The organism is Paraburkholderia sp. Ac-20342, assembly GCF_017104985.1.
Lineage (GTDB): Bacteria > Pseudomonadota > Gammaproteobacteria > Burkholderiales > Burkholderiaceae > Paraburkholderia.
Map to the genome: position 1 here is coordinate 1 of NZ_JAAGPQ010000071.1, position 43,951 is coordinate 43,951.

The window sequence follows — 43,951 nt, forward strand, 5'->3', positions numbered from 1 at the left end:
TTCCCTACACGAGGCCGTCCCGGTCTACGTGGCCTGCGCGGCGGGCCGCCGCGTCGGCAGGCGCGCTCGGCGCGCCGCGCGCGAGCGCCTTGCACAGCGCGTTGAGCCACTGCACGTAAGGCGCGTTCGGATCGCTTTGCGGCAAGCCCGAGACCGCCGCCACCGTGCCGGGCGCGCTGCCGCGCCACCAGGCCGACTGCCGGTACGGCACCAGCGAAAGCGTTTCGTTGACGATCGTAAAGCCGAGCGCCGCCTCGCTGTGCGCGGCCCGCGCGCGCGCCGCGAGTTGCCACAGCAACGCAAGCTGCTGGCCGTCGATGCGGACCTGCTGCGCCGCCTCTTCCGGCATGCCTGATTCGCTCATGGCCTCACCGCGCCGCGAAAGTGGCCCAGCCGCTCATGCCGGGCAGCAGTTCGGGCGCGCTGCCGGTCAGCGCGCCCGTCACGTCGACGGTCTGCGTGACCGGATCGACGCGCGCGCCGATGCGCGCGACCTTCGCCGGATAGCTCCTGCCGACTTCGTCGACCTGCACGTTCAGCGCATGACCGGGCTTGAGCCATAGCAGCCACTTCGACGGCACGATCATCTTCAGTTCGAGATGGCTCGTATCGACGATCGTCAGGAGCGGCTTGCCGGCTTCGGCGAACTGCTGCGGCGCGGCGCTGCGCTTCGACACGCGGCCGTCGAACGGCGCCGCGATCGTGCATTTGTGCACGGTCGCCTGCATGTACGCGACGTCGGCCGCGCTCGCCTTCTGCTTCGCCGCGGCCTGCTGCACCTCGAGTTCGCCGACCGAATGCAGCGCGACGAGCTTCTGGTTCACGCTGAGCAACTCGCGCGCGCCGTCGGCATCAGCCTGCGCCTTGCGCAATTGCGCGCTGTAGAGCGAGCAGTCGAGCGACACGAGCGTCTGCCCGGCGCGAAACGCGTCGCCGTCGCGAAACGGCAGCGAGGCGATCTTCGCCGAGATTTCGCTCGATATGTCGACCTGATCGCGTGACACGAGTTGGATGCGGATCTTGCCGTCGGGCAAATCTTGCGGCACGGGTTGGGCCGCGGCTCCTGCTGCTGCCGCTGCCATTGCTGTGGGCATCGTTGCTGCCACCGCCGGCGTCCCACCCGCCGCCGAACGCGCCGGCGCAGTCGCATTCGGAGACGCAACGACCTGCGCCGTCATCAGTAAAGCAATACCGCTGCCTGCACACACCTTCAACCACGGTTTCATTGCGGCTGTGCTCCCGCTGCGAGCGCTGCCGCCGCCGTTTTCGTCGGCCCCGGCTGCGCGGCCGCGACCGTGCTGCCCGCGTGACCGAGCGCGTCCCAGTGCTGCTGCTCCTCGCCGATCGATTGCGTCAGCGACGCGAGATCGTGACCACGCACCGCGTCCGGCACCGGATCGAGCCCCAGCGTCGCGAGCATCTGCCCATACGCGCTTTCGAGTTCGCCGTAGCTTTGATAAAGGCGCAGTTCCGACATCATCGCGCTCGTCGCCACGCGAATCTCTTCGAGCTTGCCTTGCGCGTTGGCCTGCGTCGCGTTGTGCGTGTGTTCGAGAATCTGCTGGTCGACGTCGTTCATCTGCCTGAACAGATCGAACTGGCGCTGCTTCGCCGAGAGTTCGCTGCGCGCGACGTGCACCTGCGTGAGCACCGCCATGCTGAGCGCCATGCGCTGCGTCTTCGCGACTTCGAGTTGCGCGTCGGCGGTGCCGCGAATCGTCTTGACGTTGAGCAGATTCAGCAGGTTCCAGCTGATGCTGATACCGGCCGCGCGCCATGCGTTATAGACGAGAAAGCTGTTGCTGTCGTAATGGCCGCCCAGTTCGAGTTCGATGCCCGGCAGCAGCTTCGCCATCGCCTTGTGCGTTTCGTTGACGCTGATGCGCTCGTTATAGCTCGCCTCGACCAGTTCGGGACGGCGCTGCAACGCGGTGTCTTCCATCTGCGGCATCGGCATGTCGAAGTCCGGCACCGGAAAGTCCTCGCTCGCGGCGAGCGTGTAGTCCTTGCCCGGTTCGAGGTTCATCAGCGCGGCAAGGCGCGGCTTCGCTTCCTCGAGCTGGTCGCGCACCGCTTCGAGCTGCCGCATCAGATCGAGCAGCGAGTGCTGGTAGTTGAGCGTATCGATCGGTGCGCGCAGACCCTGCTTCTGCGCCGCGCGCGAATCGTCGAGCGCGGCGCGCGCCGCATCGAGCAGCGGGCCGATGCGATCGTGCAGCCGCTGCGCGCCGAGCGCCTGCCAGTACGCCTCGCGCACCTGCTGCATCATCAGCTGCACGACCTTGCGGCGGCGCTGTTCGAGCACGAGCACGTGATCGGCCTGCTCCTTCGCCTCGTAATAGCTGACGCCGAAGTCGAGCAGGTTCCACGACAGGTTCAGGTCCGCGGTGCGCGAGTTCTGATCGGTCGAGAACGACGGAATCAGCGACTCCTCCTGCGTGTACAGACCTTCCGACGACGACGCGAGCGGATGGTTGCGGTTCGTATAGCCGGCCTGCGCGGTGAGCTTCGGCAACAGATCGAAGTTCGACAGATCGAGTTGCTTCTGCGCGAGCGCTTCTTCCATCATCTTCAGACGATGGTCGAGGTTGTAGCGGATCGCGCGCGCCATCGCCTCGTCGAGCGTGATCGGGCCGCTCACCGGCTGCTGGCTCGCGAACATCGACGTGCGATCGGCCTGGGCCGTCTGCACGCGTTCGGCGTCGGTAAACGGCACGGGTTTGACCGCGCAGCCGGACAGCCACAACACGGCGGCCGACAGCGCAATGAGCGTGGGACGCGGTGCGCGCACCGCAAGCGACAAGGATTTCACGTCGGCTGATCTCTTATGGAAAAAGTGGAAAGCGGAACAGGAATGCGAGGAAAAGAGACTCATGCGCGCGGCTCCAGCGAATGCGTCGCGCGGTTGTCGACGGCTTCGGCATGCGCGACCTTTGCGCCGGCTACGCCCGCGCGCGTGACATGCAAGGCCGCGTGCGCGCTCGCGAACTGCGCGCTCAGCGAAGGCTTCGCGGGCGGCAGCGCGGCATGCGGCGGCGCGCTTTTCACCGGCTTCGGCGCGGGCGCGTGCGGGGCCTGACGGTGCGCCGCGTCGAGCGACACGACCACTTCGCGATGCGTCACGCGGCCGAACGCGTCGCGCACGGCCAGCGTCACGCGCACTTCGTGCACGCCCGCGGGCGGCACGCCGGAGAGTTCGCCGCGTGCCGCGTCGTAGTGGAGCCACGACGGCAGCGGTTCGCCATCGGCAAGCGTGATGCTCACGTCGTTGGCGATGCTGGTTGCGCGCGTGTCCGGCGAGTTCGGCAGAAGCGCGGCCGTCAGCAGCGCGAACGAGCCGTCCGCGTGACGCTGCGGATGCACGTCGAGCGACGCCAGCACCTGCAGGCTCGCGGTTTCGTCGCCGAGGTCGGGCGGCGCGATCGAATCGAGCGGACTCACGTGCGTGTCGCCGAGCGAGCTGTTGTGCTGGTCGTCCTGCGTAAACGTGCGAGTCGGCGGCAACACTATCGTGCCGAGTTCGGCCGGCGGCTTCAGCGCTTCGAGCACGATCAGCGGATTCGACACACCGTCGCTGTAACCGGTGGTGCCGCTGACGATCAGCGGATTCGTGCGCGACGGATTGAAGACCGGCGGCGCGACGATCGTGGGCGTCGCCAGCGGCTCGTCCTTGTGCTCCGGCAGGGTCGGCGTGCCGGACGGCTGCGTCGTGGCGACGACCTGCACCGTGCGCGTCGCGGGCGCGCTCGACGCGACGCCGTCGCTGATCGCGAAGGCGATCGTGCGGCTGCTGCCGGTGCTCTCGAACCGCGTGTCGCGATACGAGACCGCGGCGAGCGCGGCCTGCCATTGCGCGAGCGTCGCCGTGCCGCTCGCCGAGGTGAGCCTGAGCACGCCGCTCGCGGCATCGTAGGCGGCGCTGATGTCGCCGGTCGCCGTGCCACCGCTCGTGAACGCGAGCACGTCGTGCTGCGGATCGAACGTACCGCTGAACGACACCGTGGCCGAGGTCAGCGGCGTCGGGTTGCGGTCGGTCAGCGTGATGCCGTCGCCGACCGCAAGCGCGTCGGCCGCGTTGCCGTTGGCGGTATAGCTCAGCGTGACGCCGCCGCCATCGACGATCAGCGTCTGATGCGTGGCCGTCACGCCGACTGCGCGCGAGAGCGCGACGCTCGCCTTGGTGCCGTCGTTGACCGTGAAGCTGATCGTGCGCGTCGCGGTGTTGGGCGTGATCGCGGTGTCGGTGTAGGTGATCGAGCGCAACGCCGTTTGCCATTGTGCGAGCGTGGCGCTCGCGCCGGTCGAGGTCAGTGTCAACACACCGGTCGCAGCGTTGTAGCTCGCGGCGATGTTGCCCATCGTCGCGCCGTCGTTCGTGAACGCCAGCACGTCTTCGCCTGCGTGGAAGCCCGTGCCGATCGTGACAGTCGCCGAGGCCAGCGTCGTGTTGTCGCGATCGCTGAGCGCGATGTTGCTGTCGATCGCGACTGGCTTCGACGCGGCGTTGTCGCCTGCCACGAACGATACGCTGCCCGTGCTGGTGGTCGAGATAAGCGGCGTCTGGTCGGTATCGGCCACCGTCACCGTGCGCGACAGCGCCGTGCTGGTTTTGATTCCGTCGTTGACCGCGAAGCTGATCGTGCGCATCGCGGTATTCGGCGTGATCGCCGTATCGGTGTAGGTGATCGAGCGCAGCGCGGCCTGCCACTGCGCGAGCGTCGCGTTCGCGCTGGACGAAGTCAACGTCAGCACACCGGTCGCGGCGTCGTAGCTCGCGGCGATGTTACCCATCGTCGCGCCATCGTTCGTGAACGACAGGACATCTTCACCAGCATGGAAACCCGAACCGATCGCGACCGTCGCCGAGGCGAGCGTCGTGTTGTCGAGATCGCTGACCGCGATGCCGCCATCCACCACGACCGGTGTCGACGCCACGTTATCGCCCGCCACGAACGCTGCACTGCCCGTGCTGCTCGTCGACAGCACCGGCGTCTGATCCGTATCGGTCACCGTCACGTCGCGCGACAGCGCGGTGCTGGTTTCGATCCCGTCGTTGACCGTGAAGCTGATCGTGCGCGTGGTGTTATTCGGCGTGATCGCCGTGTCGGTGTAGGTGACCGAGCGCAACGCGGCCTGCCATTGCGCGAGCGTTGCGCTCGCGTTGAACGAAGTCAACGTCAGCACACCGGTCGCGGCATCGTAGCTCGCGACGATGTTGCCCATCGTCACGCCGTCGTTCGTGAACGCCAGCACGTCTTCGCCGGCATGAAAGCCCGAGCCGACCTGCACCGTCGCCGAGGCGAGCGTCGTGTTGTCGAGGTCGCTGAGCACGATGCCGCCATCGACCACGACCGGTATCGACACCGTGTTATCGCCCGACACGAACGATGCGCTGCCCGTGCTGGTGGTCGCGATAAGCGGCGTCTGGTCGACGTCGGTCACTGTCACGTCGCGCGACAGCGCCACGCTGGTTTCGATCCCATCGTTGACCGTGAAGCCGATCGTGCGCGTGGTGTTGTCCGGTGTGATCGCCGTGTCGGTGTAGGTGACCGAGCGCAACGCGGCCTGCCACTGCGCGAGCGTCGCGTTCGCGCTGGCCGAGGTCAGCGTCAACACACCGGTCGCAGCGTTGTAGCTCGCGGCGATGTTGCCCATCGTCGCACCGTCGTTCGTGAACGACAGGACATCCTCGCCCGCATGAAAGCCCGAGCCGATCTGCACCGTCGCCGAGGCGAGCGTCGCATTGTCGAGATCGCTGACCACGATGCCGCTATCGATCACCACCGGCGTCGACGCGACGTTATCGCCCGCCACGAACGATGCGCTGCCCGTGCTGCTCGTCGACAGCAACGGCGTCTGATCGGTATCGGCCACTGTCACCGTGCGCGACAGCGCGGCGCTCGTCTTCGTGCCGTCGTTGACCGCAAAGCCGATCGTACGTGTGGTGGTGTCCGGCGTGATCGCCGTGTCGGTGTAGGTGACCGAGCGCAAGGCGGCTTGCCACTGCGCGAGCGTCGCGTTCGCGCTGGCCGAAGTCAGCGTCAACGTACCGTGCACGGCATCGTAGCTCGCGGTGATGTTGCCCATCGTCGTACCGTCGTTCGTGAACGACAGCACGTCTTCGCCGATGTGAAAGCCCGCACCGATCTGCACCGTCGCCGAGGCCAGCGTCGTGTTGTCGAGATCGCTGACCGCGATGCCGCCATCGACCACCACCGGCGTCGACGCGACGTTGTCGCCCGCCACGAACGATGCGCTGCCCGTGCTGCTGGTCGACAGCAACGGCGTCTGATCGGTGTCGGTCACCGTCACCGTGCGCGACAGCGCCGTGCTGAACTGCGAGCCGGCGTCGAGCACGAAGCTGATCGTGCGCATGGCGGGGTTCGGCGTGACCGCCGTATCGGTGTACGTGATCGAGCGCAGCGCGTCCTGCCATTGCTGGTTCGTCGCGCCGCTGCCCGTGAGCGTGAGCACGCCCGTCAGGGCGTTATAGTTGCCGTAGATGCCGTTCTGGCTCGTGAACAGCAGCACGTCTTCGCCCGCATGCAGGTTGCCGGTAATCTCAACCGTCGCGCTCGTAATCACGTCGCCGAGCGGATCGGCCACCACGAGGTTGCCGTCGACCGTGACCGGCGTCGATACCGTGTTGTCGCCCGCGACGAACGTGGCGCTGCCGGTGCTCGTCGTCGTCAGCGAAGGGGCGGAGCTGGTCACGTCGATCGTGTAGGCGACCGGCGCGCTCGTCTTCGTGCCGTCGTTCGCGGTGAGTTGCAGCGTGCGCGCGCCGAGCGGCGCGCTCGAAGCCGTCGAGAACTGCAAACCCTCGAGGATCGCCTGGTACTGCGCGACCGTCATACCGTTCGAGTTGAGCGTGTACGTGCCGGTCGCCGCGTTGAAGGAATCCGAGAAACCAGCCCCCATCGTTGCCGCGTTGTAGTTGAGCGTGATCGTGTCGCCGGACTGGAAACCGGACGCGATCTGCAACGTGAAAGTCATCGGCAGGGACGGCGTTACCGTACTGTCGCGATCGCTGAACGTCACGCCGCTGTCGATCGTGAGCGGCGCGCCGCCCGCCGGATACGTGACGCTGCTCGTCGAGGCGGTCACCACCGGCGTCTGATCGGTCGCGCTCACCAGGACGACTTTGATGACCGGCATGCTCGTCTTGATGCCGTCGCTAACCGTGAAACTGATCGTGCGGACAATGCCGCTCGGCACGATCGCGGTATCGGTGTAGGTAATCGAGCGCAAGGCAGCCTGCCACTGCGCGAGCGTCGCGCGGCCTGCTGAACTCAGCTCCAGTGCGCCGGCCGCGCCGGTGTACGTGGCGGTGATGTCGCCGAACGCGGCGCCGCCCGTGAACGCGAGCACGTCCTCGCCCACATAGAAGGTGCTGTTAAATATCACCTCGGCGGTGCGTATCGTCGCGCCGCCGCTATCCGACAGCGTGATGCCCGGATCGACCACGACCGGCGTCGAGGCCACGTTGTCGCCCGCGACGAAGCTCGTCGTGCCGTTGGACAAGGTCAGCACCGGCGTCTGGTCGGTCAGCGTCACGTCGACCGTGCGGGTCCACACGCTGCTGCTCTTCACGCCGTCGTTGACGACGAAGCTGATCGTGCGCGCGGCGCCGCTCGGCGCGGCCGCGGTATCGGTGAACTGCACCGAGCGCAGCGCCGCCTGCCACTGCGCGAGCGTCGCGATGCCGCCCGAGGACGTGAGCGTCAGCACACCGCTGGCGTACACGCCAGTGATGTTGCCCATCGTCGCGCCGTCGTTGGTGAAAAGCAGCGCGTCGCCATTGCTGTCGTAGTTGCCGATCGTTACGGAAGCCGACACGAGCGTCGTGTTGTCGCGGTCGGACACCGTAATGCCGCCATCCACCGTGACGGGCGACGCCGCCGTGTTGTCGCCTTGCACCCAGCTCGCATCGCCGGACGTGCCGGTCACGATCGGCGTCTGATCGGTATCGCTTACGTCGATCTGCGCGGTGGCCGCCGCCGACGACTTCGTGCCGTCGTTGACCGTGAAGCTGATCGTGCGGGTCGTGGTATCGGGCGTGATGGCCGTATCGGTGTACGTCACCGCGCTCAACGCGGCCTGCCATTGCGTGAGCGTCGCGCTGGCGCCCACCGAATTCAGCATCAACGTGCCGTGCACGGCATCGTAGGTCGCGGTGATGTTGCCCATCGTCGTGCCGTCGTTGACGAACGACAGGACATCCTCGCCCGCGTGAAAGCCCGTGCCGATCTGCACCGTCGCCGAAGCGAGCGTCGTGTTGTCCAGATCGCTCACGGCGATGCCGCTGTCGATCACGACCGGCGTCGAGGCCACGTTGTCGCCGGCGACGAAGTTCGCGGTCGTGCCGCTCGTCGTAATGATCGGCGTCTGGTCGGTGTCGGTCACGGTCACCGTGCGCGTCGCGACCGCGCTCATGGTCGTGCCGTCGTTGATCTGGTAGCTGATCGTGCGCATGGCGCTCGCAGGCGTCGTCAGATAGTTCGCGTACTGGACCGAACTCAGCGCCGCCTGCCATTGCGCGAGCGTCGCGCCGCCCGAGGCCGTCAGCGTGAGCGTGCCGGTGCCCGAGTTGTAGGCGCCGACGATGTCGCCCATCGTCGCCGGATTGGCAACGAACAGCAGCGAGTCCTGATCGGCCGTGAAGTTGCCGGTGATCTGCACGGTCGCGCTTTCGAGCGTCGTGCTCTGACCGTCGGCCACGCTCAGTCCCGAGTCGATCAGCACCGGCATCGAGGCCGTATTGTCGCCGGCGACGAATGCGGCCGAGCCGGGGTCGGTGGTGATCGTCGGGCCGCTCGTCACGTTTACCGTGTGCAGCGCGAGCGAGCTCGAAGCAACGCCGTCGTTGACCGAGATCGTGAAGTTGCGCGCGCCCGATACCGCCGCAGCCGACGTCGAGAACGTGACTGCATCGAGCGCGTGCTGCCATTGCACGAGCGTCGCGCTCGCGCCCACCGAAGTCAGCGTCAGCGTGCCGTTCGCGTTCGCCGTGATGCCGATGTTGCCGAACTGCGTCGAGTCGGTGTTATCGAACGAGAGCGTATCTCCGCTGTGGTAGCCGCTCGCGATCGAGATCGTCGCCGAGGCGAGCGTCGTGTTGTCCGCGTCGCTGACGGAAAAGGTGGAGATCGCCGTCGGTGTCGAGCCGGCCTGATAGCTCGACATGCTGCTGCCGCCGTCGACGACGATCGGCGACTGGTCGGTCGCGGTCACGTTCACGCTGCGCGAGGCGACGTTGCTCGTCGAGGTGCCGTCGTTGAACGAGAAGTCGACCGTACGCGTAACGGTGGAGGGCGTCACCAGCGTATTCGCGAACGTCACCGATTCGAGCGCCGCCTGCCATTGGGCGAGCGTCGGCGTGCCGCTGGCGGTCAGCGTCAGCGTGCCCGTGCCGCTCGAATAGCTGCCGCTGATGCCGTTGACCGACACAAAGCCGAGCACGTCGCCCGCCTGCACGTTGGCGATCGTCACGGTCGCGGACTGCGCCGTCGACGAACCGCCGTCGGAAAGCTGCAGGCCGCTGTCCACCGCGACCGGCGCGCCGCCCACGCCGTTGTTCGCCGACGCCCATGAGGCGTTGCCGCTGCTCGTCGTGACGGCGGGCCCCGTATCGGTATAGGTGACGTTGTCGATATACAGCGAGAGCGGACCGTACGGATCGTTCACGTCGATCAGCGTGACCGATCGGGTGTTCTGGAAGTCGGGGTCGTTGGCGATCAGGCTCTTGATGCTGCCGACGAAGCCGCCTGCCGCCTCGGTCGCAATCTGCACGCGCGTCGCGGCATTGCCGTTCGCCTCGATATAGAAGTTGCCGTTGACCGAGCTGATGTCGAGATCCGACAGCGTGAAGGTATGGCCGTTCGCGAGCGAGATCGTGAACTCCGTCATCGGATCGTTGTTGACGTTGACTTCGAGGAAGCCGTCGTTGGGGGCCCCGGAATTGACGTCGCTCGGACCGGTCGGCGCATTGCCGTTGTTCCACACGCCTTCCTCGACGGAGCCGTCCGTCGTGTATACGACGCCGTCGAGCGTATAGCTCGTCCGATAGCCGAGGTCCTGGCCTGTGTCGTTGTTGGCCTCGGCGGCCGTGTCGAAGGTTTCGACCGTCACGCCGAGCAGCTCGTTGAACTGCGCCTGCGCGCTCGCCGATTCGATCACGGCCGTGTGCACGTGCCCGGCCTGGTATTCGAGCGTCCAGTTGCCGCCGAGCGCGCTCGCGCCGGTGTCGTCGGTCGATGCCGCGACGTTCAGGTGCGTGAGTGCCGCGATCTGCTGCACGAGCGCCTGGCCGTCGGCTTTTTGCGCGACGTCGCAGCCGTAGATCAGGAAGTCGCCGCCCGGCTTCATCGCCGCGCCGATCTGCGCGAGCTCGGCGCTGTAGGCCGAAAAATCCGCGCCGGTGAGCCACGTCGAGCCGGCCTGGATCGCGCCGTCCGTGCCGTGCGAAATCAGATGGATCGACTCGATGCCGTGATGGGTTTGCAGGTACTGCGCGATCTGCGCGAAGCCGTCGCTGTTCGCGTCGAGCACGACGTACTGCGTGCCGGCCGGCAAACCGGCGATCAATATCTGATAGTTCTCGACGCTCGGGTCGATGAAGACGACCTGATGCGAGGCGTCCGGTGTGGTGACGCTCGTGTCCTTGAGCGCGTGCGTGGTGGTGCTGGTGTCCTTGCTGCCCGTGCTCGTGTTCGTGCCGGCGCCCTCGCCGTTCGTTCCGTTCGTTCCCGCATCGCGTTGTGCCGCATTGGACGTACCCGACGCCGACGCGGAAGACGCCGCTTGCGAAGCCCCCTGGCCCGACGAACTCGCCGCGGCCGGATCGTTATGCGTTGGCTCCGCGCGATGCGCGTGTTCGTGCGCATGCGTTTCCGCGTGCGGTTTGGCCGCGACAGCGGCAACCGACGCGTCGTACACGACGCGCGGTTCGAGCGCGAGCAACAGGGGCGAAGCCGCGACACGCGGACGCGGCATTTCGCTGTCGGTACTCAAACGCTTGAGCCACTGCCTGACGATCTTCATGACGATACTCTCCCGGCCGCCGCGCGTTCGACACGCGCGGCGCCGCAAAACGGGACTGGACGAAAACGCTTTAGCCGCGCGACGGGAAAATCCCCGTCAACGCGACGATGAAGTTGATGCCGAGATACGGATTGCGCGTGTTGAACGGCAAGCCGCTGCCCGCATTCGCGTTGACGACGTTCGGCAGGCTGGCCGGCACCGTGAGGTTGAACGGCTTGAGCGTGGTGTCGGCGTTGGCGGTGTTGTAGACCGTCGCCGGATGGCCCGACGACAACGCGCCGCCGAGCACCGTCGTCGGTCCGGGAATATTGGTCACGCTGGTCGCGGGGGGCCCCGACGTGGCCGTCGTGCCCGTTGCGGCGGGAATCGCCACAGCAACCGTGGTCGGCTGCGTCGCACCGGTAACTTGCGTCGCGTGCGTGTGAACGGGCAATTGCGCCTGCGTCAGCGTGATGTTTTCGGCTCCGGCCTGCTCGCCGGTCACCACCGGCGCGAGACCCAGCCCCATCCCCACGCCGACCGGCGAGCGGCCCTGCAGGTTCGGCAGACCGAACGTGGTTTGGCCGTTGCCGCCGTAGTACGTGCCGAGCAGCGCGAACAGCGGGCTGTTTTGCGCAATCGACATGAGCTGCCCCTGGCACAACGCCCAGCCGTTGGGTGCGAAGTCGAAGCCCACCATGCGGATTTCACCGAGGTATTGATCGGACATGCTGCCTCCAGAAGAGAGAAAACGAAAACGACGGAAGAGCCGTGCGGCTGAGCGGAACGCAGCACGCGACGGCATGCGCAACGCAATGCGAAATGCGATGGGGAAAAAGGTGCAAGGCGGAATGCGAGGCTGCGTACAAGGCGCCGCGTGCAACGGCGTGCGGCGCGCCGCACCGCATGTCGTTGCACGCGCGCCGAATGGAACGCCGCGAAGAATGGAATGCGCGACTCATCACACCGCATCCGCCGCGCAAGCCGAACGCTTGCGATGAATCACCGCGCACAGCGTCCGCGCGCCCGATTCGAGCGGTCTGCCCGGCGAGACGAACAGCAGCCATGCACGGCCGTCGGGTGCGATGAAGCGATAGGTGTCCTGAGGTAACGCAACCGCCGGCGGCAACTCGAAGCTCGCCGAATAGCACTCGTGCTCGCCATTCATGGCGAGGCCCGTCCATGCATCCAGCAAACGCGTCTGCACGAGCGGCAACGCCGCCGCGTCCGCGCTCGCGAGCGTGAAGACCTGCCCAAGCGACGCCCTCAGCGCATCGTAGGCCGGCAAATCCGAAACCGCGTTCGACACTGGTCCCCCTCGATCGCAACGCGCGCGCCGTGCTGCCGATGCAGCGCGCCGGTTGCCGTCATTCTTGTCATGCTCTCAGTTCGCGCGCATTTGCCGTGATGCATCGCCGTGGCTTACAGCCCGGTTGCGCGTCGCTTTAATACGGGTCTACGGAATGACTCTTTTTCTCTATCGTTAGGCTTACGACATATTTCTGGAAAGCTTTAATGAATTCCACGGTGGTCCAATTCGATCATGCCGCGCCCTGCTTATTACTTGCTTGTGGTTTGCTTATCGTTTGCTTATTGTTTATTTATTGCCTGTTCATTATGTGCTTAATACTCTCTCATGCGCACACTGTCCGTGCATCGTCCCGCGACGTGACGGATGAAACGGCCTGCGCATCGAGTTGTATGTCGAGCGGCGCGCATTCGCGGCGCATCAACCCGTAGACGCCGCCGTCCTGTTCGCTGCTCTGCTTCACGAAACCCAGACGCCAGTACAGCGACTGCACCGGGTTGTCGGCCTCGACGTTCAGGGTAACGGGCAAGCCTTCGCGCACCGCCCCGGCGATCAACGCGCGCAATAGCCGCGTGCCGATGCCCTTGCCACGCCATGCGGGCAGCAAGGCGATATCGATGATGCGGACTTCGTCGCCGAGTTGCGCGGGCCGCCATGCGTGATACAGACGCCCGACCGGCTCCGCGCCGGCCAACACGACGTCGAAAAAAGCGTGTGGATAGTGCTCGCGGTAATACGTGTGTTGAAGCTGCGATTGATGCCGCAGAAACGCGTCGATGCGAGACGGCTCCCAACCGGTGCGTGCGAATTCATCCCAACGCGTGCTCACGAAAACGTCACAAAGAAACGCTTCGTCGGCGACACTGGCGGTGCGCAAGCTCACGATGCCGGCATGGCTTGCCGGACTTTCTAGCGGCGCTGCGGAATGAGTGAATTCGATCTTCATGCGAAAAGCATTGGTAAGCCGCTGAGCTGACGAATACGCGATAACGCCGAATCCTAACTAATTGTTACTTGCGCAGCAATAGAAACTGTGAAGAGTCAGAGAGCCGGTAATTTCCCTGATTGCCCGCGCATTTTTACCCGCTATGGTGACGCTAAAACGACAATGAATCGAAAGCATTTCGAGTGGAATTTGTGCAATTATTTAGTAAGGCATCTAAAGCACTTCGTCAGCCATGCAAGCGGCTGCGCAAATCGCGGAGTACCCCGCCTCAACGATCCGCCGGCGTGCTGCCGAACTGCGCGAATTCCTCGCTGAGAAAATCCACGCATACCCTCACCTTCGCGGACTGCGCGAGCCGCTCCGGATACACGGCCCAAACGTTGGCGGGTTGAGTCGCCTCGGGCAACAGCTGGCGTAACTGGCCGCTGTCGATGAGTCCGCGCACGTCCCACAGCGAACGCAGCACGATGCCGCGGCCGGCCAGCGCCCATTGCACGGCGACTTCGCCATGATTGGTCGACAGCGGTCCGGTGACCTTGATCGATACCGCTTCGCCGCGCACCGTGAGCCGCCACAAGCCGAACGGATGATCGCGCTCCTTGATGGCGAGACACGCATGCGAGGACAGTTCCGCGAGTTGCCGCGGCGTGCCATGCCGCGCGAGATAATCGGGCGACGCGCACAGCACGCGATAATTCGAGGCGAGCCGCCGCGCGATCAGATGCGGCGCGATGTCGTCGCCGATGCGGATGTCGAGATCGATGCCCTCGCCTGCGACGTCGACAAGACGATCGAACAGATCGAGCCGCACGCTCAGTTGCGCATAGCGTTCCGAAAAGCGTGCGAGCGCGGGTGCGACGAAGCGCCGGCCGAAACCGAAGCTGCTCGAAATGCGCAGCTTGCCGCCCGGAATGCGGCGCGTGGTGGAGACGTCCTCGACCAGTTGATCGACGTCGTCGAGAATTTTTTCGGCCCATGCATAGACGCGCTCGCCCGCTTCGGTAATCGCGACACGACGCGTGGAGCGATGCAGAAGGCGCGTGCCGAGCGTCGCCTCGAGCACGCCGATGCGTTTGCTGACATAGGCGGCCGAGACCGATAGCGCCTCGGCCGCTGCGCTGAAACTGCACTTGCGCGCGACTTCGCAGAACACGCGCAGATCGCCAAGATCGGGAGACGGGACGCTATTCATGGCGGCGCTCTTTATACACGAATCGTGTACAGTGGTTTAACCAAAGCGCGCATTGTAGACGCAATTAGCGAGAATAGAATAAGCGCCATTGAAACGTCGATACCCGTTGGGTACTCCGCTGAATACCCCGTTGCACACCCATTACACAGAAGGAGCACAGCATGTCGAACAGATATCGGATTGCCGTCATACCGGGCGACGGCATCGGCGTCGAAGTGATGCCGGAAGCGCTGCGCGTGCTGGACGTCGCGACGAAACGCTTCGGCATCGAACTCGAGTACCGGCATATCGAGTGGGCAAGCTGCGACTACTACGCGAAGCACGGCAAGATGATGCCCGACGACTGGAAAACGCAACTGCAATCGATGGACGCGATCCTGTTCGGCGCGGTCGGCTGGCCCGACACCGTGCCCGATCACATTTCGCTGTGGGGGTCGCTGCTGAAATTCCGCCGCGAATTCGATCAATACGTGAATCTGCGCCCCGCGCGTCTTTTCGCGGGCGTGCCGTCGCCGCTCGCGGGACGCAAAGCCGGCGACATCGACTTCTGGATCGTGCGCGAGAACACCGAGGGCGAGTATTCGTCGGTGGGCGGCGTGATGTTCGAAGGCACCGAGCGCGAATTCGTGCTGCAGGAATCGGTGTTCACACGGCACGGCAGCGAGCGCGTGCTGAAGTTCGCATTCGATCTCGCGCAGCGGCGCGAACGCAAGAAGATCACGGTCGCGACGAAGAGCAACGGCATCGCGATCAGCATGCCGTGGTGGGACAAATGCGCGGCCGGCATCGCCGCGCACTATCCGGACGTCGAATGGGACAAGCAGCACATCGACATCCTTTCCGCGCGCTTCGTGCTGAACCCGGACCGCTTCGACGTGGTGGTCGCGACCAACCTGTTCGGCGACATCCTTTCCGATCTCGGCCCTGCCTGTACCGGCACGATCGGCCTCGCGCCGTCGGGCAATCTGAATCCGGACCGCACGTTCCCGTCGCTGTTCGAACCGGTGCACGGCTCGGCACCCGACATCGCCGGCAAGCACATCGCCAATCCGATCGCGATGATCTGGTCGGCCGCGATGATGCTCGACTTCCTCGGCCGCTCCACCGGCAAGGAGCGCGAAGCGCACGACGCGATCCTGCGCGCGATCGAGGCGACGCTCGCCGAAGGCCCGCATACCGGCGACCTCGGCGGCAGCGCAAGCACGAGCGAGGTCGGCGCGGCGATTGCGGCGAAGCTCGCGTGACCTGACAGAGCGTGTTGCCTGGGGTTGCCAATCGAATGCGGATTGCAGCCTCGGCATGCGGATACGCTGCCCTTCGGGCAAAGCAAATTCGACTTCGCTGAAGCGATGCGCGTGTTCCATCACATCGATCATGCCGGGCAGATTCATTTGCCATGCGCACTAATGCGCATCGTGAGATAAAAAGCACCGCCGTCGCCTTCGCGCACACTCCGTTGAACCCGTTGAACATCCGCGCCGTCGATACCTGTGAATTCGACGTCAACGCGAAATAGATCGCCGCACGCGCACGCTGAAGCCGCGCATCCGCACCTCAGGTTCGGCCCGCTCGACGACTCCGGAATCAACCCCATCGCGAAGTCCCATCGCACCTTCGCGAGGCGCGTTTCTCATCTCGGGTAATCCCCCGTTGCCCGCTGCCATCAAATTACTTACAGTGGCGCGCGTTCGCGTGAAGAATCACCGTTCTTTATGCGAACAAAACGCCGATCCCGGCGACGCTCCCGCACGCGAACCGCAGCGGGTATGATTCATTGCCTAAGCCCAGCAGTTCGCCGCAGGTGCAGGCATCGTGCGCCGCTACCCGACGGCACACGGTCTTAAGAAAAAACGCCCGTTATGTCGGGCTTTTTCGCAGTCAGGAGACCATCATGAACCGCAGCACCGCTGTGAACGTTCAAACCTTTATCAACGAGCACCCGTTTTCGCCGTTCCAGTGGCTGATCTTCTTCATGTGCTTCATCATCGTCCTGCTGGACGGTTTTGACACCGCCGCGATCGGCTTCATCGCCCCCTCGCTCATCACCGAATGGGGCATCGACAAACCCGCGCTCGCGCCCGTGCTGAGCGCGGCGCTGTTCGGCCTCGCGTGCGGCGCGCTCGGTTCCGGCCCGCTGTCCGACCGCCTCGGCCGTCGCGGCATGCTGCTCGGCTCGGTGCTGCTGTTCGGGCTCGCGTGCCTCGCGTCGGCATTCTCGACCGGCATCGAGCAACTGACCGTGCTGCGCTTCATCACCGGCGTCGGCCTCGGCGCCGCGATGCCGAACGCCGTCACGATGATGGGCGAGTACTGCCCGGACAACCGCCGCGCCACCGTCATCAACCTGATGTTCTGCGGCTTTCCGCTCGGTGCGGCATTCGGCGGCTTCCTCGCCGCATGGATGATTCCGCATTTCGGCTGGCGCAGCGTCCTGCTGCTCGGCGGCGTCACGCCGCTCCTGCTGTCGGTCCTGCTGCTCACGAAGATGCCCGAGTCGGTGCGCTACATGGTCGCGAACCAGAAGCCGGTCGAGCGGATTCGCGCGGCACTCGCGCGCATTTCCGGCGACGCCGTGCAGGCGGGCGCATTCACGATGACCGAAACCGCGCCGCAAACCGGCGGCAAGGGTCTCGGCGTCGTGCTGTCGCGCTCGTACATCGTCGGCTCGGTGATGCTGTGGCTCGCGTATTTCATGGGCCTCGTGATCTTCTACGCGTCGATCAACTGGATGCCGATCCTGCTGAAAGACGCCGGCCTCACGCCGCAACGCGCAACGCTGATCTCCGCGCTGTTCCCGCTCGGCGGCGTCGGTGCGGTGCTGGCCGGCGTGCTGATGGACCGCTTCAACGCCAATCGCGTTATCGCGGTCTGCTATGCGCTGACCGCGCTCAGCGTGTACTTCATCGGCCAGGCAGCCGGCAACGTCGGCGCGCTCGTGCTGATCGTATTCATCGCCGGCGTGCTGATGAACACCGCGCAATCGTCGATGCCGGCACTCGCCGCCGCGTTCTATCCGACCGCGGGCCGCGGCACCGGCGTCGCGTGGATGCTCGGCGTGGGCCGCTTCGGCGGCATCGCGGGCTCGTTCCTCGTGGCCGAACTGACGCGCCGCCACTTCTCGTTCAGCGGCATCTTCGCGACGATCGCGGTTGCCGGTCTGTTGTCGTGTGTCGCGCTGCTGATCAAACAGGCAGCACGTCCGCAAGTAGCGGAGGCGAATGCGTCGAAGGCGGAATCATTCGGGCATTGAGTTTTTTCGGCGATGCGGCCCGATGATGGGCCGCGAGCCTGGTGGTTTTTCGAAGCCGCTCTGCGAATTGCAGAGCGGCTTTTTCTTTGGGGGTGTCGCAAGTCGAGGTGGGGTTCGGGGCGTGGAGCAATGGATATGTGATTGAGAGTTAGGACTCGATTCGCAACGCTTTGCAACACTTTTGATTGAGCCGACTTCTCGCCATCGGCACAAGGTTTGCGCGTTCTTCCTTCGTCAGTTCCAGACACGACTGTTTGTCCCCTCTTTGAGATTACGTTAGCTTCGGAAACCCTTCCAGCTACGCAGAAACCAGCAGGATGGTCATACTACAGCTTACGCCAGGATGTAAAAATAATTGCTGTGAAGAGGATCAATAACCGTCATTCAGGACACGCGCATCCTGCTTCTATTCATCGCGTCATCCCTATGCATCGCGGCGATCTGAACTGCCCCGGGAATCGTGAAGGCTGTTTGGTTTAAGTCGATACCTGCACTACAGCGGGATTGCTGAGTTGCCGATAGTAGTTATCCTGAGTTACAGGGGCAACTCCAGTCAGTCTCAATCAATCTGTGACTATTTTTAACTCTTATCAGAAGAGAAAAACAATACGGCATAGCCTTGGACTTCAAGGACGAGTTGTCCCCATCTCCCATTATCCACACTCAAAATAGATGGTAAGCACAGGTATTTTTCGCTCAAATTCTGACATGAACGAAGTGACGAGTACCGAGATTCACGGATCGATACCCCCGTGCACTTGCCGACGGTCGCAAATATCGACAAGCTATTAGAGTCGCCGAATTGCTAGCCGTTGTGCAACGAGTGTGCATCTGTGGCCACCGTCACACACCGTGATCTGTGTTGCGTCTGCGACGTTTACTCATCCAATTTCTGTAGCCGAAGAAGAAATGTCTGTATTCTGTACCTTTGCACTCAATAACCGTGAAACTTCGAGCCTCTATTGTTTGGGACTTAGGATGATCGAAGCCTATTCGGGTCATGGTAAGGGTCGAGACAATCCCAATGCAGTTTCGATCCCCATGACTGGAGCTATTCCGCCTGGCACGTACTTTATTGTTGACCGTCAATCGGGTGGAAGATTGGGATGGTTGCACGATCTGAGTGACACATACCTTGGTAGCACCGACCGAACAAAATGGTTCATGCTATGGAACGCTCACGGCGGCGATACCACAATGATTGACGGAATACGTCGTGGTAATTTTCGCCTTCACCCTGAAGGCCCGATGCGCGAAAGTGACGGCTGCATCACTGTGAAAAACGGCAACGACTTCGAACGACTGCAGCGCTACATTCGCTCTCACAAGCCGAATATCGCCATTCCGGGTAGCGATCATCTGAAAGCATACGGCCGCCTGGAAGTCCGATGAAACGTCTCACACTTATCGGCGGGTGTCTCGCCGGACTCGCGCTGTCCTGCCTGGGCGGCATGCAGCTAACCCGGTTCCTTCTGCAACACTTCACGTTCGACATACCATCGTGGCTTTCAGCAATCGTTCGGCACGCAATACGTTTGATATATGCCGACTACCAGCCCGACGCCCTCGACATTCAGGACACATGCATCCTGCTTCTCTTCATCGCGTCATCCCTATGCATCGCGGCGATCATCGCCCTGCTCAGCTTTATCGCGCGGCGTCGATTCGTCGCACGCAATAGGCTCAATCAACCCGATTGAACGCACCCCGCCGTCCGCCTAAAAGCGCGCCGCCCCACTTCCCGATACACTACGTCTTTCTTCACCCCATACGAACGCGGCAACGGCGATCACCGTCGCCGCGCCGTCGCCCGCCTCATCTCAGGATTCCGGTAATGAAACGCGTAGTCGTATCCGCGCTTGTCGCGCTGTGTGTGGCACAGCCGGCCGCTCAGGCCGTCGCGCAGACCGTCAGCGATCAATGCTTCGCGCTCGGCGATATCGCCGGCCAGGTCGCCTCGTGGCGCGCGCACAAAAAGACCCAGGCTCAGGCGCTCAAGCAGGCCGCCTATTACTACAAAGACCCGTCCGATCGCGAGGCCGTCAACGCGATCATCGCCAAGATCTACGCCCCCGACGCGCCGCACATGACGCCCGATCAGGCGAGCATGGCGTTCACGTCGGAGTGCGCGAACCGGCACAAGGGACAGCCCTCATCCACGCAGTGATGCCCGTGTTCCCCCCGATGTGGTGCGGTGTTTCGCGAGCGGAGACGCTCATGCCCGCCTATTCGACGATGTTGAAATCGGCGAGGTACTTGCCCGCTCAGCGTGATGCCGCCGATGCGATTTCTCGCCTCGTCGAAGATTTATCCACGGCCCATGGACTACATCCTCAAAATATATAACTTCCGGAGACCCAACCATCCGGTAACACAGAAAGACATGAAGATCCGCCCATTGGCCCTGAGCCTGCTGCTCACCGCCGCGCATGCCACGGCATCGGCACGCGCGATTACCACAGCGGATGAAGCCGCGGACAAAGCCGCAAGCGTTACCCAGACCCATCACCTATCAACCCACACCACACAATGCCTGCTATTCGACGTGTCGGACAGCAAGCGCTATTTCATCGTCGGTGTTCACGAAAAACACTCGCGCGAATGTGGCGGCGATCCCGATACTGCACCTGCGCTTTTCTTCATGAAGATACGCAAGCGCGATGGCTACATCGTCACGAACCGTAGCGACGGCGAGCACTTCAAACCGCTTACGCCCAATACCCACGCGCCATAGCACCCGCCGCAACAACACCGGTTATCCTTCCCCACTGGAGACAGGAATACCGACATGAACCTCAGAGCCCTGCAATGCTTCGTGATTCTCGCTGAAGAACTCAATTTCAGCCGTGCCGCCGAGCGCCTGCATATCGCGCAACCCGCACTGAGCCAGCAGATCCGCTCGCTCGAAGAGAGGCTCGGCACGCAACTCGTCGACCGCGCGCGGCGGCCGTTGATGCTGACCGAAGCGGGACACTATCTGTGCACCGAAGCGCGCCAGCTACTCGGCTCGCTGGACCAGATGACGCTCGCCACGCAGGAAATCGGCATTGGCCGGCGCGGCTGGCTCAGCATCGGCTTCACGCGTTCGTCGATGTATAGCGTGCTGCCGCCCGCGCTGAAGCAATTCCACACGGCATATCCGCAAGTCGAACTCAAGCTCTTCGAAATGCTCACCGAGGAGCAAACCGATGCCTTGCGCGACATGCGCATTCATATCGGCATCGGCCGCCAGCCGCTGACCGTGGAAGGCTGCACGTCGTATTCGCTGCTGCGCGAGCGGGTCATGGTCGCACTCGAAGCGGGACATCCGCTCGCCGCGCGCAAAACCGTGCGGATTGCCGATCTCGCCGATACGCCATTGATTCTCTACCCCAAGCATCAGACCGCACAGTTCAAGCACTCGGTGCAATCGCTCTATCGCGATGCCGGCGTAACGCCGCTTGTCGCCCATGAGGCTTACGAAATACAAACGGCCATTGCACTCGTCGCGGCCGGCCTCGGCGTAACGTTCATCGGCGAATCGGTAGCGCGGCACGGACGCACCGACGTGATCTTCCGCCATTTGTCCGGCCCCGGCTCGGCGTACCGCTCCACGCTCGCGGCCACCTTTCGCAGCGACGACACCTCGCCGCATCTGTGCGCCTTTCTCGGCTGCTTGCCGCCACCGCTCGCCGACCCGACACTATAAGCAAAAGCCTATACAAGCATAAGCAAGCACTCTTGGACTCCTGATCGATGCGTTTCTATCATTGGCGAAAGCCATTGCTTGAACACATACGACAAACGCAACGACGGCCGCGCCCGCCGTTGCATGGCAGGAGACAGCATGACCGCATTCGACGAAACCGCAACGATGCGCAAAGTGTATGGGCGATTGATGCCCCTGCTCTTCGCGATGATGTTCGTCAACTATCTGGACCGGATCAATATCGGTTTCGCCGCGCTCGACATGAACAAGCAGCTGGGCTTCAGCCCGGCCGTGTTCGGCTTTGCGGGCAGTATTTTCTTTGTCGGCTATATGCTGCTCGAAGTGCCGAGCAACCTGCTTTTGCATCGCGTCGGCGCGCGCATCTGGATTGCGCGCATTCTGCTGACATGGGGCGCGGTGGCCGCCGCTACGGCGTTCGTATTCAACGACGTCAGCTTCTACGTGTTGCGTTTTCTGCTCGGCGTCATGGAAGCCGGCTTTCTGCCCGGCGTCGCCGTTTACCTGTCCCAATGGTTTCCGGTGCGTTATCGGGCGCGCGCGGTCGGCGGCTATATCGTCGCGGGCTCGTTTTCCGCCGTGCTGGGCGGGCCCATTTCGACCCTGCTGATGACCTACGCGAACGGTATTTGGGGTCTCGCGGGCTGGCAATGGATGTTCATTCTCGAAGGCGTGCCTGCGATGCTCCTGGGTCTCGTCACGCTGCGCATCATGACCGAGCGCCCCGCGGATGCCGACTGGCTCTCCAGCGAGGAAAAGAACTGGCTCGAATCGACGCTCGCGGCGGAACGCGCAGCGCTCGGCGGTAACCGGCATTTTCCGCTGCTGCGCGTGGCGAGCGACATCCGCGTCTGGAGTCTCGCCTGTCTGTTCGGTTGCGCCCTGGTCGGCATTTATGGGCTCTTCCTCTGGCTGCCGCAAATCGTCAAGAGCCTTGGCGATTTGAGCAATATCGAAGTCGGCTTTCTGTCGGCCGCCCCGCCGCTGCTCGGTGTATTAGGCACGCTCATCATCAGCCGCAGTTCCGATCGCACGGGCGACCGCAAGAAACATCTCGCGTTCGTGTATGGCATGAGTGCGCTCGCCATCGCCGGCAGCGCCTATGCACCGAGCCCCGCGATCGCTTATGCGCTGCTGTGCGTGACCGGCCTCTTCATCTATGCGGGCAATCCGCTGTTCTGGAGTCTCGCGTCGTCGTTCCGAACCGGCGCGGCGGGCGCGGCAACCATCGCGCTCATCAACACGATCGCGCAATTCGGCGGCCTCGTCGGACCGTGGAGCATCGGAATCGTGCGTAACGCGACCGGCAATTTCAAGCTCGCCTTGCTGACGATCGCGGCGTTTCTCGTCGTCGCGACGATCATCGCCCTCGTGATGCGCGTGACACCGGCCGACGACGAAGACGCATCGCTCGCGGCCGGCAATGCCGCGCCGTGAACCTGAATCGCCTCTGAATCGCACGCAACCGCAAAGGTACTGCCCACTATGATTATCGATTGCCACGGTCATTACACGACCTCTCCGCCGCAACACGAAGCGTGGCGCGCGCAGCAGATCGCTGCGCTCAAGGACGGCGCCGCGCCGCCGCCCCGGCCGTTTATCGGCGACGACGAGATTCGAGAAAGCATCGAAAACGGCCAATTGCGCGTGCAACGCGAACGCGGCACCGATCTAACGATTTTCTCGCCGCGCGCGGCGGGCATGGGCCATCATCTCGCCGGCGCCGAAGCGAACGCGCAGTGGTCGAGCGAATGCAACGATCTCGTGCATCGCGTCTGCGAACTGTTCCCGCGTCACTTCGTCGGCGTGTGCCAGTTGCCACAAACACCGGATGTATCGCCGCTGAACTGCGTCGGCGAATTGCGGCGCTGCGTCGAGGAACTCGGCTTTATCGGCTGCAATCTGAACCCCGATCCGTCAGGCGGACACTGGAGCGGCCTGCCACTCACGGACCGCCACTGGTATCCGCTTTACGAAGCGATGGTGGACCTCGACGTGCCGGCGATGATTCACGTATCGTCGTCATGCAATCCGAATTTCCATGCCACCGGCGCGCATTACCTCAATGGCGATACGTCGGCATTCATGCAATTGCTGCAAGGCGATCTGTTCGCGGACTTCCCCACGCTGCGCTTCGTCATTCCGCACGGCGGCGGCGCTGTGCCCTATCACTGGGGGCGTTATCGCGGACTCGCTCAGGACATGAAACGACCATTGCTCGAAGAGCATCTGCTGAAGAACGTGTTCTTCGATACCTGCGTGTACCACCAGCCCGGTGCCGAATTGCTCGCGAAGGTGATTCCGGTCGAGAACATTCTGTTTGCGTCGGAAACGATCGGCGCGGTGCAAGGCATCGATCCGCGCACGGGCCACTACTATGACGATACGCGCCGCTATATCGATGCGATCGAATGGCTCAGCGACGCCGACCGGCAACGTATTTACGAAGACAACGCGTGCAGTGTGTATGCACGGCTGTCGCGGCAACTCGATCGACAATTTCAACCATTCGCAGCACAGGGAGCAAGCGCATGAATCCAGCAGGATGGCGAGAATACGAATGCGCGCCGCAAGCGAGTCCGGCCACGCTCGCGGCTTTGCGCGAACTCGCGGTATCGCTGCTCAGCGACAACATGGCGCGCGCGAGCGGCGCGATCGGCTTGCGGCCGTTTCATCGGCCAAAGCCGCTGGCCGGCACGGCGCTCACGATCCATACCCGCCCCGGCGATAATCTCGCGATTCACCGTGCGTTCGAGTTCTGCCGGCCCGGCGACGTGCTCGTTATCGACGGCGCCGGCGATCTCACGCAGGCGCTGATGGGCGAAATCATGGCGACGTACGCGGAAAGCCTCGGCGTGCAGGGTCTCGTGATTGACGGCGCGATTCGTGACGTCGGCGCGCTGCGGCAACGCGACTTTCCGGTGTACGCGCGCGGCGTCACGCATCGCGGTCCCTACAAGAACGGCCCCGGAGAAATCAACGTGCCGGTCACGATAGGTGGCATGGTGGTGCATCCAGGCGATATCATTGTCGGTGACGAAGACGGCCTGCTTGCCATTTCGCCCGCCGACGTCGACGCCGTCATCGAAGGCGCGCGACAACAGCAGGCGAAAGAAACGGCCGCACTCGCGTCGATTGCGAACGGTACTTTCGACCGCGCATGGGTCGCCGCGCAACGGGACCGGATGATGACCGGATCATGAACCACCTGCCAATCACCACATGGTGCAACAACTGAACGCCGCCACCCTGCTCGCCCTCGCGCGCGCCGCGCAACAACAGCCGCGCGCCGGCGAGCCTTGCGAATGCACCCGTACGCCGCTCGACGGCTGGCAATCGCAGCCGCTCTCTCTCGACGAAACGCTATTCGAGGAAGTCGGCACGCTGATGCCGGAAGACGATCCCGAGCCGACCTTCAGCGAGTACCTGCCGAATAAAACCACTTACTGGTCCGCAGACGCGCCTATCGCCCCGCGCTATTTCCCGTACAACCGCTGCGGTGTGTGGCAATGCTCGTTGTGCGCGCGTCTTTATCTACGCTATGTCGAAGGCGGCGGGTACTTTGTCGACCGCAGGATTCGCGTGGTCAAGGCCGAATTAATCGAGGACGTGCCGCTTTCCGCATGACACGCTTCTCCCGCCTCCCGCCTACCGACTAGGGCGTTCTGCCCTGGCTGCTCGCCCGCGGTGAAAACCCGGGCGCGGCGTGCAGCTTCTCCCAGTTCAGCCCCATAAAACAGGGCCCTTGCGTGGTCTCGCTGAACTTCACGTCGTTGTGCTCGCCGTTCCACTCCATGACCTGCACGCGATCGTCGGCATCGACGGTCACATCCCATCCGACGCAACGCGCAAACGGAATCTTTCCGTGCAGTCTCAACACGGTCGCGACGCACTGCGCAAATTCAGGCAGCTTCATGCCCGCAAAACGCACACCCGAATCCGGATGCGCGTCGACTGCGCCCCAGTCGCCCAGATAACCTTCGTCGCACAACTCGCCCGTTTCGATTTTGACGGGCACGCAGACTTCGCGATCGATCAGGATATGCGTATCGTCCGCTCTTCCAAGCCGCAGGAAAGCCGCGCGAAGCGAAATACGGCCGGCATCGTCCACCACGGTGGTCAGACGCAACGTTGCCACCGGTTTCGATGCGAACGCCTTGAATAGCCGGTGCTGAATGATGAACTTCTGGATCACGCCATTGCCGAGCGAGCGGATGACCTCGGGGTCGAAATTCGTCCTGTCGAAGATATGCACGCCATTGCCCTGCATCGATCCATCGAGCTTGAAGACCACGCGCTCGGTGTGCTCGAAGATAATATCCTTCAATTCGTGCGCCGGCACGACCACGCTTTGGTCCGTGAAAAACAGGCCATTGACGTAATACGCGAGGTCCGGCAATACGTCGCCGCCGAAGATCAGCTGCGATATCGGCTTCAGGTTCGAAATCTTGCCGTACCCGCCCTTCATATACGGCATCACCACGGTCGCATAGTAGTTGTCGGGAATCCAGCCTTCCTTGAACGCGCCGTTGAATGCCGTGTAGACACGCAGCCACGGCGCGTAGATCGCGTCGCCGAACACGTCGCTCGCATAGGCGTCCGCGAGCTTCAGGTTCGCCGGATCGGCGCGGCCGTACTTTTCTTCGAGTAGCTGCAATACCCGTTTCGCCTGCGCGGCATGGTCGAGGTGAAAACGGTATTGCGCGACCCGCTTCGCGGATCGCCTCACTACACTCTCAACGTCGGATAGCATCACGTTATGTCCGCCAATGTCCGGGTGTTGTTCCTACCTATTATTCCCACCCGTTATCTCGCCCAGTGCCCTGTATTGACCGCTCATGCCGAGCGCTCAATACGCGTTCGAATGATGAAGTCCCTTGAAAATCGTCGCCAGAATGATCCTGACGTCGAGCCAGAACGACCAGTTCCTCAGGTAGTACAGATCGTGCGCGACGCGGCCTTCCATTTTTTCGAGCCGATCCGTTTCACCACGAAAGCCGTTGATCTGCGCCCAGCCGGTAATGCCGGGCTTGATCCGATAGCGATGAATGTAGCCGGACACGATGTTCTGATAGAGATCGTCGTGTTCGAGCGCATGAGGACGCGGCCCCACTACGGACATATCGCCGCGCAATACGTTGAAGAACTGCGGCAGTTCATCAAGACTGGTCCGGCGCAGGAAAGCACCCACCGCCGTAATGCGCGGATCGCCACGCGTGGCCTGTTCGAGCACACCGGCCTTCTGCTCATGCAAGCGCATCGTGCGGAACTTGTAGATCGTAAAGACACGCCCGTCCGCGCCTTTGCGGCGTTGCCTGAAAAACACCGGTCCATGCGAACTCAGTTTGACCGCAATTGCGCAGCCAAGCAGAATCGGCGAAACCGCAATCAATGCAAAGAGCGCAAAGAGACGATCGAACAGGTCTTTCTGCACCAGCGCATTCGGCGGCAACGGCGACGCGGCAAGATTGATCGTCGGCAGACCGAGCAGATCGGTCATGCTGCCTTCGAAAAGCGCGAGCGTGCGCACGTCGGGCATGAAGCGGATATTGATCAGATCGTTACGAAACTCCGCGACGAGCCGGAGAATCGCGCGCTCTTCCGAAAGCGGCAGTGCAAGCCATACTTCGCCAATGTTCTGCTCGCGCACGTAGCGGGCAAACGCCTCATGCCGTTCGAACACGCGCACGGACGAGCCCGTCGGGAGCCCGCAACCGGCGCTCAGGTTATAGAGCGCATTCGCGCGAAACCCGGCGGCCGGCGACTGCTCTATCTTGCGGATGATTTCGTCGCAATGATCTCCGCAGGCGGCCACCGCGACCTGCTGCAAGTTCATTCCCGCCACGCGCACGTGGCCGAGCAGCGCATGCGTCAGCATGCGGCCCGCCATCATCGCGGCCCCGGAAATACCGGTCCAGTACGCGAACCAGAGCCGCGACACCAGATCGATCCGGTGCAGCGAGAACATCAGCACCATCGCGCAGGCCTGCACGACGAGCCAGCTCAACGCGATATGTCCGGCCAGTGCTCTCTTCGAGCGGCCGCGCCATGAGTCATAGACGCCGAGCGCCGGAAACACGGCAAGAGAAAACGCTGCGGCAAACGCGACGAACGCAAAGTAGAAACTCCGTTGCGAGCCGTCGTCGAAGCGAATCTGCGAGGCCGCGAAAGCGCCCGCAACGATCATCGCCACGTCGAAACATCTCGCCAGTAGACCAGTCAGCAATCGCATTGCAGCCTCCTGAGGGTGCGGTTCCGTTCGACTCCAGCGCATTAGCCGCAACGCCCATACTTGTCGTCGAAGCGGACGATGTCGTCTTCGCCGAGATAGGTACCGGACTGAACCTCGATAATCTGCAGCGGCACGCGGCCCGGATTTTCGAGCCGATGACGAATACCGAGCGGAATATAGGTCGACTCGTTTTCGCCGAGCAGAAACTGCTCGTCTCCGCGCGTGACCAATGCCGTTCCGCTCACCACCACCCAGTGCTCCGCGCGATGATGGTGCATTTGCAGCGACAGACGCGCCCCCGGGCTGACGACGATGCGCTTCACCTGAAAGCGCTCGCCTTGATCGATGGAATCGTAAAAGCCCCATGGACGACGGACTTTTCTGTGCGTGTCCGCTTCCGGCGACTTCTCACGCCGGATACGCGACACAAGCTCCTTGACGTCCTGCACGTGCGCGCGATCCGCGACGAGCACCGCGTCGTCGGTTTCGATCACGACCAGGTTGTCCGTGCCGACACAGGCGACCAGCCGGCCGCCCTGGGAGCGCGCATAGGTCGCGGTCGCGCCTTCGAACAGCACGCGGCCATTCGAAGCGTTGCCGCATTCGTCCTTCTCCATCGCTTGCCATACCGCATCCCACGAGCCGAGATCGGACCAGCCCGCTTCGAGCGGCACCACGACACCGGTGAATGTCGAGCCGGGCTTGCCGAGTTGCTCCATCACCGCGTAATCGATCGAATCGGCGGGCGAGCGCAAGAACTCGGCCGCTTCCGGCATCAGGCATTCGTCGGTCTGTTTGGCATTGCGATAGGCCTGCACGCAGGCGGCATGCATTTCCGGCTGGCATTGCCCGATGACCTTGAGCCAGATCGAAGCACGCACGACGAAAATACCGCTATTCCACCAGTAATTGCCGGAGCCGACATACTGCGCCGCAAGTTCCACCGCAGGCTTCTCGACGAATCGTTCGATATGGCGCGCGCCATCCTTCAGGGCACCGCCGAGACGGATATAGCCGAACCCCGTATCGGGACGCTCAGGCGGCACACCGAGCGTGACGATGGCGCCCTCCTGCGCGTGAGTCGCCGCGATGCCAATCGCGTGGTGAAGCGCATCGAGATTCGCTATGGCATGGTCCGCGGGCATGGCGACCAGAATCGCGTCCTCGTTGTCGGCGCATGCGGCCAGTGCCGCGAGCGTCAGTGCGGGCGCGGTGTCGCGCCGCGCGGGTTCGACCACGATGCGTGCATTCACGCCGATTTCGCGCGCCTGCTCGCACGTAGCGAAATAATGCTCGGCACCACAAACGATTACCGGATCGTCCGCGACATCCCATGCGCCCTCGAAGCCGGCCATGCGTCCCATCGTGGCCTGCAGCAAGGTCTGATTGCCGATCACATCGATCAACTGCTTCGGAAACTGTTCTCGCGACACAGGCCACAGCCGCGTGCCCGAACCGCCGGCCAGAATCACCGGCACGAGAGGCGGAATATCGACCTCGTGCTGCAGCGTCGCATCGGTATCTCTTGTAGCTGCCACCGCGCCAACCTTACTCATCTGTAACTCCTCGCCATCGAAGCCGGCTCGCGCACGATTCTCTGTCGACGCCAACGCCTGACGCGCTGCGACGTGAATCGTCTCGATGCCTTCTTGTGTGATTAATGACAGGACGTCCGCGTCGGACAGACCCGACCAGCCGCTCAGTTCGCAGTGAAAGACAGATGCCGGTATGGAGTCCGGCTCGTTCGGGAAATACGCAGAACCGCGTGGCCGGATCGCTGCCGTCTGTTCGACGACGACCGGATAACGAAAAAACCGAAAGAACAAGTGAGGCAACGATGTTCACGATACTGATCGCGACATTCGCGACACATCGCGCCCCGATGTGTCCCATCATAGTCAGCCGATACTGAAATAAGCCGTTCTGGCGCGAACCGTGGAAGTTTTGGCTCTGGCTGCGGTCTCCGATTGCGAGGAATACGAACGAGCTTGCATTCCTGTTGCAGACAGCACGCTGAAGATTGGAAATCATCACCTACACGTGCTACCGTTCAGATGAACGTCTCGACACATTCGTGTCAAAGTTCATGTCAAAGACGGACACCTATCGTGTCTTTCGCCGGTGCAACGCCAGCATCCTGCTTCATGTTCACGCCGTCATCCAGCGTATCGCCAGCTCATCGAACGGCGCGCTACTGTTTTCCGGAGTTGCAATGGCCTATATCTCACTGCTCGCACTTTTTCTGACCGTCACCAATTTCGTGCCGATCAGTGCAATTGGCTTCGTGCCCCTTATCTTCTGCTCATGGCGCTTCTATGGGCGTAGCTATCCTGCGTTTATGGCACCGTTTACCGCGTTCACGCTTTTCGTCATTGCCTCGACGCTGCTTTACGATCCGCGGTCCTTTCTGGAGTTCGATTTTTACCGCCGCGACGGCAATTTCTTCATTTCGTATGCACCCATTTTTGCCGGTTGTCTGTATGCGCACCGTTGGGATCTGAACAAAGTACTGCGCACGTTCTTCACGTTCGCGGTTCTCATCAATCTGCCGCTCTACGCTTACTACATTGTCGAAAACGGCCTGATCGGCATTTTCACGCATCCCGCCGATACGTTCGGCAGCTACTTCATCGCCCGTAATGCGGCTGGCGGCTTCTTCGCCATGCTGTTCTGCCTCGGTGTCGCGTGCTACCTGCAAAAGCGCAGCAAGCTGCTCGTCGCGCTGCTCGCCTGCAATGCGCTCATGCTGTTTTCCACCTACAGCCGGGGCTCGCTGCTCGGTGCGGCAGCGATCCTTCCGTATCTGTACTTTGGCCGCAAACGCTGGATTCTGGCTTCGCTGGTCGCCGCCATGCTGGCCGGTTCGCTCGCGATGGCGATCCACCATACCGATCCGACCGTCGATTACATGGGCTACACGTTCTCGATCCACAATCAGGACGAAAAGGTCGCCAATCTGGACATTCGCTACGAATGGCTGTGGCCGCGCGCACTCGCCTATTTCGAACAGAGCCCGATTGTCGGTCTCGGCTTCGGCTCGTTCGACGACCATATCGGCAGCGTCGCCTCGTACTTTCATCTACTCGGCGTTCCGTCCGACGTCATCATCGAACATAGCGACTCCCACGCCCACAACTCTTATCTGAACATCCTCGCCGAACTCGGCGTGGTGGGCCTGACGCTGATACTGGCGTTCTACTGGAAGCTGGTCGAGTGGAGCAAACAGGGCGCGGCGTTCGCGGCCCTTGTCGATGGCGGGCGTAATTTCGCGGCTTTCCGCTTCGTCGAAATATCGTCGGTGTGCCTGCTCGTGATGTCGGCCACCGAACATCGGCTGGTGTCGCCGTCGAATGTTCTGATTCTTTCTCTGGTGATCTCACTGCTGCTTGCGGCACGCCCGCTCACTGCTTCCGTGTTCGCGTTCGATCCGCGTACGCGCCGCAGGGCGAGCGTCGTGCAGCAACGCCCGGCTCAATCTCAGGGCGTAGTAACGTCGGCGAGGTCGGCGAGATGACGTTCTTCGACGGGGCGCGGCGCGCTCGGTGCAGGTGGCAAAGCCTGTTCGACACAGGCACCCGGAAGCCGCGACTCGACAAAACCCTTGAGCGATTTCTTGAAGTTCTCCGATGAGAAACGCTCGGCGTTCCTGCGGCACCGACGAGGGTCGAATACGCCCGCGTTGTCTTCAAACCGGCTGACCGCTTCGAGCAACGATTCCACCGTTTGTGCGTTGAAGAACACGCCGGTGGCCCGCTCGAGCGGCAAGCCCACCACCGATTCGAGTGCTCCGCCCCGGCCGAATGCGATAACCGGTGTACCGCATGCCTGTGCTTCCACGACGGAAATACCGAAGTCTTCCTCGGCCGCGAACACGAATGCGCGAGCGCGCTGCAAATGGTCGATCAGAACATCGGATGGCTGATGGCCGAGAATCTCCACGTTTTCTCCGGCCACAGCCTTGATCTTCTTCATCTCGGGGCCATCGCCGATCACGACGAGCCTGCGCTCGGGCGTTTGCGAAAACGCCTGCACGATCAGATCGATGCGCTTGTAAGGCACCATGCGCGAAGCCGTGACGTAGAAGTCGTCCTTCTGCATGCGAACCTTCATATTGGCGAGATCGACCGGTGGATAAATGACCGTGGCATCGCGCTGATAGGCCTTTCTGATTCGCCGCGCAATGAACTGCGAATTGGCGACGAGATAATCGACGCCGTTCGCGGAACGCGAATCCCAGCCGCGAATGTAATGCAGCAGCACGCGCGCCAGCATCGAGCGAACGCCCGTGTCGAGGTGCGATTCACGCAGATACTGGTGCTGCAAATCCCACGCGTAGCGGATCGGCGAATGGACGTAGCTGATATGCACCTGGTTCGGTCCGGTCAACACGCCCTTTGCCACCGCGTGCGAACTCGAAATCACGAGATCGTAGCCGGACAGATCGACCTGCTCGATCGCGAGCGGCATCAGCGGCAGATAAGCGCGGTAACGTCTCTTCGCGAACGGCATTCTCTGGATAAACGACGTGTTGACCGATTTCCCCTTTACGCACTCGCGGTCTTCGAGAAAATCGACAATCGAGAAGATGTCCGCATTCGGGAAGCACTCGATGATGTTCTTCAATACTTTCTCGGCGCCGCCCGAGACCACCAGCCAATCGTGAACAATAGCGACTTTCACTTCGACCTCCTGTGACTTTCCAATCGAACCCCCAGACATCCTTCACCACATCAATCTTCTTTGCCCGCCTGCGCCTGTGTGTGCAAACCGAATGCAATCCGCACCCGCTCCATGGCACGCTCGGCGCCGGGCAACAGGCTAACCAGTTCAAGACGGATCAATACGCCCATCAGAATCACGGACAATGTCGACTCGCCGATCACGCGCGCGGTCGCCATGCCCATCGCGCCATAGCGCGGTGCAAGAATCAGTGCCGCGCAGAGATTGGCGAGCCCGGATAAGGCACCGACAACGGCGAGCAAGCGGTCTTTTTTGCGCGGCACGAATACGTAGAACGCGACGAATTCGTTGAAAGCCGCGAAGGGAAACATCCACGCGAACACCTGAAGCACGTGAGCGCTGGGCTCGAACGCCTGGCCCAGGATGAGCGGCAGAACAAAAGGCGAAAGCGTCAAGGCGCCGCACAGCACGAGCATGCCGTAGCCCATCAGCAGGAACGCGCCGCGACGCGTCGTAACGCGCGCGCCTTCCTTGTCGCCGTTCGCGAGTTGCCGCGATATCGTCGGAATGAATACCTGCGAAGCCGGCCCCATCAGGCTCAGTCCGATCGTCGCAAAGCGTTCCGCCGCACCGAAATAGCCGACCTGTGCAGGCGTCGACAGGAGCGTCATCAGATAGGTCGAGGATGCCGTGAGCACCACGGAGCCGGACGAATAGCAGAACAGCATCGTCGAGCTGCGCACGAGCGGCACGACACCCGAGAGCTTGAGGCGCGGCCAGCCCAATTGACGAGTCGCGAGGCCATAGGCAACGAGCGACGACGCAATGCCTGAAATCAGCAGGCTCGCCAGGACCCACACGGCGTCGCCGGGTCCTTTGACCAGGCTCAGCACCAGTACGAGGCTCAATGCAAAACCGAACACCTCGATCATGATCGGCGTACGGAAGTGCTGGCGGCCCTGAAACAGCCAGCCGAGATTCAACGCCGAGACGATGCCGAGCAGCGTCGCCAGCAGGCCGATAAGCGGCCGCTCGGACAATACCGGCGAGCTCATCGTCGCCACGACGCCGATCGCCGCGCCGATTACGCCCAGAATCAGCCGCGCGCTGACATGCAGCGAATAGATCGAATTGCATTCGGCCGCCGAATGCGCTTTCGACACCTCGCGCATGCCGACGAAAGTGAATCCGTAGCTCACGAGCATCCAGATCACGTTCATCAGCGACATCGACGCGAGCACCCTGCCGTACTCGGCAACGCCTAGAACCCGGCCATAAAACGGCACGACGATGATGAGATAGACGTACCTCATCAGATACCCGCCGTACACAAACGCGATTACATTGGCGCTCGCCCGTTTATCCATTCCCGTCTCCTTCCCGGCCTTCAACGCCCGGTCGCACGCCGGCGTGCGAGCGGGTTGGCGATATAGCGCACGGCAAAATCGGACAGCGGCGAATAAGGCAGGAGACACAGGCTCGACAGCACGAGCGTGCCGAGCTTTTTCTTCACGCCCCAGAATGGATTCGCAATGATCGTATGCAGATAACCGCTCGAATCGTGGAGCATCCAGCGCCAGCGCGAGAGGAGCTTCGCGCGATAGAGGGTCGAGCAGAACGTCGCCTTCTCGTGCGAGAAGTCATGGAAAGTCGGCGGGAGCTCCAGATTCAGCCGGTCCTTGGCGATGTTTCTCAGTATCGCCCATCGCATGTTGAATGCTCTCGGCGCTTTGTTCAGTTGCTCCGAGTTCGCGAACGATACAGTTTCGCCTCCCGCGTTATGCACGCGATAGCCGCCGAGCGACTTCGGCACGGTTCCAATCGTCCCGGTCAGCGCAACGCCGTAAATCGCGTAAAAGTCCGCGCCATAGCGATTCACGCCCTCTTCCGGAACCGGAAAGATCTGCCTGAGCGCGCTGACCCGGTAGGCATTGCCCGATGCGGGCGGTGACGGATAGAGCCAGCCGCCCTGCAATAGCTTCGTGCAGTCGTGAGGCGGCACGGTGTGCGGCACGTAAGCGCCGGTCAAGGCCCCCTGACGATCCATGACGTCGAGACGGAATTGCACCTTCGACCATGCACCGCTATCGAACAGGCGCATCACTTCGGAAACCGCTTCGGGATACAGAACGTCATCGGAGTCGAGAAGGATCACGTACTCGGTGTCGAGCAAGCTGATGGCGTAGTTGTATGCCGATACCTGTCCGCCGTTTTTCTTGAAGACGGCGGTGATACGGTCGCCATAGCTTTCCAGGATCGCACGCGAGCTGTCGGTCGAGCCATCGTCGATGACCATCACGCGCGTATCCGGATAGTCCTGCGCGAGCGCCGAGTCGATTGCCGCACGCAGATAGCGCTCGTAGTTGTAGTTGCAGATTGCAATGGTGACGTGTTTCATGATGTTTCGACTCTATTCGTCAGGTTCGGGACACCGACAACCGGCATCCGGGATACTCGCGACAGGCGACCGGGCCATGACTACGCTCAGGCGGCACCGCGCACCACCAGATAAGCCAGATGTCTGGGCGGGTTATTGCCGGCACCATTCATCTGGCTCGGTACTTTGAATCGCACTTTCATCTGCCCGTTTTCCCAGTTCGATGCAATATCTTCCGCGGCACTCGTAGTGCCGGTGAGCGCATCGATAAAATCGACCTGCGCCTCGCGCAGACGCGCACTGTCGAGCCCGCCAATGGCGACGGTCTGCCAGCCTGTACTCGCACTCACCTGCATGACGAGATCGCTACCGGAGAACAGTGCGTTGCCGCTCACGCCCTGGCCGAACTGCACGGGCTTCGAGAAACTGCCGAGATGGCCGCCCGCGGTCTTGCGCAGCACGATCAGGCTGCGCCCCGAGACGTTGTAGGTTCGCGCCGGCGGCCCGCGATGCGTCAGACGGAAAGGCTCATAGCCATCCCAGTGATAGATCATCGATACATACTTGTCCGCATCGTCCCAATCCCTCTCCAGCGCCCATACCGCAAACTCGAAGAAATAGCGCGGCAGATAATGCGGGTCCTTCATGTACTCGTCGCCGATTTCCGTTTGCCAGATACCGCGCGCGGGGCCGTTCTTCACGTACCGCTGATACAGCGCATCGAGATCGGAAACGGCGAGATAGTGCGTGTCGATATAGTCGACCCAGTCGAGCATCCGCTCGTTCAGTACCGGGCTGCGATACGCCAGCCATTGCTGGAAATTCGCGAGACCGCCCTGATCCGGCCAGCCGCCATAGACCACGTACGCGTGGTAATTGCGGATAATCCGCGCCGCCGGAATATGAATTCGCTCCACGTAGTCCTGCATCGCGCGCTCGTAGGGCTTCGAGCGCTTCTCATTCTTGCTGAAGTCCGGGCCGTGCCAGAACGTGGCCTGCGGCAGGCCGCCCGACAACTGGCCGGCAGCCTCGTTCCAGATCTGGAAATAACGCAGGTTATAAGGCGGCGCAGAGTACTTGCGGACCACCGCCTCGACATACTGTTTCCATGCGTCCACGTCGACGGGCGCCGAATTCGAATCGCCCGGCACGCTCGCATTCCATCGCGACGTATAGCCGAGTATCAACAACGAGCCGATGCCGCTGCGTTCATTGCGAATCAGCACCGGCGGCAGGTCGCTATCGAACGCGGCGCCTGTCCTGTCGATGCGCATGGTTTCACCAGGCCGATCGGGCTGACCGGGGCCCACAGAACCGCGCCCCCAACTGATGCCCATCGCGCGCCACATTTCTATGTCGGCGGCCGAACCGGCCCAGCCGTTGGTGCCGATCAGGTTCGTCATAAGACGGGCCTGCGCACGTTGGCGCTGGGCATCCTGTGTCAGTGCCAGAGCGGGCTGGGTCCGTGCCAACGGAACGACCGCTCCCGCCGCAAGCGCGGCAAATGTGCGCAGCGCCCGCCTTCGGCCTCGATGGACTTTGACGCGATTCATTTCCGTGCCCGTCCATGTCAGTCAACTCGCCGACGCGCGCGGCGTCAGGTCGGGCAAGCGGTCGCCGGTGTGCTCGTAAAGTATTTCGAGCACTTTCTTCGCCGTGCGATCCCAACGAAATTCGCGGGCACGCAATTGCCCCGCCACGCGGTATTGCTGGCGCAGATCCGCGTCGCTCATCATCTGCGAGATCTTCGCCGCGATATCGTCCGCCGAGGTCGCTTCGCAGTACATCGCGGCATCACCGCACACTTCCGGTATCGACGTCCGTGCCGATGCGATGACGGGGCAACCGCAGTACATCGCTTCGAGAGGCGGAAGACCAAATCCCTCGTAGAGCGAAGGGAAAACGAGGCAGCCGGCGTTCTCGTACAGAGCTTTCAACTCGTTATCCGATACGAAGCCCGCCCACACGATCCGCTTCGAATCCACGGCATGTGCGGCGCCATCGCTGCTAAAGATGCGCGAATTCCGTCCCCCTACGATAACGAATTTGACCGTGGTCAGATGTTCGAGCTCCGCAATCGCATCGAGCACGCGCTGCAGGTTCTTGCGCGGATCGAGACTGCCGACGATCACGCAGTACGTGTCCCTGCCCAGTTCGAGACGTTCGAGCACGGCCGGGTCTGCTACGACGCGATCGAGATGGTCTGCGCCGGGCGTCACCACTTTCACGCGCGACGGATCGATCTTAAGGTGGTGGCAGATACGCGTCTTCGAGAACCGCGACACCGTGAGGATCATGGGACGCGTTCGCCGCAGAAACGCGAAACAGATCCGGTACCAGAGCCGGAATTTTCTCGAGAAGCCTTGCGGCACGTCGTAGACCGCCATGTCATGCACCATGACGATCTGCCCGCGTTTGAAAAGCGGATTGGTATTGCACAAATTCAGCAGCGTGATTCCGCGCGCCGCGATGGGCAGCGTAATCTGCTCCCACAGCGTGCCGCGCAGCCACGGAAAGCGCCGCTGGTTATCGAGCAGCGCGCCTGGCGCGACGGCATTCTGCGGCACGAAAACTTCGAGTTCGTCGCCCGGCATCGCGTACATCTGCATCGCTCTCGTGAGTTCATACGCGACGCGTTGAACCCCCGTCATGGTCTGCGAAGTAAACTTTCCGTTGATTGCAAAGACCATCCGCTTCTCCGTTTAACGCGCTGTCGCACATGCAACTATTCCTGTGCCGGTTCAGTGCACGGCTCGATGCGCCATGTCGGCGTCGCCGAAATCGCTCGCGTAATTCGTCTCGTAGTCGTAATTCTTCGTGCTGCGGCGCAACGGAATACCGTTGAAAACCGCGCCCGAAATACGCCCTTCCGCGCGCTCCATCTTCCTGACCGTGTCCTCGATTTCCTCCTCGCTTTGCATGCCCGAACGCAACACGAGCAACGACGCGCCCGCCTCGTTCGCAATGATCGAAGCATCGGTCACGGCGAGAAATGGCGGCGTGTCGACGATCACGAGATCGAACTGGGTCGACAGACGCTCCAGCATTTCCCTGAACCGCGGCTTCATCAGCAGCGCCGCCGGGTTCTCGGGGCGTACGCCGCACGACAGGAACGTCAATCCGTCGATACCGGTCGAGCGCAAGGCATTGCGCAGCGGTATCCGTTCCGACAGTACTTCGGAGAGCCCGCCGCGATTGCTCTCGTTGAATAGCGAGGCGAGATGGCCGCGCCGCATATCGGCATCGATCAGCACGACGCGCGAGCCGATTTCCGCGTGCAGAATCGCGAGATTCGCGGCAATGAAGCTCTTTCCCGCCGAGGGCGTCGGCCCGGTAATCATCACGATGTTGTTGCGCGCGTGCGCCAGATCGCGAGTCAGTGCGGTACGTACGCCTCGCAGCGCTTCGACCGAGGAATCGTGCGGAAAGCGCGCGGCGAGAATTCTGTTGTTGTGACCGGCGCTGAACTGGATCTCCTGCGCGCTTCTCTCCAGCGGCGGATCGGCGCGCCCGGCAGACGCCGGCAAGGACTTGTGCCCCACGCTGGCCGCATTGCGATCGATCAACAACTGCTGCTGGCTGAACAGAATCTCGCCGAACATCGGCACGCTCATGCGGCGCTCGACGAATCTCGGGTCGGTCACGCCCGTCATCACATGACGACGCACGAAAACCAGCATGACGCCGGACACGATACCGAGCACCAGCCCGCCGCCGAGCACGAGTACCGGCTGCGGCATGACCGGGCGATGCGGGCTGATAGCCGGATCGAGAATATGCGCGCCGCCCGTCGTACTGGCGCGCCGAACCTGCAATTGCTGGGCCTTCTGAACCATGCCGAGATAAATCGTTTCCGCAACCTTCTGCGCGCGGATCAGATCGACGCTTTCGCGTTCGGACGCCGGCATGCCGTTGAAATGGGTATCGAACTTCCCTTTCGCGTCCTTCAGTTGCGCCAGTTGTTCGTCGATGCTCTGCACCCAGCGGCTCTGCGGGGTAAAGCGCTCGAGCATTTGCGTGCGCTGCAATTGCAATGTGGCGATCTGCTTGTCGAGATCGAGACCGCCTTGCAAATAAGCCTGCGCTTCGTTGGTCGGCTGCATCGACTGCGAACTGGAACGGAAGTTCTTCAGCGATTCCTCGGTTTTCTTCAGATCGGCGAGCAGGCGCGGCAATTCGCCGTTGATAAACGCGAGCGTTTTCGTATCGTTGAGTTGCCGGCTCGCAATCGCGGACGCGAGATATTGCTGCCCCAGGGCATTGGCAACGTCGGCGGCTTTTTCCGGACTCTGATCGCGATACTGGATTTGCAGCAGCCCCGAGTCCTTGACCTTGTCGCCTACCTTGACGAGATTCAGGAAGCGTTTGGTTGCATCGAGTTCGTTCCAGCGGATCACCTCGAATTTCGTACCCGGCCGCGCATCTAGTTCCTTGATGAGCATCGACACGCCATTCGCTTTCGCTTCCGTGCCCACCGTACCCGTCAGCAGAATCTGGCCGGACGGACCGAGCAACTCGTAGGCGCCGTTCTGGAGTGCAATCAGCGTGAGCTTTTCTTCTTCGAGTTCATGCGGCACATCGAGTGCACCCACTTTCACGCGCTCGCCGCCCCAGGCAAACGATTTCAAGCCCAGCCACGGGGCCGCGGGCTCGCCCGGCGTCGCGAACTTCTCCGCGATATTGCCGAGTATCGGAATACGATGCGGCGTCACCGAGACGTCGAAGCGGAATTGATCGATCACCGGCTGCACGACCGAGCGGCTCTCCATCACGGCCGCTTCCGTCACCGGCGACGGCGCGGGCGGCGGCAGCACGTCCTGATTCTGCAACGCGAGGCCGAGCGCGTTCGGCTCGGGCGGGTCTACCCGCACGACCACGTCGGCGGAATAGATCGGCTGTGCAATCAGCAGATACGTGACGGCCAGCGTGAGGACGACGACCGTCGTCACCACGATTTCCCAGATATGGTCACGCATCAGCGTGAGCATCGCGCCCGCACTGAGCTGCCTGCGCTCAGTGTCGATGGCGGGATAGAGCGAATTTTGCGGGTAGTAATCCACCGGTCTGATCCTTACAGGTTGATAAGCAGAACGATCAACGACACGCTCTGCGTCGTCACGTTGCAAATGACGCCGCTGCCGGCCGGAAAGGCCCTGAATTGGCTGGCGCACGGCGAAGCGACGTGCTGGGTCGGGTTAGGTCGGGGAACCGCACTCGGGACCTCTCGAGCGACGGAAGGCTACACAGCTATTGCGTTGTCCACTGCGGCATTGCCAATCGCGCTTCTCGGGAATTCGAAATACGAAGTCCCGATTCCCCCGAATCGCAATGGGCAACTTCTCTATGGATGTTGCGGTGAAGCATAGCCCGCAAAAAGAAGTACTCAATCGCCGGAGGCATAAATTCGGGTGTTATTGGCCGAATGTGCGGAGCGTTTTACATTTGCAGACGCTGTTGTTGCGATCTGCAATTGGTGTAACAGAGTTATACGATTCTCACGAAACATCGCGACAGAACGCGTGTTGCGCGCTTCGAGTGCGAGGCATCGGGCTTTGAACGGACTCATATCGCCTCATCCTTTACCACGCCGCGTATTTGACGATTTCGGCACAAAGTGAGGTACCGAAATCGCGCCAATTGAATGAGAAAAAACTTCACTGAGAGACAGGTAATAGAAAGCGTTCGAACGGAGTTCAAGGTAAGAATTTCCCAGATCATGACGATTACGCCAAAACACCCGCGCATGCCGGCCAAGTTCGTCTTGATCACCTCGATGCGCTAATCTCAATGCGTAGTTTTTCCCGTCTGGAGAATCCCGCGTGATGAAGCACATTGGTCTTTTCGTCTTCCAGAACTGTTCGGTGGCCAGTACCGGCGCGATAGGCGACGCGTTCCGGCTTGCCAACGAGTTCAAAAGATCCGCTGGTGAACAACCGGCCTATCGGCTCTCCGTACTGTCGGATGGCGGCGGTCTCGTGACCAGTTCTTCCGGCATTTCGATCTGGACCCAAGGACTCGATCGCTACTGCCTCGCCGATTTCCATGCATTCTTCGTGGCCTGCCGCGACGTCACCGAAGTGGCGGAATCGAATGACCGCTTTCTGTCGTGGATCTCATTGCAGGGCTCGATCGCATCGTTCGGCATGCAGCAAGGCGCAAACCTGGCCGTGATATGCAACGACCCGCTGCAATCCACGGTGCCGATCTATCTGTTCGACGACAGCGGCGACGCGTCGCGAGCGCCCAGCAACGTTACGCCGACCGATCTGGCGATCGCGCAGATAGAGCGCGACGTCAATTCGGATACGGCCCGAAAAATCGGCCGCATTCTGCAAACGGGCTACGCCGAAAAGAGCCGCACCGAAATCGACGATGCGAACATCACGACCACGACCGAGAAGATTCGCGAGTCGGCGCGCTGGATCAAGGAGAACTACAGCAAGGCGATCTCGGTTGCTCAGGCCGCGGAGTCGGTCGCGATGAGCAAGCGCAATTTTCAACGCCGCTTCAAATGCGAATTCGGGATGACCCCGCTCGAATACCTGCTGCGCACGCGCTTCGAAATCGTGCGCTCGATGTTGAAGAACACCGATTTGCCGGTCGACAAGATTGCGCGCCGGTGCGGCATGGGGGACGGCAATCGCCTCGGGCGGCTCTTCAAGGAGCGCTATGGCATGTCGCCGACGCAATTCCGCGCGCAACAGCAGATAGAAGCCGAGGAGCGCTGGCAGACGGCCGAGGAAAGTTGGGGCACCACGGCCGAGATGCTGCGGCAGGTTCCCGCCACTCTTTGATGCTTCGGGACGAGCGCTTCGCGACCCATATATTCATGGATAAGAACATGACGATCACCGAACCCACCGCGTTCGATGAAGAAGATACGGTGGACGCCACGCAGGACACGGCGTCCGAACACGGGGCTGTTGCCCTCTCTGACGCGGTATCTGGCGAGCAGACGAGGCAATATGAGGAACCGCTTCATCAGCGCCGGCAAGCGCCTTCCAGAGTGAGAGCGATCAAGGAAGCCGCGAAATCATTGCTGCCGGACTCCATCTTCGTGAGTCTGCTGCATCACAAATGCATTGGCCGCTATCCGAATCTTCTTCATCCCGCCACGTTCAATGAGAAGATCCTGCAACGTAATCTGAAGCCCGATCCGCGTTACATCGATCTGGCCGATAAACTCAAGGTGCGGGAATATATTGCAGCAAAGATCGGCGAGCAGTATTTAATACCGCTTCTCGCCGCGCCGGAGCTGTTGACGCGCGAGGTCTTCGACTCGCTGCCGGATGCCTTCGTCATGAAGGCCAATCACGGCAGCAATTTCGTCGAAGTGGTGAGAGACAAATCGAAGACGTCTTTCGAGAAATTGCGGATGCTCGCCGAGCAATGGCTGGCGACCGACTTCTACCACATCGCGCGCGAGCGGCATTATCGGATGATCAAGCCGCGCGTCTTCTTCGAGCACCTGCTGCTCGACCAGCACGGCCAGATTCCCGCCGATCTCAAGGTGCACTGCTTTGGCGGCCGTCCCGGTGGGCCGATCATCTATATCCTCGTGATAGCGGACCGGTTCGGCGACTGCCATGGCGACGTATACGACGCCGACTGGAATCATCTCGACATCGCCATCGGCCCCTATAAACGCAGCGCCGCACCCTCTGCGCCCCCGCGGAATCTGCAAGCGGTACTGGACGTCGCGGTGCGATTGGCCGAAGACTTCGACTATGTTCGCGTCGATCTATATGCACCGGATAACGAAATTTATTTCGGCGAATTGACGTTCACGCCGGGCGCGGGCGTATTACCCTTCACACCCGACAGCGTCGATTACGAGTGGGGCAAGCTGCTTGCGTGAACCGGCGGCTCAGGCAAGCGAAGCAGTCAAGCTCATTCACGGGAGCTTCGACTCCACCGCTGATTCCCGCTGCTTTCCGCCGATTCCCACTGCCAGTCAGACCGCTGAACCATCACGCCGGCATCATGCCGTTCTCCATCTTCGCGCCGTTGGCCTCGCGCGAAATCAGAGACGACAGCCATGCCCGCGCGGCTTCACGCCGACGAGCCGCCGTGCAGATCGCAGCGGTAAAAGTCGTGATGGATTGAAGGCTGCCCGGGAGTGCCCCGAGCACGTCGATACCGGCTACGTGAATCAACTCGCTCAACTGCTGAAATCCCAGCGCGACCTCTCCGCGCGCCACCAGCGCACCCACCGGCACGCCCGGCGGCGCCTTCACGAGACGCGGAGCAATACTCCCGGCAATGCCGAGGCGTTCGAGCAGCCAGAGCAGATGCGTGCCGCTCGGTCCCGTCGAATAACCGATGCTGCGTGCGCCGAGCATTGCCTCACGCAGCGCCGCTTCGGTGCCGATGTCCGGATGCGGCTCACCGGTGGCCACCGCGACCGCGACGCCCGAGCGCGCAAATGCGACCCGGCTCGCGGAATCGACATGACCGGCCAGCGCGAGCCGTTCGATCGCGTTCTCCGCCAGCACGACGATATCGAATACTTCGCCATCCTCTACACGACGCGCCGCGTCAACACCGCCAACCGATTCGATCGCCACCGGCTGTCCCGTGCGGCGCTCATACGATGCGGCGAGTTTGGCCAGAACCTGGCGCGTCGCCATCGACGAAATGCCTGTGATCGGCTCAAGCACGCTGTTCAATCCTTGTAGCGCAGTCCGGCCTGCTCGAGCGGCCCGCGCATGTTGTACATGTCGAGACCGAGCACGCCCGAGGCGAGCTTCGCCCGCTTATCGCTCTCGAGCGCTTCGCGCTCGGCCGCTTTTTCGAGTACCGCTGGCGCCGCCGCGGCGGGCACGACGACCACACCGTCGTCATCCGCGACGACGACATCGCCCGGCGTCACCAGTGCGCCCGCGCAGACGACCGGAATATTCACCGAGCCGAGCGTCGCCTTGACGGTGCCCTTCGCGGAAATCGCCTTGCTCCAGACCGGGAACTGCATCCCGGTCAATACGCTCACGTCGCGCACGCCGGCATCGATAATCAAGCCGCGCGCGCCACGCGCCTTGAAGCTCGTCGCAAGCAGATCGCCGAAATAGTCATCGGTGCAATCGGCGGTAACGCCGGCCACGACGATGTCACCGGGGCGAATCTGCTCGGCCGCGACGTGCAGCATCCAGTTGTCGCCGGGATGCAGCAGCACGGTGACGGCCGTGCCGGCCGCCGTCGCGCCCGCATAGATCGGGCGCATATAAGGCTTGAGCAGGC

32 protein-coding genes and 1 pseudogene are annotated in these 43,951 nt (G+C 62.2%); 14 read left to right on the top strand and 19 right to left on the bottom strand.

Annotation, left to right across the window (positions count from 1 at the left end; all coding sequences use genetic code 11):
- Window positions 1-43: 43 nt before the first annotated feature.
- The 8 genes and pseudogenes from G3N58_RS24595 to G3N58_RS24630 form a co-directional block, all read right to left on the bottom strand.
- Window positions 44-364, bottom strand: a pseudogene (locus G3N58_RS24595) (secretion protein HylD); the annotation flags it as partial.
- A 4-nt stretch (window positions 365-368) separates the two neighbouring features.
- Window positions 369-1,046, bottom strand: coding sequence for an efflux RND transporter periplasmic adaptor subunit (locus tag G3N58_RS24600; protein WP_346778294.1), 678 nt, complete (start codon window positions 1,044-1,046; stop codon window positions 369-371).
- Window positions 1,047-1,222: 176 nt separating this feature from the next.
- Window positions 1,223-2,662 (bottom strand): TolC family protein, encoded by a 1,440-nt coding sequence (locus tag G3N58_RS24605; protein ID WP_240158836.1) that lies wholly within the window; start codon window positions 2,660-2,662, stop codon window positions 1,223-1,225.
- A gap of 209 nt (window positions 2,663-2,871) precedes the next feature.
- Window positions 2,872-11,043: a DUF4347 domain-containing protein gene (locus tag G3N58_RS24610; RefSeq protein WP_206000436.1), complete on the bottom strand. Its 8,172-nt coding sequence runs from the start codon at window positions 11,041-11,043 to the stop codon at window positions 2,872-2,874.
- 70 nt (window positions 11,044-11,113) lie between these two features.
- Window positions 11,114-11,752, bottom strand: a complete 639-nt coding sequence (locus G3N58_RS24615; protein ID WP_206000437.1) for a tail fiber protein — start codon at window positions 11,750-11,752, stop codon at window positions 11,114-11,116.
- A 231-nt stretch (window positions 11,753-11,983) separates the two neighbouring features.
- Window positions 11,984-12,331 carry a hypothetical protein gene (locus G3N58_RS24620; protein ID WP_167039581.1) on the bottom strand — a complete coding sequence of 116 codons (348 nt, stop codon included), beginning with the start codon at window positions 12,329-12,331 and terminating at the stop codon, window positions 11,984-11,986.
- A gap of 325 nt (window positions 12,332-12,656) precedes the next feature.
- Entirely contained in the window at window positions 12,657-13,277 is a 621-nt protein-coding gene (locus G3N58_RS24625; protein WP_206000438.1) for a GNAT family N-acetyltransferase, read from the bottom strand.
- Window positions 13,278-13,545: 268 nt separating this feature from the next.
- The gene (locus tag G3N58_RS24630; RefSeq protein WP_205988675.1) at window positions 13,546-14,469 is read right to left on the bottom strand and encodes a LysR substrate-binding domain-containing protein; all 924 of its coding nucleotides are present in this window, start codon (window positions 14,467-14,469) and stop codon (window positions 13,546-13,548) included.
- A 161-nt stretch (window positions 14,470-14,630) separates the two neighbouring features.
- On the opposite strand from G3N58_RS24630, the gene G3N58_RS24635 reads away from it, so the two are divergent.
- From G3N58_RS24635 to G3N58_RS24685, 11 genes are all read left to right on the top strand, one after another.
- A complete protein-coding gene (locus G3N58_RS24635; RefSeq protein ID WP_167039575.1) occupies window positions 14,631-15,713 on the top strand; it encodes a tartrate dehydrogenase in 1,083 nt (360 codons plus the stop codon).
- A gap of 647 nt (window positions 15,714-16,360) precedes the next feature.
- Window positions 16,361-17,719 (top strand): MFS transporter, encoded by a 1,359-nt coding sequence (locus tag G3N58_RS24640; protein WP_205988676.1) that lies wholly within the window; start codon window positions 16,361-16,363, stop codon window positions 17,717-17,719.
- Window positions 17,720-18,697: 978 nt separating this feature from the next.
- A complete protein-coding gene (locus G3N58_RS24645; protein WP_345889903.1) occupies window positions 18,698-19,111 on the top strand; it encodes a DUF2778 domain-containing protein in 414 nt (137 codons plus the stop codon).
- Window positions 19,108-19,419 (top strand): hypothetical protein, encoded by a 312-nt coding sequence (locus G3N58_RS24650; protein ID WP_167284323.1) that lies wholly within the window; start codon window positions 19,108-19,110, stop codon window positions 19,417-19,419. The genes G3N58_RS24645 and G3N58_RS24650 overlap by 4 nt, the downstream gene beginning before the upstream one ends.
- A gap of 134 nt (window positions 19,420-19,553) precedes the next feature.
- The gene (locus G3N58_RS24655) at window positions 19,554-19,886 is read left to right on the top strand and encodes a hypothetical protein (RefSeq protein ID WP_167284324.1); all 333 of its coding nucleotides are present in this window, start codon (window positions 19,554-19,556) and stop codon (window positions 19,884-19,886) included.
- A gap of 153 nt (window positions 19,887-20,039) precedes the next feature.
- Entirely contained in the window at window positions 20,040-20,453 is a 414-nt protein-coding gene (locus G3N58_RS24660; RefSeq protein ID WP_206000439.1) for a hypothetical protein, read from the top strand.
- Between the two features lie 54 nt (window positions 20,454-20,507).
- A complete protein-coding gene (locus G3N58_RS24665; protein ID WP_167039563.1) occupies window positions 20,508-21,407 on the top strand; it encodes a LysR family transcriptional regulator in 900 nt (299 codons plus the stop codon).
- Window positions 21,408-21,545: 138 nt separating this feature from the next.
- A complete protein-coding gene (locus G3N58_RS24670) occupies window positions 21,546-22,862 on the top strand; it encodes an MFS transporter (RefSeq protein WP_206000440.1) in 1,317 nt (438 codons plus the stop codon).
- A 48-nt stretch (window positions 22,863-22,910) separates the two neighbouring features.
- Window positions 22,911-23,960: an amidohydrolase family protein gene (locus tag G3N58_RS24675; protein ID WP_206000441.1), complete on the top strand. Its 1,050-nt coding sequence runs from the start codon at window positions 22,911-22,913 to the stop codon at window positions 23,958-23,960.
- A complete protein-coding gene (locus G3N58_RS24680) occupies window positions 23,957-24,628 on the top strand; it encodes an RraA family protein (RefSeq protein WP_206000442.1) in 672 nt (223 codons plus the stop codon). The genes G3N58_RS24675 and G3N58_RS24680 overlap by 4 nt, the downstream gene beginning before the upstream one ends.
- 19 nt (window positions 24,629-24,647) lie before the next feature.
- Window positions 24,648-25,052, top strand: coding sequence for a hypothetical protein (locus G3N58_RS24685; RefSeq protein ID WP_206000443.1), 405 nt, complete (start codon window positions 24,648-24,650; stop codon window positions 25,050-25,052).
- A 28-nt stretch (window positions 25,053-25,080) separates the two neighbouring features.
- Here the strand turns inward: G3N58_RS24685 and G3N58_RS24690 are convergent, their stop codons facing one another.
- From G3N58_RS24690 to G3N58_RS24700, 3 genes are all read right to left on the bottom strand, one after another.
- The gene (locus G3N58_RS24690; RefSeq protein WP_206000444.1) at window positions 25,081-26,178 is read right to left on the bottom strand and encodes a sugar-transfer associated ATP-grasp domain-containing protein; all 1,098 of its coding nucleotides are present in this window, start codon (window positions 26,176-26,178) and stop codon (window positions 25,081-25,083) included.
- A gap of 96 nt (window positions 26,179-26,274) precedes the next feature.
- Window positions 26,275-27,657 carry an undecaprenyl-phosphate glucose phosphotransferase gene (locus G3N58_RS24695; protein ID WP_206000445.1) on the bottom strand — a complete coding sequence of 461 codons (1,383 nt, stop codon included), beginning with the start codon at window positions 27,655-27,657 and terminating at the stop codon, window positions 26,275-26,277.
- 41 nt (window positions 27,658-27,698) lie between these two features.
- A complete protein-coding gene (locus G3N58_RS24700) occupies window positions 27,699-29,213 on the bottom strand; it encodes a mannose-1-phosphate guanylyltransferase/mannose-6-phosphate isomerase (RefSeq protein WP_167039552.1) in 1,515 nt (504 codons plus the stop codon).
- Window positions 29,214-29,869: 656 nt separating this feature from the next.
- On the opposite strand from G3N58_RS24700, the gene G3N58_RS24705 reads away from it, so the two are divergent.
- The gene (locus G3N58_RS24705; RefSeq protein ID WP_167039550.1) at window positions 29,870-31,171 is read left to right on the top strand and encodes an O-antigen ligase family protein; all 1,302 of its coding nucleotides are present in this window, start codon (window positions 29,870-29,872) and stop codon (window positions 31,169-31,171) included.
- Here G3N58_RS24705 and G3N58_RS24710 read toward each other — a convergent pair.
- From G3N58_RS24710 to G3N58_RS24735, 6 genes are all read right to left on the bottom strand, one after another.
- Window positions 31,135-32,337 carry a glycosyltransferase family 4 protein gene (locus G3N58_RS24710; RefSeq protein ID WP_167039548.1) on the bottom strand — a complete coding sequence of 401 codons (1,203 nt, stop codon included), beginning with the start codon at window positions 32,335-32,337 and terminating at the stop codon, window positions 31,135-31,137. The genes G3N58_RS24705 and G3N58_RS24710 overlap by 37 nt on opposite strands.
- A 50-nt stretch (window positions 32,338-32,387) precedes the next feature.
- Window positions 32,388-33,704 (bottom strand): oligosaccharide flippase family protein, encoded by a 1,317-nt coding sequence (locus G3N58_RS24715; protein ID WP_167039546.1) that lies wholly within the window; start codon window positions 33,702-33,704, stop codon window positions 32,388-32,390.
- A gap of 20 nt (window positions 33,705-33,724) precedes the next feature.
- Window positions 33,725-34,735, bottom strand: coding sequence for a glycosyltransferase family A protein (locus tag G3N58_RS24720; RefSeq protein ID WP_205988684.1), 1,011 nt, complete (start codon window positions 34,733-34,735; stop codon window positions 33,725-33,727).
- An 86-nt stretch (window positions 34,736-34,821) separates the two neighbouring features.
- Window positions 34,822-36,267 carry a hypothetical protein gene (locus G3N58_RS24725; protein WP_206000446.1) on the bottom strand — a complete coding sequence of 482 codons (1,446 nt, stop codon included), beginning with the start codon at window positions 36,265-36,267 and terminating at the stop codon, window positions 34,822-34,824.
- Between the two features lie 21 nt (window positions 36,268-36,288).
- Entirely contained in the window at window positions 36,289-37,404 is a 1,116-nt protein-coding gene (locus tag G3N58_RS24730) for a glycosyltransferase family 1 protein (RefSeq protein WP_167284336.1), read from the bottom strand.
- 51 nt (window positions 37,405-37,455) lie between these two features.
- A complete protein-coding gene (locus G3N58_RS24735) occupies window positions 37,456-39,774 on the bottom strand; it encodes a polysaccharide biosynthesis tyrosine autokinase (protein WP_206000447.1) in 2,319 nt (772 codons plus the stop codon).
- Window positions 39,775-40,536: 762 nt separating this feature from the next.
- On the opposite strand from G3N58_RS24735, the gene G3N58_RS24740 reads away from it, so the two are divergent.
- On the top strand, window positions 40,537-41,508 hold the full coding sequence (locus G3N58_RS24740; RefSeq protein WP_167039920.1) for a helix-turn-helix domain-containing protein: 972 nt from the start codon (window positions 40,537-40,539) through the stop codon (window positions 41,506-41,508).
- A gap of 47 nt (window positions 41,509-41,555) precedes the next feature.
- On the top strand, window positions 41,556-42,572 hold the full coding sequence (locus tag G3N58_RS24745) for an ATP-grasp fold amidoligase family protein (protein WP_206000448.1): 1,017 nt from the start codon (window positions 41,556-41,558) through the stop codon (window positions 42,570-42,572).
- 112 nt (window positions 42,573-42,684) lie between these two features.
- Here G3N58_RS24745 and G3N58_RS24750 read toward each other — a convergent pair whose 3' ends face one another.
- Together G3N58_RS24750 and ligK are read right to left on the bottom strand one after the other, a co-directional pair.
- Window positions 42,685-43,344 (bottom strand): substrate-binding domain-containing protein, encoded by a 660-nt coding sequence (locus G3N58_RS24750; protein ID WP_167039918.1) that lies wholly within the window; start codon window positions 43,342-43,344, stop codon window positions 42,685-42,687.
- A gap of 35 nt (window positions 43,345-43,379) precedes the next feature.
- On the bottom strand, window positions 43,380-43,951 hold a 572-nt coding region (gene ligK, locus G3N58_RS24755), incomplete at its 5' end, for a 4-carboxy-4-hydroxy-2-oxoadipate aldolase/oxaloacetate decarboxylase (protein ID WP_206000449.1).

Bases quoted from the DNA above. Each gene is read 5' to 3' on its own strand.
- G3N58_RS24680 (WP_206000442.1), top strand. From the start codon at position 23,957: ATGAATCCAGCAGGATGGCGAGAATACGAATGCGCGCCGCAAGCGAGT.
- G3N58_RS24705 (WP_167039550.1), top strand. From the start codon at position 29,870: ATGGCCTATATCTCACTGCTCGCACTTTTTCTGACCGTCACCAATTTC.
- G3N58_RS24745 (WP_206000448.1), top strand. From the start codon at position 41,556: ATGACGATCACCGAACCCACCGCGTTCGATGAAGAAGATACGGTGGAC.
- G3N58_RS24725 (WP_206000446.1), bottom strand. From the start codon at position 36,267: ATGAATCGCGTCAAAGTCCATCGAGGCCGAAGGCGGGCGCTGCGCACA.
- G3N58_RS24645 (WP_345889903.1), top strand. From the start codon at position 18,698: ATGATCGAAGCCTATTCGGGTCATGGTAAGGGTCGAGACAATCCCAAT.
- G3N58_RS24615 (WP_206000437.1), bottom strand. From the start codon at position 11,752: ATGTCCGATCAATACCTCGGTGAAATCCGCATGGTGGGCTTCGACTTC.
- G3N58_RS24695 (WP_206000445.1), bottom strand. From the start codon at position 27,657: ATGCGATTGCTGACTGGTCTACTGGCGAGATGTTTCGACGTGGCGATG.
- G3N58_RS24700 (WP_167039552.1), bottom strand. From the start codon at position 29,213: ATGAGTAAGGTTGGCGCGGTGGCAGCTACAAGAGATACCGATGCGACG.
- G3N58_RS24715 (WP_167039546.1), bottom strand. From the start codon at position 33,704: ATGGATAAACGGGCGAGCGCCAATGTAATCGCGTTTGTGTACGGCGGG.
- G3N58_RS24625 (WP_206000438.1), bottom strand. From the start codon at position 13,277: ATGAAGATCGAATTCACTCATTCCGCAGCGCCGCTAGAAAGTCCGGCA.
- G3N58_RS24640 (WP_205988676.1), top strand. From the start codon at position 16,361: ATGAACCGCAGCACCGCTGTGAACGTTCAAACCTTTATCAACGAGCAC.
- G3N58_RS24670 (WP_206000440.1), top strand. From the start codon at position 21,546: ATGACCGCATTCGACGAAACCGCAACGATGCGCAAAGTGTATGGGCGA.
- G3N58_RS24750 (WP_167039918.1), bottom strand. From the start codon at position 43,344: ATGGCGACGCGCCAGGTTCTGGCCAAACTCGCCGCATCGTATGAGCGC.
- G3N58_RS24630 (WP_205988675.1), bottom strand. From the start codon at position 14,469: ATGAATAGCGTCCCGTCTCCCGATCTTGGCGATCTGCGCGTGTTCTGC.
- G3N58_RS24685 (WP_206000443.1), top strand. From the start codon at position 24,648: ATGGTGCAACAACTGAACGCCGCCACCCTGCTCGCCCTCGCGCGCGCC.
- G3N58_RS24740 (WP_167039920.1), top strand. From the start codon at position 40,537: ATGAAGCACATTGGTCTTTTCGTCTTCCAGAACTGTTCGGTGGCCAGT.
- G3N58_RS24730 (WP_167284336.1), bottom strand. From the start codon at position 37,404: ATGGTCTTTGCAATCAACGGAAAGTTTACTTCGCAGACCATGACGGGG.
- G3N58_RS24650 (WP_167284323.1), top strand. From the start codon at position 19,108: ATGAAACGTCTCACACTTATCGGCGGGTGTCTCGCCGGACTCGCGCTG.
- G3N58_RS24635 (WP_167039575.1), top strand. From the start codon at position 14,631: ATGTCGAACAGATATCGGATTGCCGTCATACCGGGCGACGGCATCGGC.
- G3N58_RS24660 (WP_206000439.1), top strand. From the start codon at position 20,040: ATGGACTACATCCTCAAAATATATAACTTCCGGAGACCCAACCATCCG.
- G3N58_RS24605 (WP_240158836.1), bottom strand. From the start codon at position 2,662: ATGTTCGCGAGCCAGCAGCCGGTGAGCGGCCCGATCACGCTCGACGAG.
- G3N58_RS24665 (WP_167039563.1), top strand. From the start codon at position 20,508: ATGAACCTCAGAGCCCTGCAATGCTTCGTGATTCTCGCTGAAGAACTC.
- G3N58_RS24655 (WP_167284324.1), top strand. From the start codon at position 19,554: ATGAAACGCGTAGTCGTATCCGCGCTTGTCGCGCTGTGTGTGGCACAG.
- G3N58_RS24675 (WP_206000441.1), top strand. From the start codon at position 22,911: ATGATTATCGATTGCCACGGTCATTACACGACCTCTCCGCCGCAACAC.
- G3N58_RS24720 (WP_205988684.1), bottom strand. From the start codon at position 34,735: ATGAAACACGTCACCATTGCAATCTGCAACTACAACTACGAGCGCTAT.
- G3N58_RS24690 (WP_206000444.1), bottom strand. From the start codon at position 26,178: ATGCTATCCGACGTTGAGAGTGTAGTGAGGCGATCCGCGAAGCGGGTC.
- G3N58_RS24610 (WP_206000436.1), bottom strand. From the start codon at position 11,043: ATGAAGATCGTCAGGCAGTGGCTCAAGCGTTTGAGTACCGACAGCGAA.